General features: G+C 62.5%; 66 protein-coding genes and 1 pseudogene (2 of these 67 cut by a window edge). 32 read left to right on the top strand and 35 right to left on the bottom strand.

The window, feature by feature from the left end:
* The 3 genes and pseudogenes from NKJ80_RS06720 to NKJ80_RS06710 form a co-directional block, all read right to left on the bottom strand.
* Positions 1–238 carry the start of an HlyD family secretion protein gene (locus NKJ80_RS06720; RefSeq protein ID WP_023671526.1) on the bottom strand. It extends 956 nt beyond the left edge of the window, so 238 of the gene's 1,194 nt are visible here — the first part of the coding sequence; it begins with the start codon at positions 236–238; its stop codon lies beyond the left edge, outside the window.
* Positions 235–705, bottom strand: a complete 471-nt coding sequence (locus NKJ80_RS06715; RefSeq protein WP_023705728.1) for a MarR family winged helix-turn-helix transcriptional regulator — start codon at positions 703–705, stop codon at positions 235–237. Before NKJ80_RS06715 ends, NKJ80_RS06720 begins: the two co-directional genes overlap by 4 nt.
* Positions 706–831: 126 nt before the next feature.
* A pseudogene (locus NKJ80_RS06710) lies at positions 832–1,040 on the bottom strand (iron chelate uptake ABC transporter family permease subunit); the annotation flags it as partial.
* A 129-nt stretch (positions 1,041–1,169) separates the two neighbouring features.
* On the opposite strand from NKJ80_RS06710, the gene NKJ80_RS06705 reads away from it, so the two are divergent.
* A complete protein-coding gene (locus NKJ80_RS06705; RefSeq protein WP_023835101.1) occupies positions 1,170–2,000 on the top strand; it encodes an AraC family transcriptional regulator in 831 nt (276 codons plus the stop codon).
* A gap of 6 nt (positions 2,001–2,006) precedes the next feature.
* On the opposite strand, the gene NKJ80_RS06700 is transcribed toward NKJ80_RS06705, so the two are convergent.
* Together NKJ80_RS06700 and NKJ80_RS06695 are read right to left on the bottom strand one after the other, a co-directional pair.
* On the bottom strand, positions 2,007–2,942 hold the full coding sequence (locus NKJ80_RS06700) for a bifunctional helix-turn-helix transcriptional regulator/GNAT family N-acetyltransferase (RefSeq protein WP_023752081.1): 936 nt from the start codon (positions 2,940–2,942) through the stop codon (positions 2,007–2,009).
* A gap of 79 nt (positions 2,943–3,021) precedes the next feature.
* Positions 3,022–4,209, bottom strand: coding sequence for an MFS transporter (locus NKJ80_RS06695; protein ID WP_352497276.1), 1,188 nt, complete (start codon positions 4,207–4,209; stop codon positions 3,022–3,024).
* 169 nt (positions 4,210–4,378) lie between these two features.
* Here NKJ80_RS06695 and NKJ80_RS06690 point away from each other — a divergent pair, with 169 nt between their 5' ends.
* On the top strand, positions 4,379–5,005 hold the full coding sequence (locus NKJ80_RS06690) for a TetR/AcrR family transcriptional regulator (protein WP_352497275.1): 627 nt from the start codon (positions 4,379–4,381) through the stop codon (positions 5,003–5,005).
* On the opposite strand, the gene NKJ80_RS06685 is transcribed toward NKJ80_RS06690, so the two are convergent.
* Positions 5,002–5,871 carry a hypothetical protein gene (locus NKJ80_RS06685; RefSeq protein ID WP_352497274.1) on the bottom strand — a complete coding sequence of 290 codons (870 nt, stop codon included), beginning with the start codon at positions 5,869–5,871 and terminating at the stop codon, positions 5,002–5,004. The two genes, NKJ80_RS06690 and NKJ80_RS06685, sit on opposite strands and share 4 nt — an antisense overlap.
* 83 nt (positions 5,872–5,954) lie before the next feature.
* Between NKJ80_RS06685 and NKJ80_RS06680 the strand changes: the two genes are divergently transcribed.
* The 3 genes from NKJ80_RS06680 to groL all read left to right on the top strand — a co-directional run bounded on the left by NKJ80_RS06680 (position 5,955) and on the right by groL (position 8,952).
* A complete protein-coding gene (locus NKJ80_RS06680; protein ID WP_023689544.1) occupies positions 5,955–6,752 on the top strand; it encodes a class I SAM-dependent methyltransferase in 798 nt (265 codons plus the stop codon).
* Between the two features lie 184 nt (positions 6,753–6,936).
* A complete protein-coding gene (gene groES / locus NKJ80_RS06675) occupies positions 6,937–7,233 on the top strand; it encodes a co-chaperone GroES (protein ID WP_006203049.1) in 297 nt (98 codons plus the stop codon).
* Between the two features lie 63 nt (positions 7,234–7,296).
* Entirely contained in the window at positions 7,297–8,952 is a 1,656-nt protein-coding gene (groL, locus tag NKJ80_RS06670; RefSeq protein WP_023709705.1) for a chaperonin GroEL, read from the top strand.
* Positions 8,953–9,023: 71 nt separating this feature from the next.
* Here groL and NKJ80_RS06665 read toward each other — a convergent pair whose 3' ends face one another.
* Positions 9,024–9,446, bottom strand: coding sequence for an LmrA/YxaF family transcription factor (locus tag NKJ80_RS06665; protein WP_352497273.1), 423 nt, complete (start codon positions 9,444–9,446; stop codon positions 9,024–9,026).
* Between the two features lies 1 nt (position 9,447).
* Between NKJ80_RS06665 and NKJ80_RS06660 the strand changes: the two genes are divergently transcribed.
* From NKJ80_RS06660 to NKJ80_RS06650, 3 genes are read left to right on the top strand one after another with little or no spacing between them, the layout of a single operon-like run.
* A complete protein-coding gene (locus tag NKJ80_RS06660; RefSeq protein ID WP_352497272.1) occupies positions 9,448–10,326 on the top strand; it encodes a zinc-dependent alcohol dehydrogenase family protein in 879 nt (292 codons plus the stop codon).
* 41 nt (positions 10,327–10,367) lie between these two features.
* Positions 10,368–10,814: an OsmC family peroxiredoxin gene (locus tag NKJ80_RS06655; RefSeq protein WP_352497271.1), complete on the top strand. Its 447-nt coding sequence runs from the start codon at positions 10,368–10,370 to the stop codon at positions 10,812–10,814.
* A 15-nt stretch (positions 10,815–10,829) separates the two neighbouring features.
* The gene (locus NKJ80_RS06650) at positions 10,830–11,216 is read left to right on the top strand and encodes a nuclear transport factor 2 family protein (RefSeq protein ID WP_023828901.1); all 387 of its coding nucleotides are present in this window, start codon (positions 10,830–10,832) and stop codon (positions 11,214–11,216) included.
* A 71-nt stretch (positions 11,217–11,287) separates the two neighbouring features.
* Here the strand turns inward: NKJ80_RS06650 and NKJ80_RS06645 are convergent, their stop codons facing one another.
* Positions 11,288–11,803, bottom strand: a complete 516-nt coding sequence (locus NKJ80_RS06645; RefSeq protein ID WP_023684308.1) for an OsmC family protein — start codon at positions 11,801–11,803, stop codon at positions 11,288–11,290.
* Positions 11,804–11,860: 57 nt separating this feature from the next.
* The gene (locus tag NKJ80_RS06640; RefSeq protein ID WP_023715197.1) at positions 11,861–12,286 is read right to left on the bottom strand and encodes a GFA family protein; all 426 of its coding nucleotides are present in this window, start codon (positions 12,284–12,286) and stop codon (positions 11,861–11,863) included.
* Positions 12,287–12,468: 182 nt separating this feature from the next.
* Here NKJ80_RS06640 and NKJ80_RS06635 point away from each other — a divergent pair, with 182 nt between their 5' ends.
* The gene (locus tag NKJ80_RS06635; protein ID WP_352497270.1) at positions 12,469–13,461 is read left to right on the top strand and encodes an AraC family transcriptional regulator; all 993 of its coding nucleotides are present in this window, start codon (positions 12,469–12,471) and stop codon (positions 13,459–13,461) included.
* A gap of 23 nt (positions 13,462–13,484) precedes the next feature.
* Here the strand turns inward: NKJ80_RS06635 and NKJ80_RS06630 are convergent, their stop codons facing one another.
* From NKJ80_RS06630 to NKJ80_RS06595, 8 genes are all read right to left on the bottom strand, one after another.
* Entirely contained in the window at positions 13,485–14,096 is a 612-nt protein-coding gene (locus tag NKJ80_RS06630; protein ID WP_023671507.1) for a LysE family translocator, read from the bottom strand.
* Positions 14,097–14,165: 69 nt separating this feature from the next.
* Positions 14,166–14,498 (bottom strand): YkgJ family cysteine cluster protein, encoded by a 333-nt coding sequence (locus NKJ80_RS06625; RefSeq protein WP_023671506.1) that lies wholly within the window; start codon positions 14,496–14,498, stop codon positions 14,166–14,168.
* Between the two features lie 52 nt (positions 14,499–14,550).
* Entirely contained in the window at positions 14,551–14,715 is a 165-nt protein-coding gene (locus NKJ80_RS06620) for a hypothetical protein (protein WP_352497269.1), read from the bottom strand.
* 1 nt (position 14,716) lies between these two features.
* Positions 14,717–15,124: a hypothetical protein gene (locus tag NKJ80_RS06615; protein ID WP_023671504.1), complete on the bottom strand. Its 408-nt coding sequence runs from the start codon at positions 15,122–15,124 to the stop codon at positions 14,717–14,719.
* The gene (locus NKJ80_RS06610) at positions 15,124–15,348 is read right to left on the bottom strand and encodes a hypothetical protein (RefSeq protein WP_023689917.1); all 225 of its coding nucleotides are present in this window, start codon (positions 15,346–15,348) and stop codon (positions 15,124–15,126) included. Before NKJ80_RS06610 ends, NKJ80_RS06615 begins: the two co-directional genes overlap by 1 nt.
* Before the next feature lie 293 nt (positions 15,349–15,641).
* Complete coding sequence (locus NKJ80_RS06605) at positions 15,642–15,851, bottom strand: cold-shock protein (RefSeq protein WP_023671502.1); 210 nt, start codon at positions 15,849–15,851, stop codon at positions 15,642–15,644.
* 466 nt (positions 15,852–16,317) lie between these two features.
* Positions 16,318–16,647: a YciI family protein gene (locus tag NKJ80_RS06600; protein WP_023824496.1), complete on the bottom strand. Its 330-nt coding sequence runs from the start codon at positions 16,645–16,647 to the stop codon at positions 16,318–16,320.
* Positions 16,648–16,677: 30 nt separating this feature from the next.
* On the bottom strand, positions 16,678–17,331 hold the full coding sequence (locus tag NKJ80_RS06595) for a glutathione S-transferase family protein (RefSeq protein WP_352497268.1): 654 nt from the start codon (positions 17,329–17,331) through the stop codon (positions 16,678–16,680).
* A gap of 171 nt (positions 17,332–17,502) precedes the next feature.
* Here NKJ80_RS06595 and NKJ80_RS06590 point away from each other — a divergent pair, with 171 nt between their 5' ends.
* The gene (locus tag NKJ80_RS06590) at positions 17,503–17,682 is read left to right on the top strand and encodes a CsbD family protein (protein ID WP_023671498.1); all 180 of its coding nucleotides are present in this window, start codon (positions 17,503–17,505) and stop codon (positions 17,680–17,682) included.
* Between the two features lie 50 nt (positions 17,683–17,732).
* Here NKJ80_RS06590 and NKJ80_RS06585 read toward each other — a convergent pair whose 3' ends face one another.
* Positions 17,733–18,857, bottom strand: a complete 1,125-nt coding sequence (locus NKJ80_RS06585) for a metallophosphoesterase (RefSeq protein ID WP_023671497.1) — start codon at positions 18,855–18,857, stop codon at positions 17,733–17,735.
* A gap of 131 nt (positions 18,858–18,988) precedes the next feature.
* Between NKJ80_RS06585 and NKJ80_RS06580 the strand changes: the two genes are divergently transcribed.
* Positions 18,989–19,582: a hypothetical protein gene (locus NKJ80_RS06580; protein ID WP_023671496.1), complete on the top strand. Its 594-nt coding sequence runs from the start codon at positions 18,989–18,991 to the stop codon at positions 19,580–19,582.
* Positions 19,583–19,600: 18 nt separating this feature from the next.
* Here NKJ80_RS06580 and NKJ80_RS06575 read toward each other — a convergent pair whose 3' ends face one another.
* On the bottom strand, positions 19,601–20,287 hold the full coding sequence (locus tag NKJ80_RS06575) for a TetR/AcrR family transcriptional regulator (protein ID WP_023755902.1): 687 nt from the start codon (positions 20,285–20,287) through the stop codon (positions 19,601–19,603).
* A gap of 85 nt (positions 20,288–20,372) precedes the next feature.
* Here NKJ80_RS06575 and NKJ80_RS06570 point away from each other — a divergent pair, with 85 nt between their 5' ends.
* The 6 genes from NKJ80_RS06570 (at position 20,373) to NKJ80_RS06545 (ending at position 26,313) form a co-directional block, all read left to right on the top strand.
* Positions 20,373–21,134 (top strand): NIPSNAP family protein, encoded by a 762-nt coding sequence (locus NKJ80_RS06570; protein ID WP_023743972.1) that lies wholly within the window; start codon positions 20,373–20,375, stop codon positions 21,132–21,134.
* Between the two features lie 128 nt (positions 21,135–21,262).
* Positions 21,263–22,024, top strand: coding sequence for an SDR family NAD(P)-dependent oxidoreductase (locus NKJ80_RS06565; protein ID WP_023835131.1), 762 nt, complete (start codon positions 21,263–21,265; stop codon positions 22,022–22,024).
* A gap of 73 nt (positions 22,025–22,097) precedes the next feature.
* Positions 22,098–23,114 (top strand): glycosyltransferase family 10 domain-containing protein, encoded by a 1,017-nt coding sequence (locus NKJ80_RS06560; RefSeq protein WP_352497267.1) that lies wholly within the window; start codon positions 22,098–22,100, stop codon positions 23,112–23,114.
* A gap of 579 nt (positions 23,115–23,693) precedes the next feature.
* Complete coding sequence (gene fumC / locus NKJ80_RS06555; protein WP_023671491.1) at positions 23,694–25,091, top strand: class II fumarate hydratase; 1,398 nt, start codon at positions 23,694–23,696, stop codon at positions 25,089–25,091.
* A gap of 256 nt (positions 25,092–25,347) precedes the next feature.
* Positions 25,348–25,770: a DoxX family protein gene (locus tag NKJ80_RS06550; RefSeq protein ID WP_023743970.1), complete on the top strand. Its 423-nt coding sequence runs from the start codon at positions 25,348–25,350 to the stop codon at positions 25,768–25,770.
* 135 nt (positions 25,771–25,905) lie between these two features.
* Positions 25,906–26,313, top strand: a complete 408-nt coding sequence (locus NKJ80_RS06545) for a DoxX family protein (protein WP_023743969.1) — start codon at positions 25,906–25,908, stop codon at positions 26,311–26,313.
* A gap of 263 nt (positions 26,314–26,576) precedes the next feature.
* Here NKJ80_RS06545 and ppx read toward each other — a convergent pair whose 3' ends face one another.
* On the bottom strand, positions 26,577–28,109 hold the full coding sequence (gene ppx, locus NKJ80_RS06540) for an exopolyphosphatase (RefSeq protein ID WP_023694682.1): 1,533 nt from the start codon (positions 28,107–28,109) through the stop codon (positions 26,577–26,579).
* Positions 28,109–30,301 (bottom strand): RNA degradosome polyphosphate kinase, encoded by a 2,193-nt coding sequence (locus NKJ80_RS06535; RefSeq protein ID WP_023689905.1) that lies wholly within the window; start codon positions 30,299–30,301, stop codon positions 28,109–28,111. Before NKJ80_RS06535 ends, ppx begins: the two co-directional genes overlap by 1 nt.
* Before the next feature lie 234 nt (positions 30,302–30,535).
* Between NKJ80_RS06535 and NKJ80_RS06530 the strand changes: the two genes are divergently transcribed.
* Both NKJ80_RS06530 and NKJ80_RS06525 read left to right on the top strand, forming a co-directional pair.
* Complete coding sequence (locus NKJ80_RS06530; protein ID WP_023705697.1) at positions 30,536–30,781, top strand: zinc-finger domain-containing protein; 246 nt, start codon at positions 30,536–30,538, stop codon at positions 30,779–30,781.
* A 19-nt stretch (positions 30,782–30,800) separates the two neighbouring features.
* Entirely contained in the window at positions 30,801–32,039 is a 1,239-nt protein-coding gene (locus NKJ80_RS06525; protein WP_023689904.1) for an FAD-dependent monooxygenase, read from the top strand.
* Between the two features lie 223 nt (positions 32,040–32,262).
* Here NKJ80_RS06525 and NKJ80_RS06520 read toward each other — a convergent pair whose 3' ends face one another.
* The 6 genes from NKJ80_RS06520 to NKJ80_RS06495 form a co-directional block, all read right to left on the bottom strand.
* Positions 32,263–32,928 carry a TIGR02117 family protein gene (locus NKJ80_RS06520; protein ID WP_352497266.1) on the bottom strand — a complete coding sequence of 222 codons (666 nt, stop codon included), beginning with the start codon at positions 32,926–32,928 and terminating at the stop codon, positions 32,263–32,265.
* A gap of 105 nt (positions 32,929–33,033) precedes the next feature.
* Positions 33,034–33,837 carry an amino acid ABC transporter ATP-binding protein gene (locus tag NKJ80_RS06515; protein ID WP_023671483.1) on the bottom strand — a complete coding sequence of 268 codons (804 nt, stop codon included), beginning with the start codon at positions 33,835–33,837 and terminating at the stop codon, positions 33,034–33,036.
* 22 nt (positions 33,838–33,859) lie between these two features.
* Positions 33,860–35,017: an amino acid ABC transporter permease gene (locus NKJ80_RS06510; RefSeq protein WP_023684325.1), complete on the bottom strand. Its 1,158-nt coding sequence runs from the start codon at positions 35,015–35,017 to the stop codon at positions 33,860–33,862.
* 4 nt (positions 35,018–35,021) lie between these two features.
* A complete protein-coding gene (locus NKJ80_RS06505; protein ID WP_023684326.1) occupies positions 35,022–36,209 on the bottom strand; it encodes an amino acid ABC transporter permease in 1,188 nt (395 codons plus the stop codon).
* A gap of 62 nt (positions 36,210–36,271) precedes the next feature.
* Positions 36,272–37,300: an amino acid ABC transporter substrate-binding protein gene (locus tag NKJ80_RS06500; protein WP_023684327.1), complete on the bottom strand. Its 1,029-nt coding sequence runs from the start codon at positions 37,298–37,300 to the stop codon at positions 36,272–36,274.
* 89 nt (positions 37,301–37,389) lie between these two features.
* Positions 37,390–37,581 carry a hypothetical protein gene (locus NKJ80_RS06495; RefSeq protein ID WP_023684328.1) on the bottom strand — a complete coding sequence of 64 codons (192 nt, stop codon included), beginning with the start codon at positions 37,579–37,581 and terminating at the stop codon, positions 37,390–37,392.
* 178 nt (positions 37,582–37,759) lie between these two features.
* On the opposite strand from NKJ80_RS06495, the gene NKJ80_RS06490 reads away from it, so the two are divergent.
* The 5 genes from NKJ80_RS06490 to NKJ80_RS06470 all read left to right on the top strand — a co-directional run bounded on the left by NKJ80_RS06490 (position 37,760) and on the right by NKJ80_RS06470 (position 41,977).
* Positions 37,760–38,929 (top strand): cystathionine beta-lyase, encoded by a 1,170-nt coding sequence (locus tag NKJ80_RS06490; protein ID WP_352497265.1) that lies wholly within the window; start codon positions 37,760–37,762, stop codon positions 38,927–38,929.
* Between the two features lie 225 nt (positions 38,930–39,154).
* Positions 39,155–40,243 (top strand): HPP family protein, encoded by a 1,089-nt coding sequence (locus tag NKJ80_RS06485; RefSeq protein WP_023727878.1) that lies wholly within the window; start codon positions 39,155–39,157, stop codon positions 40,241–40,243.
* 103 nt (positions 40,244–40,346) lie between these two features.
* Positions 40,347–41,015 carry an RNA polymerase sigma factor gene (locus tag NKJ80_RS06480; protein WP_050588467.1) on the top strand — a complete coding sequence of 223 codons (669 nt, stop codon included), beginning with the start codon at positions 40,347–40,349 and terminating at the stop codon, positions 41,013–41,015.
* Between the two features lie 115 nt (positions 41,016–41,130).
* Complete coding sequence (locus NKJ80_RS06475; protein WP_023697729.1) at positions 41,131–41,655, top strand: DUF4142 domain-containing protein; 525 nt, start codon at positions 41,131–41,133, stop codon at positions 41,653–41,655.
* 10 nt (positions 41,656–41,665) lie between these two features.
* A complete protein-coding gene (locus tag NKJ80_RS06470) occupies positions 41,666–41,977 on the top strand; it encodes a cupredoxin domain-containing protein (RefSeq protein ID WP_352463016.1) in 312 nt (103 codons plus the stop codon).
* Here NKJ80_RS06470 and NKJ80_RS06465 read toward each other — a convergent pair.
* Entirely contained in the window at positions 41,953–42,837 is an 885-nt protein-coding gene (locus NKJ80_RS06465; RefSeq protein ID WP_023743016.1) for a crotonase/enoyl-CoA hydratase family protein, read from the bottom strand. The genes NKJ80_RS06470 and NKJ80_RS06465 overlap by 25 nt on opposite strands.
* An 83-nt stretch (positions 42,838–42,920) precedes the next feature.
* Here NKJ80_RS06465 and NKJ80_RS06460 point away from each other — a divergent pair, with 83 nt between their 5' ends.
* Positions 42,921–43,511, top strand: a complete 591-nt coding sequence (locus NKJ80_RS06460) for a TetR/AcrR family transcriptional regulator (RefSeq protein WP_023727874.1) — start codon at positions 42,921–42,923, stop codon at positions 43,509–43,511.
* A 99-nt stretch (positions 43,512–43,610) separates the two neighbouring features.
* Here the strand turns inward: NKJ80_RS06460 and NKJ80_RS06455 are convergent, their stop codons facing one another.
* Together NKJ80_RS06455 and NKJ80_RS06450 are read right to left on the bottom strand one after the other, a co-directional pair.
* Positions 43,611–44,837, bottom strand: coding sequence for an anion transporter (locus NKJ80_RS06455; RefSeq protein ID WP_031194071.1), 1,227 nt, complete (start codon positions 44,835–44,837; stop codon positions 43,611–43,613).
* A gap of 766 nt (positions 44,838–45,603) precedes the next feature.
* Positions 45,604–45,804: a hypothetical protein gene (locus NKJ80_RS06450; RefSeq protein WP_352497264.1), complete on the bottom strand. Its 201-nt coding sequence runs from the start codon at positions 45,802–45,804 to the stop codon at positions 45,604–45,606.
* A gap of 309 nt (positions 45,805–46,113) precedes the next feature.
* On the opposite strand from NKJ80_RS06450, the gene NKJ80_RS06445 reads away from it, so the two are divergent.
* The 5 genes from NKJ80_RS06445 to NKJ80_RS06425 all read left to right on the top strand — a co-directional run bounded on the left by NKJ80_RS06445 (position 46,114) and on the right by NKJ80_RS06425 (position 49,083).
* On the top strand, positions 46,114–46,440 hold the full coding sequence (locus NKJ80_RS06445; RefSeq protein ID WP_023727873.1) for a hypothetical protein: 327 nt from the start codon (positions 46,114–46,116) through the stop codon (positions 46,438–46,440).
* Positions 46,441–47,213: 773 nt separating this feature from the next.
* Positions 47,214–47,381 carry a Thivi_2564 family membrane protein gene (locus tag NKJ80_RS06440; protein ID WP_023671469.1) on the top strand — a complete coding sequence of 56 codons (168 nt, stop codon included), beginning with the start codon at positions 47,214–47,216 and terminating at the stop codon, positions 47,379–47,381.
* 13 nt (positions 47,382–47,394) lie between these two features.
* The gene (locus tag NKJ80_RS06435; protein WP_023814798.1) at positions 47,395–47,688 is read left to right on the top strand and encodes a hypothetical protein; all 294 of its coding nucleotides are present in this window, start codon (positions 47,395–47,397) and stop codon (positions 47,686–47,688) included.
* Positions 47,689–47,849: 161 nt separating this feature from the next.
* Positions 47,850–48,320, top strand: coding sequence for a GFA family protein (locus NKJ80_RS06430; protein WP_023814799.1), 471 nt, complete (start codon positions 47,850–47,852; stop codon positions 48,318–48,320).
* A gap of 568 nt (positions 48,321–48,888) precedes the next feature.
* A complete protein-coding gene (locus NKJ80_RS06425) occupies positions 48,889–49,083 on the top strand; it encodes a hypothetical protein (protein WP_023684343.1) in 195 nt (64 codons plus the stop codon).
* A 70-nt stretch (positions 49,084–49,153) separates the two neighbouring features.
* On the opposite strand, the gene waaF is transcribed toward NKJ80_RS06425, so the two are convergent.
* Positions 49,154–50,176: a lipopolysaccharide heptosyltransferase II gene (waaF, locus tag NKJ80_RS06420; RefSeq protein WP_352497263.1), complete on the bottom strand. Its 1,023-nt coding sequence runs from the start codon at positions 50,174–50,176 to the stop codon at positions 49,154–49,156.
* Between the two features lie 510 nt (positions 50,177–50,686).
* On the opposite strand from waaF, the gene NKJ80_RS06415 reads away from it, so the two are divergent.
* Both NKJ80_RS06415 and NKJ80_RS06410 read left to right on the top strand, forming a co-directional pair.
* Positions 50,687–51,559: a glycosyltransferase family 25 protein gene (locus NKJ80_RS06415; protein WP_081727289.1), complete on the top strand. Its 873-nt coding sequence runs from the start codon at positions 50,687–50,689 to the stop codon at positions 51,557–51,559.
* Positions 51,480–51,674, top strand: coding sequence for a hypothetical protein (locus NKJ80_RS06410; protein WP_023814802.1), 195 nt, complete (start codon positions 51,480–51,482; stop codon positions 51,672–51,674). The genes NKJ80_RS06415 and NKJ80_RS06410 overlap by 80 nt, the downstream gene beginning before the upstream one ends.
* A gap of 19 nt (positions 51,675–51,693) precedes the next feature.
* Here the strand turns inward: NKJ80_RS06410 and msrA are convergent, their stop codons facing one another.
* The 4 genes from msrA to NKJ80_RS06390 form a co-directional block, all read right to left on the bottom strand.
* Positions 51,694–52,212 carry a peptide-methionine (S)-S-oxide reductase MsrA gene (gene msrA, locus NKJ80_RS06405; RefSeq protein ID WP_023814803.1) on the bottom strand — a complete coding sequence of 173 codons (519 nt, stop codon included), beginning with the start codon at positions 52,210–52,212 and terminating at the stop codon, positions 51,694–51,696.
* A gap of 68 nt (positions 52,213–52,280) precedes the next feature.
* Positions 52,281–52,604: a hypothetical protein gene (locus tag NKJ80_RS06400; protein ID WP_023814804.1), complete on the bottom strand. Its 324-nt coding sequence runs from the start codon at positions 52,602–52,604 to the stop codon at positions 52,281–52,283.
* A 3-nt stretch (positions 52,605–52,607) separates the two neighbouring features.
* Positions 52,608–52,799, bottom strand: coding sequence for a hypothetical protein (locus NKJ80_RS06395; protein ID WP_023671459.1), 192 nt, complete (start codon positions 52,797–52,799; stop codon positions 52,608–52,610).
* Positions 52,784–52,898, bottom strand: the 3' end of a protein-coding gene (locus NKJ80_RS06390; RefSeq protein ID WP_023684348.1) for a hypothetical protein. Its footprint extends 125 nt past the window's final position; only the last 115 of its 240 coding nucleotides appear in the window; its start codon lies off the right edge, out of view; its stop codon occupies positions 52,784–52,786. Before NKJ80_RS06390 ends, NKJ80_RS06395 begins: the two co-directional genes overlap by 16 nt.

Here is a 52,898-nt window from a genome sequence, read left to right as displayed (position 1 = left end):
CCTGATAGCGGCCGCCGGTCACCCAGACATAACCGCCACCAATGGCCAGCGCGGCCGGCAGGGCGACCATCAGCAGCAAGCGGCCGAGGCGGCGCTTCTTGACCGGAGCCGGAGCGGGTTGAACCGGGGGAGCCACCGCGACAGGTGCTGCGGCCGGCTGTGCAGGCGCTTCGGCGGCCGGCTTTGCCGGCGTCTCGATCTTGGTTACATTCTCGTCCAGCTTGGCTGCCGCGTTCATGCTGCTGCCCCTTCCGTACTCTTCAAGGACGACGTCTCGCCGTCCGCCAGGTTTTGCACGATGGTGTCCAGCGCCCGGATAAGGACGCGGCGGTCGTCCGGCGAAACGCCGACCAGCGATTCCTCATAAACTTCGCCAGCAAGGCTTTTGACCTCGGCATAGGCCGCGTTCGCCTTGGCTGTCGGGAAGATCATGCGCACGCGCCGGTCAGTTGCGTCGGAGCGCCGCTCGATCCAGCCGCCCTCCTCCATCCGGTCGACGAGGCGTGAAACGCTGATCGGCTCGATTTCGAGAAGTTCGGCGAGGCGAGCCTGGGCGACGCCGGCCTCCTTGGCGACGCGAACCAGAAGCCGCCATTGTGCCGAGGAAAGGCCAAGACCGCTGGCGCGCGCCTCGAAGCGCTTGCGCATGAGGCGCTGCACGTCGTGGATCAAAAAGCCCAATCTATCTATGCCGTCGGAAACCATGAGCGGTATATATTATAAGCGTGCTTACCATTCAAGGCGCCGCATTGCGCCAGAGCCGAAAAAGAGGGATGGCAGCCATGCAGATGCGGTCATGGCACAGTCAATAACGGTTGCGGATGACCTCCCGACCGTGACGTGAATTGCCGTCGAGAACGCCGCGAGGAGAAAGGTCGTCTTGCGCGTCCTCGCCACCGGCACACCTAGGCTTTCGGCGGCACTTTCGCCGGCGGGGAAGGCATCGAGCCGGCGGTGGTTCCACAGGGCATAGGCAAGGATGGTGCCCGCACCCAGCGCGCCCGGATATTGTCCCAGCGAGCCAGGCCGAGGCCGCCCAGCAGCGGCTTTCCACGATGGTGACCTGCCACAGTCGACCAGCGCCCTTCGATTTTACGACAGGCGCAATTTCGATCAAACTGGCCTCGCAAAAAGCCGGCAGCATGGTGTGGCCAAATGCGAGGAGACTCATGAACCCGACCGAGAAAGCGCTGTGGTTTGTCGAGAGCCATTTGCCGGAAGCGATCTCGCTTGAGGATGTCGCGCAAAGCAGCGGCGTCTCGCGCTTTCATGTGACGCGCGCCTTTGGCGCCGCCACCGGCCGTTCGGTGATGGGCTATATGCGCGCGCGCCGGCTGACCGAAGCGGCGCGCAAGCTGGCTTCCGGCGCGCCTGACATCCTCGCGGTCGCGCTCGATGCCGGCTACGCCTCGCACGAAGCCTTCACCCGCGCCTTCCGCGATCAGTTCGGCACGACGCCGGAACTGGTGCGCGCGCAGGGCAGCCTCAGCAATCTCGACCTGGTGGAGCCGATCCTGATGGACCAGTCCTTCCTCGCCTCACTGCCGCCGCCGCGCTTCGAGACCGGCCGTCCCTTCCTCATTGCCGGCCTCGGCGAGCGCTACAGCTGCGAAACCAGCGCGGCTATTCCGATGCAGTGGCAGCGCTTCGGTCCCTTTATCGGCAACATCCCGGGCGAGACCGGCGACGTCGCCTATGGCGTCTGCGTCAATGGCGACGATGCCGGCAATTTCGACTATATCGCCGGGGTCGAAGTTTCGGATTTCTCGGACCTGCCGAAGGAGCTTTCGCGGGTGCGGGTGCCGGCGCAGAAATACGCCGTGTTCACCCATGCCGAGCACATCTCCACCATCCGCCGCACCGTCAACACGATCTGGAACAAATGGCTGCCGGCCTCGGGGCACGATATAGCCGACGGCCCCGAATTCGAGCGCTACGGCCCGGAGTTCGATCCGCGCAGCGGCAATGGCGGGCTGGAGATATGGGTCCCGGTGGCCTGAACGCCGCTACAGCTCCAGGTTCCAGTTCTGGCCGACCAGATCCTTGCCGAAGGCGTGATGGCGCTCTTCGTCCACCAGCCTGAAGCCGGCACTCTCGTAGATGTGGCGGGCGGCGGTCAGGATGTCGTTGGTCCATAGGGTCAGCGTCTTGTAGCCCTTGGCACGAGCAAAGCCGATGCACTCCTGAACCAGCCGCTTGCCGATGCCGAGGCCGCGCGCCGATGGTTCGACATAGAGCAGGCGCAGCTTCGCCACCGCGTCGGATTTGCGCACGACGAAGACCGAGCCGACCACCTCCCCTTGCCGTTCGGCAATCCAGCTGCGTTCCCATTCTGGATCGAAGGATTTTACGAAGGCGCCGAGGATTTCGGCGACCAGCGCCTCGTAGGTTTCGTCCCAGCCATAGTCCTGTGCGTAGATCTGTCCTTGGCGGCGCACCACCCAGCCGATGTCGCCGACCTGCAAGGGGCGCAGCATATACGGCACTTTGGACTCCGGGCTGTCGCTCAGGAGTTGCTGCACCGTCTGCATGGCCTTGACCAGCCGGTCCTGTTCGGCAGCAGGAAGCCGCTCCAGCAAGGCCGCGACCTGGTCATGCGAAGCCCGGTTCAGCGGCGCGAAGGCCTGCCGCCCCACCGGCGTCAGCGTGATCGACGACTGCCGCGCATCCGACGCCAGCGGCGCGCGCGCAATCAGCTGCAGGTGCTCGAACTTCTTCAGGAGCCGGCTGACATAACCGGCGTCGAGGCCGAGATCGCGGATGAGATCGCTGGCGGTCAGGCCATCGCGATGCGCCAGTTCGTAGAGCACCCGCGCCTCGGTCAGCGAGAAGGCGCTTTTCAGCAGGCCTTCGTCGAGCAGACCTATCTGGCGGGTGTAGAAGCGGTTGAAAGCCCGCACCGCGTCGATGCGTTCCTTGCCGGGTTGATGATGGATCGTCATGGGAAGCCTCCTGCCCATCAACGATCGGTCATTTATTTGACTTAGTCAAGTATCGAGGAGATGCTCCCCCGGTCGTGTCTCAGGCGATGGCGCGGCGGCGCCGTGCGATCAGGACGAACAGGCCGAGCAGCACAACGCTGGCCGCAGCACTGGCGGCGGCAAATTCCGGCACCGGCCGAAAATCCTTGCCGTCGATCAGCAGCGATGCCGCGACCGGGCCGATCGCCAGACCGAAAAGCTGGGCCGCCGGCACCAGAAGCACGGCCGTGCGCGTCTCGTCGGCGGTGATCGCCAGCCGGATCTGATAGGGCACGATGAACAGAAGGATGAAGCCCATGATCAAGGCCGCGACCCAGAAAACCGTCAGGCCGGGGCTGCCGGCGAGCATCACGGAACTGGCGACGGCGACCACGCCGATCGCCACGATGGCGAAGCGGTAATCGATGCGCGCCTCGAAGACGGTAGCCGTCATTGCGCCCAGCACCTGCAATGCGAGGTTGGCCGAGACGATCAGGCCGACGGTGCGGCCATCGATGCCGTATTGTGCGCCAAGTGGCTCGAGAAACGCCCAGACCGAGCCGAAGAACATGAAGTAGCAGAAGACGCTCAGCAAAGCGGCAAGCGAAGGAACGGTCAGCACATTGCTGAACTGTTCCTCCTTGGGCAGGTCGGCATAGCTATCCGGGACGATGAAGGCGACGGCCACCGAGGCGATGCAGACGACGGCAAGAACGATGAAGCCGCCCGCCGATCCGGCGGCCGGGATGACGTAAAGCGCCAGCAGCAGGGCAAGGGCGCATTGCGCCAGGGTCTGAAGGGTGACGAAGAAGCCGCCGATGCGCTCGGCCCGGCGTGAACGGGCGATCAGTTCCGTGGCGACCGCCACCAGCCCACCCTCGGCGAGGCCTGCCACCGCGCGGGCGGCAATCAGCGAGGTCGAGGTCAGCGCATAGGCGGTCGCCCCGTTCGCCAGCGCCAGCAAGAGCAGAAGGACGGCACTTTTCAAGCGCATATTGTGGGCGGACAGCATCATGGCGATGGCCGCCGATCCGATGCCGATGGCGATCATCTCCGCCGTGGCGACCAGCGCGAGTTCGTCACCGCTGACATGCCCTTCGCTGTAGAGCGCGCCGAGAAGCACCGGCTGCAGCCCGAGAATGAGCAGGCCGACCGAGCCGATCCACAATGCCGAGGCGAGTTGCGGCCCAGTGGGGTTGCCGACCAGCCAGTCGCCGTTCCCGGCATCCGCGTTACCAGCAGAAGTCACGGTCGCCTCCCAACGTCCTTGCCTGACGGCAAAAAAACTGACAGTCTGTCAGCATTTAGAAACTGATACTCGATCATATTCGTTTGTCAATCAGTAGCGGGACTTGGCACCAACAAGGCTGGGGATGGTCTTGGCGATCGAATGGTCTGGGCGATCGAGAGGATGCGGCATGAACGAAGCAGTGCAGATGACGACCGAACCGAGGCGCAGGCCCAAACAGGAGCGCAGCCGCGAGCGCATCGACGCCATCCTGTCGACGACCATGCGGCTGATCGGCGAGAAAGGCATCGACGCCGTCACCATGAAGGAAGTCGGCGCACAGGCCGGCGGGCCGATCGCCACCGTCTATCATTACTTCCCCAACAAGTCGGCGATCCTGGCGATGCTCTACGAGCGATTCTCCGAAGTGAGCCGCGCCCGGCTTGCCGCGATCGTTGCCGACATTGGCCGGCTGGGCGACGTCATCGCGGCGGCCGACCGGCTGCTCGACGACTACTATGAGCGCGTCGCCGGCGACCCCGCCATTCAGGACCTGCAAAACGCCATCCAGGCTGACAAGGCGCTGAAGAATCTCGACATCGCCGAAACCCGGCGCCAGGCGACGATGTTCTGCGACCATGTCGGACCGTTTCTCGCGCCGGAGCGACGCGATGAGTTCGGCCGTATGGTTTTCCTGATCTTCCAACTGGCCGGCGGCGTCGTGCGGATGGCGCTGACCCAGAACCAGGAGGAAAGCCGCCACACCATCGAGGCCTACCGGTCGATCATCCATACGCAGTTGGGACTGTTCCTCTAGCGCCCGATTCGACCCCGTCCGGTCTGGTGGATGAGGTTTTCGAAGCCGTCGGCCAGGTTGGAGGTGCCGGCGGCAACGATCTTCGACAGGTTCCTGGCGCGACCTGGGGTCTTGTTGGCATCGAGCAGCACGGCCCTGCCCTCATGCACGACAAAGTCGAACTTGCCATAGTCGAAGCCCAGCTTCCGACGCAAGGCGCGCAATTCGTCGGGAACCGCAACCGGCTCCCGGCCGATGGTGTCGTCGCCCTTGACCAGGCGCTGCGGCGAGACATAGCGGGTGCAGCGCTCCCGATCGCCGCAGAAAATCCAGAACCGCGCCGCAAACCCGTCGGGCTCGATTTCGGGAATGAATTTTTCCACGATCAGGTCGGCACGCCTGAAAATCTCCGGCGCCACATCGGCCAGCGAGGCATGCACCTGATAACGGTCGAAGGTCTGCGCGCCCGGGAAAGGCACTGCCTTGCCGGCGCGAACGGATTTTCGGTTGAGCTGCTCCTCGGGCGTCCCCCAATGATTGAGGTTGCTCTTGACGATGACCTGGCCGCTCCAGTTGGCACCCTCCTCGAGGATAGCACCGCTGATGCGGCGCTTGGAAATGTCGGTTGCACCAAGATTGAGACAAATCGGAAATCCGCGCGCGTAGTCGACATAGTCCGATGGCGTCACTGTCGCGTCGACATGCAGGACGGCAATATCGGCGTTATGACTTGCCGAGGGTCCACGCATGATCTGCACGGAGTGCCCGCGCCGTTTCAGCTCCGCCAGGACGTCGAACAACATGTAGGGGCTGTCCTGGCGCAGCAGGAGGCCCCGCCGGCTCTGGAAGCGGTCAAATTCATGCGTTATGACGGCAATGCGGGCCATGGCCTTTCCATGCATGAGGTAACTCGCAAGGCAACCAACAGCCTGGAAGGAAATATGTCCAGCCTTTCCCCAAACCGTTCCGCATGACTGAGCATTGGGACGCAATTCGCCGTCATTGGCGGCTTCTCGGGTCGCCGCTGTGTCCGCCCCCGGAAGCTGTCGCCGCCTATGAGCGCGAACTTAGCCTGCAATCAGTCGATGTGGTGCTGCTCGGGGTCACGCCGGAGCTTGCCGGCCTCGGAAGGACCATGCTCGCGATCGACGAGTCCACTGCCATGATATCGGGCATCTGGCCGGGCGATACCGCCTCACGCAAGGCGGTGATCGGCAACTGGCTGGAGTTGCCGCTGGGCGACGAAAGCGCCGGGGCGGTGATCGGCGACGGCTGTCTGTCGGCGCTGGACTCCTCGGTTGCACGGCAGGCGCTGCTTGCCGAGATCGCGCGTGTGCTGAAGTCCGATGGGCGGGCTGCATTGCGCGCCTATGCAAGCCCTCAGGTGCCGGACGATCTGCAGGAGGTCCGGGCGCTGACGCTGTCCGGTGGTGTCGCGACCTTCCACGAACTCAAATGGCGCATTGCCATGGCTTGTGCCGGCGGCGATCCCGACCGCGCCATTCCGGTGCGGGCGATCCTCGACGCCTTCGATGCGCTGTTTGCCGACCGGGAGGCCCTTGCCGCGACGACCGGATGGGAGATGCCGGTCATCGGCACCATCGATGTCTATGCGAATTCGCAGACTGTCTACAGTTTCGCCCCGGCGGCGACGCTGGTCGAAGAGGCGAGCCGGTTTTTTGACAGTGTCCGCCTCGCGCCGACAGGGACCTATGGGCTGGCTGAACGCTGTCCGCTTCTGGTGCTTAAATCGCCGCGGCGCCGGTAGGGTCTGCCGTCGGATCGCGGCACGGCTCCAATTGGCACAATTGTGCTCACCGTTCGCCTTGACTCTCGAAAGCCACGCGCTTATTTCAGCGCACGTTAGCACTCTCCCCAGGTGAGTGCTAACGCACATCCGGCACCGCCGGATCGAGGAACAGCTCTCACCGTTCTCATTCGAGGAAGAAAAAATGGCAAAGTCGAAGTTCCGCCCGCTTCATGACCGCGTGGTCGTACGCCGGGTCGAATCCGAATCCAAGACCGCCGGCGGGATCATCATCCCGGATACGGCAAAGGAAAAGCCGCAGGAAGGCGAGATCATCGCCGTCGGCTCCGGCGCTCGCGACGAAGCCGGCAAGCTGGTCCCGCTGGACGTCAAGGCCGGCGACCGCATCCTGTTCGGCAAGTGGTCGGGCACCGAAGTCAAGCTCAATGGCGAAGACCTTCTGATCATGAAGGAATCCGACATTATGGGCATCATCGGCTGATCATCGGCCTCACCGTCAACTAAATTCGGGCTTGATCGCAAGCCCCCTGCCAGGAGCTAAAAAATGGCTGCTAAAGACGTAAAATTCTCCCGCGACGCCCGCGAGCGCATGCTGCGCGGCGTCAACATCCTCGCCGACGCAGTGAAGGTCACGCTCGGCCCCAAAGGCCGCAACGTCGTCATCGACAAGTCGTTCGGCGCACCGCGCATCACCAAGGACGGCGTCACCGTCGCCAAGGAAATCGAGCTTGAAGACAAGTTCGAAAACATGGGCGCGCAGATGGTCCGCGAAGTTGCTTCGAAGACCAACGACATCGCCGGCGACGGCACCACGACCGCGACCGTTCTGGCGCAGTCGATCGTCCAGGAAGGCCACAAGGCCGTTGCCGCCGGCATGAACCCGATGGATCTGAAGCGCGGCATCGATCTGGCCGTCACCGAAGTCGTTGCGGCTCTCGGCAAGGCTGCCAAGAAGATCAAGACCTCCGAGGAAGTTGCCCAGGTCGGCACGATCTCGGCCAATGGCGACGAGTCGGTCGGCGCCATGATCGCCGAAGCGATGCAGAAGGTCGGCAATGAAGGCGTCATCACGGTTGAGGAAGCCAAGACCGCCGAGACCGAGCTGGAAGTCGTCGAAGGCATGCAGTTCGACCGCGGCTATCTCTCGCCCTACTTCGTCACCAACGCCGACAAGATGGTTGCCGAGCTCGAGGACGTCTACATCCTCCTGCACGAGAAGAAGCTGTCCAACCTCCAGGCCATGCTGCCGGTTCTCGAAGCCGTCGTGCAGACCTCCAAGCCGCTTCTTATCATCTCGGAAGACGTCGAAGGCGAGGCTCTGGCCACGCTGGTCGTCAACAAGCTGCGCGGCGGCCTGAAGATCGCCGCCGTCAAGGCGCCGGGCTTCGGTGATCGCCGCAAGGCCATGCTGGAAGACATCGCCATCCTGACCGGTGGCCAGGTCATCTCGGAAGACCTCGGCATCAAGCTCGAGAATGTCGGCCTCAACATGCTCGGCCGCGCCAAGAAGGTGTCGATCTCCAAGGAGAACACCACCATCGTCGACGGCGCCGGCAAGAAGGCCGAGATCCAGGGCCGCGTTGCCCAGATCAAGCAGCAGATCGAAGAGACCACGTCGGACTACGACAAGGAGAAGCTGCAGGAACGTCTGGCGAAGCTCGCCGGCGGCGTTGCGGTGATCCGTGTCGGCGGCGCGACGGAAGTCGAAGTCAAGGAAAAGAAGGACCGCGTCGATGACGCCCTCAACGCGACCCGTGCGGCCGTGGAAGAAGGCATCGTTGCAGGCGGCGGCGTCGCACTGCTGCGCGCTTCGGCCAACATCAAGGTCACCGGCGTCAATGCCGACCAGGCTGCCGGCATCAACATCGTTCGTCGTGCACTGCAGGCTCCGGCCCGTCAGATCGCTTCGAACGCAGGTGCTGAAGCTTCGATCGTTGCCGGCAAGATCCTCGACAACAAGGGCGCGACCTACGGCTACAACGCCCAGACCGGCGAGTATGGCGACATGATCGCCATGGGCATCGTCGACCCGGTCAAGGTCGTTCGTACCGCTCTCCAGGACGCGGCTTCGGTCGCCGGCCTGCTCGTCACCACCGAAGCCATGATCGCGGAGGCTCCCAAGAAGGAGTCTGCTGGCGGCGGCATGCCTGGCGGCATGGGCGGCGGCGGCATGGGCGGCATGGGCGGCATGGATTTCTAATCCAAGCTATCCGGCTTATGCATACGGAAAGGGCGCCGAGAGGCGCCCTTTTTGTTTTGGAAAGCGGATGGTTAGGCGGCGCTGTCCGCCTGCCGCGCAACCTTGCCTGCAAGCACCGCCTGCTCGACAAGCGCCGCCACCTCGTCGGCCACCACCAGCACCGGGCCACGATCGCGGGTGGCCCTCGCAATCACCATCAGCCCTTCCAGCGAGGATTCGACCAGCAGTGCCAGGGCATGCGCCCGGCGTTCGGGCACTCCTGCCCTGACAAAGGCCTGTCGCAGCAAGCCGATCCATTGCTCGAAAGCCGATCGGCAGAGTTCCGCCAGTTCCGGCACATCGGTGGGTGAATCCAGCACCACCGGCGCGATGGGGCAACCCAGCGAAAAATCATTGTCCTCCAGCATGCGCCCGACCGACTGGTAGATGTGATGGACGGCCACTGCAGGATCGCTCTCGGCTGCCAGTGCTTCGCCCAGCCTTCGGCGCGACACGATGATCCTTGGCGGCACCTATCCCTTGCCGGCGCGGCAAGGCATCGTGCCGCTGAGCGACGGAGCCGGTGACGTCGTCGCAATCGGCGATGCCGTCACCCGTTTTGCCGTCGGCGACCGCGTCACCGGCAGCTACTTCGCCCGCTGGATCGATGGCCGCATCAATGCCGGTCTGATCGACCAGCTCGGCTGTACGCTTGACGGCATGCTGACTGAGTTTGCCGTGCTCGACGAACAATGGGCGGCGCGACTGCCCGATCATCTGAGCTGGCACGAAGCGGCGACGCTGACCTGCGCCGGCGTGACGGCCTGGAACGCGGTGACCGGGACCCGGATTCCGAAGCCTGGTCAATGGGTTCTCACCATCGGTTCGGGTGGCGTTTCGCTGTTTGCTCTGCAGTTCGCCAAGTTGCTCGGCTGCCGGGTTGTCGCCATCACATCGCGCGCGGAGAAGGCCGACAGGCTGCGGGCGCTGGGCGCCGACCTCGTTGTCTCCAGCACCGACATACCGGAATGGGGCGGCTGGGCGCGCGAGCAGACAGGCGGCATCGACCTCGTCGTCGAAACCGGCGGCCCGGCCACCTTCGCGCAGTCGCTGATTGCCAGCACGCTTTATGGACACATCGTGCTGCTGACGCTGCAGGACGCCAGTGGCAGATCGATCGAGATGCCGGCAGCGCTTTATCAGCGCAGCCTCGCCACCATCAGCCGCCTGTTCGTCGGCAGCCGCAGCAATCTCGAGGCCATGCTGCGCGCCGTGTCGCAGCATCGCCTCAAGCCCGTTGTCGACAGGGTCTTCCCCTTTGCCGAAGCCCCCGAAGCGTACCGCCACTTCCAGCAGGGCGACGTGTTCGGGAAGGTTGTCATCGACTGCGCCTGACCCAATTGCCCGCTTTTCAACCCCGAACCAGGAGAACGACCATGACCATCCGTGAAGCTTCCGCAGAATGGCAAGGCACGCTGAAGGAAGGCGGCGGCCGTCTGCGGCTTGGCAGCGGCGTCTTCGAAGGCGCCTATTCCTTTCCGTCGCGGTTCGAGAACGGTCCGGGCACCAATCCCGAAGAGCTGATCGGGGCAGCACATGCCGGCTGCTTCTCGATGGCGCTGACCTTCATCCTCGGCCAGGAAGGCCACGTCGCCCGCACCATCCGCACCGTCGCCAAGATGCATCTCGGCGCGACCGCCGCCGGGCCGACGATCACCCGCATCGAGCTCGAAACGGAGGCGGAGGTCACGGATCTCGCCGAAGACGAGTTCGAACGCCTGGCGCAGTCGGCCAAGGCGACTTGCCTCGTCTCGCGCGCCTTGGCCGGCGTGCCTCAGATCACCCTAAAGGCCGTGCTGGTCAAAGCCGTCAAAGATCAATGAAACCGGGAGAATATGATGAAACAGGAGCTTATCATGGACGCAGCCGGGAATGATTTGTCCCGGCAGACGGCCGAGATCATGCATCGCTTCAACGATGTGTTCCAGCTGCACGATCCGTCCGCGCTTGCCGAGTTGGTGGCGCAGGATTGCGTTATCGAAAACACCGTGCCGGCGCCGGACGGCGCCCGCCATGCCGGCAAAGAGGCGTGCATTGACCTATGGTCGGCGATCGCCACCCAGCCCGGCACGCGCTTCGACCTCGAGGAAACCTTCGTCGCCGGTGAACGGGCGACGATCCGCTGGCGCTACTTCATGGCCGACGGCAACTCCATCCGCGGCGTCAACCTGATGCGTGTCGCGGACGAGCTGATCGTCGAGGCGATGGGTTACGTCAAAGGATAGAAGCGTTGCCCGGCACTCCCGTTCCCAGCCCGGAATCTCGCTCAAGTCGAGTTTCCGGGCCGGTTTTCTGGTCACTGGATGACGCGGTGCAGCTTCACCGTGGTGCTGGGACTGTTCTGGATGGTCTGGAAGATCACGCAATAGCGATCCGTGAGTTCGAGCAGTTGGTCGAGCTGACTTTGGGGAGCGTCGGTGTCGATGTCGAACCGCAAGCGGATTTCCTTGAAGCCGACTGGAACACCCGCAGTCACGCCGAGCGTGCCGCGAAGATCGACGTCACCTTCCGCGGAAACTTCGGCGGACCTGATCGGAATTTCGAGCACGGCCGCCGCCGCGCGCATCGAGACACCGGCGCATGCGATCAGCGCCTCCAGCAGCATGTCGCCGGAGCACAGTTCCTGGCCGCTGCCCCCGGCCATCGGATGGATGCCGGCAAGCGCCAGCCCGCGTCCGGTCTCGACCTGGCAGGTGACGGTGGACGCGTCGGCGACGCCTTTGGCCTTCAAGGTGAGGAACGCGGCCTTCGCATCCCTGCGATAGAGATCCTTGATCGGCTCCTGCGTGGCGCGAAATGTTGCGATTTCCATGAACAATCTCCTGTCTTGAATTGTCGTTGTCAAAAATGGCGAGCAGTGGCCGGGCCCTTATTCCGGCACCGCGATGCCGGAGCCGCCGAGCTCAGCCGGAAAGTCCCTGAGCTTGGGCAGCCCGTCCTTCATCGGCAGCACGGTCTCAGCGTAGTTGACGTGAACCCCAGGCGTGAATTTCACGCCTGGTATCGTTGCCGCATAGACATCGACCAGGCCGAGCGGCGGATGAACGGTCATCAGATGACCACCGCATTTCGTGCAGAACTGGCGATCGCTCATTTCGGTCTTCTCGAACCCGGACAGGAACTCCGCGCCCCCGGTGACCTTGACGTTCTGAGGCTTCCACAGCGTGAATGCGTTCACGGGAGACGCCGACCACGATCGACAAGAACCGCAATGGCAATAGCCCATTGCCTCGGCGGCTCCGTGCACTTCGATTTCCACGGCGCCGCAAAAACACCCGCCCTTATGTACCGTCATGACTTTTGTCCCTGGTTGGTTTCGACAGCACTCAGCGCCCACTCTCGGCAGCGCTTGAGCACCGGTGCAGGTTTAGGAGTTCTGGCCGCGAACTGAATGATACGGCGTCCGCCTCGCTTGACAGCGCGTCCGGAACTCGAAAGGGATGGCTCACCGGCTAGCCGGGTGCGGGACGAAACGGAATGGCCGGGGATGCTCTGTCTGACCTGTTGAGGACGGTACGCCTTACCGGCGCGACGTTTTTTGACATTGAGGGCCACGAGCCGTGGGCCGTCTGCTCGCCGGCGCCATCGTCCATCCTGCCGAAGATCCTGCCCGGTGCGGACCATCTGATCTCCTACCATGTGGTAACGGCCGGTCGCTGCTTCGCGCGCATCGTCGGCCAGGAAGCGATCGCGCTGGAGGCCGGCGAAGTCGTCGTCTTCACCAGGAGCGACCCGCATATTATGTCCAGCAATCCGGCGCTGCGCGCCGATCCCCCGACAGCCGACGTTCTCGACATCGCAACAGCCGGCCGGATGCCGTTTTACATCAACTGCGCCGGCGACGGCGCGACCTCGGCCAGGCTGGTTTGCGGCTATCTCGCCTGTGATGCACAGCCTTTCAATCCACTGCTCGAGGCTTTGCCGCCGGTGATCAAGGCCGGAGATGCCAAAGGCGATGGCGGCTGGCTCAGCCAGTTCATCAACCTGGCTGTCACGGAGGTGGCGCAAAAGCGCGCAGGCAGTGAAACGGTGCTCACCAAACTGAGCGAACTGATGTTTGTCGACGTGTTGCGCCGTTACTTGGAATCGCTGCCGCCACAAACCACGGGATGGCTGGCTGGCCTGCGCGATCCGCACCTGGCGAGGGCACTGGCGCTGATCCACGACCGGCCGGCGCATAACTGGACGGTGGAGGCGCTGGCGAAGGACTCCGCGCTGTCGCGCAGCGTGCTCGCCGAACGCTTCACCAGGCTGGTCGGCATGCCGCCAATGCATTATCTCGCCAAATGGCGCATGCAGATCGCCTCGGAGCTGCTCAGCGCCGGCTCCAGCAACATGGCCAGCATCGCCGCTGAAATCGGCTACGAATCCGAGGCAGCGTTCAGCCGCGCCTTCAAGAAGATGATCGGCCTTCCGCCCTCGGCCTGGCGTCTAGGCATCCGGACCGGACCCGGAACCGACGAAGAGTAGGCCGAGGCCTGGCAGCTCCTGTTCTATCGATCAGCCAGCGCCAGCTTGGCGCCGAGCATGACAAAGGCGCCGGCGAAGGTGCGGCGCATCCAGGTCAGCACCATCGGCCGCGACACGACATGGCTGCGGATCGAGGCGGCAAAGATGCCGTAAGCGACGAAGACGACGAAGGTCAGCAGCATGAAGACGCTCGAGAGTTCGAGCATCTTGGCAAATGCGTTCGGTTCGGTCGTGCTGACGAATTGCGGCAGGAAGGCAAAGAAGAAGATCGACAGCTTCGGGTTCAGGATGTTGATCAGGATACCGGAGGTGATGACCTTGGCTGCCGAGCGGGGTGCCGCGTTTTCATCGACGCTCAGGCCGCCCTTCTCGTTCAGCGTGTTCCAGGCCATGTAGAGGAGATAGGCGACGCCGAGATATTTCAGCGTCTCGAAGGCGACAGCACTTGTGTGCAGCAGCGCCGCCAGGCCGGTGATGGCGGCGGCCATATGCGGGATGATGCCAAGCGTGCAGCCGAATGCAGCAGTGATCGAGGCGCGCGCGCCTCGCGAAAGCCCGGCGCTCAGCGTGTAGAGAACGCCGGTGCCGGGCGAAGCCACGACGATCAGCGACGTCAACAGGAATTCGATGCTCATGGTTCCTCCAACGCCCTGCCCGTGGTGGAAGCTATCGGGGGATGTGGGATGAGGCAAGGTGGGCGTCGGCTAGATCGTTGGCATCCCGTGCGCCTTGCGCGCCATCAGGCAATCGTCGCCGCCAGGCATGCAGGCGTGGCAGACGTCCGGGCGGATCTCGTAGATGCCGCAGGCCGTGTGCTTGCCGATCTCGCCCGTAAGCGCCGAACAGCGCACGCCCTCGCAGCGCATCCCGGACAGGTCGGCGGACACGAACTTTTCCGGAATCCGGTCAAGTTGCGCATCGTCCTCGGTCGAGAAGCGCGGCCATTCGGCCGAGTAGGAGCAGCAGGCACCGCAGCTCTGGCAATCGAAAACCGGCTGGTCGTCCTGTTTTGACGACCGGATATCCCTGGCGGCCAACGCGACCAGCCCAGGTCCTGCGAGATTGCGATCGACTCGGTGCGGCAAGGCGCTATTTCTTCTTGCCTGCCTTGCCCTTGGGCGTGGCGGCTGGCGCCTCGAACAGATCGGTCGCCGACGGTTCGGCGGCCTTCGGCGCGGCAGCGGGCTTGGCCGGCTTTGCAGTGGCAGCAGCCGGCGCTGCCGGCTGGTCCTTGGTGGAAAACTTTATGGCCATGTCAGTCCTCGTCGGAAAAGCGGGATGATGGTGCGCGCGGATTGCGCAAGCGGCCGATCAGCGCCGAGACCGCTGTGATGTTCATTTCCTCGGGCGACCAGTTCCTCGCCTCGGCGATGTGGTGCGCCGCCAGTTCGCGATGCGTGCTGCCGCTATAGGCGGCATCCTGGTAGGTCACGCGCTCCTGGGTCTTTTTGTCCTCGCGGACATATTCGACCAGATAGTTCGGAGCTTCGGCACGGCCGCGCACGCCGACGCGCACCTGGGCATCGCCATGCGCGCGCTTGCAGCGCTCGAGCTTTTCCAGCACACGGCGGACATATTCGACCGGCTTGTCCAGGCCCGGGACCATGGACGCGATGGTCGCATCGGCATCGATCGGCGTCGGCGGTACGCGCTTGGTGGCCATCAGCGTTTGCCTGCCCGCTTCGGCAGCGCCGCAAGGACTGCGGCCGCTGCCATGTCGTCGGCTTCCTTTTCCTTGCGCAGTTCGCGCAAGCGCGCGGTCTTGGCTTCGCGCGCCTCGCTGACGGCATCACGCTCGGACAGGATGCGGTTGAGTGACATCGACTGGGTTTGCGTCTTGCTGAACAGCGAGCCGGCCTGGTCGGCAGTCTTGGATTGAGTGGTCAAAACTTTCTCCTGTCGGGAGCCTGGTGCCGATAGAGCGAGAGCGGTCTTCGATTACGACCAAAGCAATACGGCAGCGGGGCAGTATGGGCGGTTCAGATTGCTGGATCGTCCCTTAGCACGTTCCGGCCGGCGTGCGGCGCACTTTTAGCGGCATGACGCACAAAATGAAAAAGGCCAGGCACCGCCTGACCTTCCATGAAAGCGCCGCGCATCCAGTTGGATGCGCAAGGCGCTCCTTTCAGCCTTTCATCGGTGCCAGTACATCCGTGGTCACCGGAAGGCCGAATTCCTTATCAGGCCGCCTTCAACTGGTCGGCGGACATCTTGCCCGACTTGTTGTCGCGGGTCATCTCGTAGCCGAGCTTCTGGCCCTCGACGATGTCACGCATGCCGGCGCGCTCTACGGCCGAGATGTGGACAAAAACGTCGGCGGAGCCGTCGTCAGGCTGAATAAAACCAAAACCTTTGGTGGCGTTGAACCATTTCACTGTGCCGGTGGCCATGAAGAACCCTTTCCCTGGCAAATATTCGTTCACCATCGTGCGACTGCACAACAGCGTTTTGTCTCGATTTTTGATGGGGAAGTTCGTCAAAGGCGCGCATCATGCGCGGATAACAAAAGTCGGTCAAACAAATATCGACATGTTTCTTATAGACTTCTTTTAGCGCCGAGTCAATTTCTGGTTTGGCCGGAGCCCAAATTCAACCTGAGGGTGCCTGAGGCATAAGCCTCAACTGACGAGGTGGCGGAGCTCAAGGCGTTCCAAAAAATATTCCATGCCCCGGAACCAATCGCAAGCCGGCGCATTTCCGTGGTGTCAGCAATTCAGAGAGCAATCTCGGTAATGCTGGCAAAAGAACGCCTCCCGCACATTAAACGGTGCGAGAGGCGTTCTTGTAAGTGCCCTTGTCTGACGCAATTCCCAGGGGAAAACCGTTTCACACTTTCCTTAAACTCACGCTGGCGGCCTACAGGATCGCGCTGATCAGCGGCAGGATCTCGTAGTGGAAACCGCGGCCGGAGCTCGACACCGGATCGCCGTCGGTGACCGCTCTTGCCTCGGCTTCGCTGCCGACACGCAGGATCAGCAGACCCCAAGGACCGGCCGGGTCGGCGACCGGCCCGGCCAGGATCATGGTGCCCTCGGCAAGCTTGCCGCGCAGATAGTCGGCATGCCGGCCCATCAACTCCCTCTCCTCCTCCGTCAGGGTGAAGGCGAAGTCCGGCCGAGGCGGGATCAGCCGGCAGTGGAAGATTGTTGGCGCGGTAGTCTCACGCGGTCCATCATTGCTGGCCATCGGTCACTCACCGTGATGTCATTAGTGGTCCTATTCGTCCGGGCCGGGTTCCGGCCAAGTCTCCTTCGCCGCTTCCGCGTACCAGTGCCGCATCGCCGGCGTTGCCAACACGGCGTCGACATAGGCGCGCGTGTCGGGCGCGAGTTCGCCGCCATAGGTGTCGAAGCGGGTGACGACAGGTGCATACATGGCATCGGCCGCGGTGAAATGACCGAACAGGAAGGGGCCGCCCTTGCCGTATTGTTCCCGGCACTGGCGCCAGATCGTTTCGATGCGCGCGCGCTGCATTTCGCCTTCGGCGTCGAGCGGCTTGTGGGCCTTCGGCCGGCGCAAATTCATCGGCCAGCCATAGCGCACCTCGCGAAAGCCGGAATGCATCTCGGTCGCCACCGAGCGAGCCAAGGCGCGGGCGCCGATATCCTGCGGCCAAAGTTTTTTCTCAGGAAACAGGTCGGCCAGATATTCAAGGATGGCAAGGGTTTCCCAGACGATCCTGCCATTGTGATTCAACACTGGCACAAGGCCGGTCGGCGACACTTTCGCCAGATTGGCAAAAGTCTCGGGCGTGCGCAGGCGCACGAAACCTTCCTCGAACGGGATCTCCAGATGCTTCATCGCCACCCATGGCCTCAGCGACCAGGACGAAAAGCACTTGTTGGCGATGACGAGCGTAAATTCAGCCAAGGCGGTCTCCCCAAAATTTCGACACACTAGTCACACGATACGACGCGGCAAAGCGTTTCGGCGACCATATAAGCGACCAGATGCGACGATGATCGCCGCCCAGGGAACCTAAGCCAAGCCGGCCCGTTTGCCTCCTGCGAATGAATCCCCGGAATCCCAGGAGATGCAAAGATGGTGAACAAGGATCAGGTTGCCGGCGTGGCCAAGCAGGTCAAGGGCTCGGTCAAGGAGGCCGGCGGCAAGGCGACCGGCAACAGGCAGACCCAGGCCGAAGGCACGGCCGACAAGACCGCCGGCAAGGTGCAGAAGGTCTATGGCGACGTGAAGGACAAGATCAAAAAGGCGCTCTGACCCGATCTTGCAGGCAATGAGGAAGGCGGCTCAAGGCCGCCTTTTTCTTGTCAGAGGCTGAGGCTCTTGCTGAAGGCGCTGGTGAACTTGACCCCGCCCCGGTCGCCCGCCGCCTCGCCCAGCACCACGTCCATGCCGTCCCCGGTTACCCTCACCAGCGCGAAGCCACCCATATAGGCAGCCTTCGGCTTGAACAGGTCGAGGCCATCGCTTTTGTAGATCATAGGCACTTCGTGCTGATGGCCATGGAAGATGGCGATGACATTGTAGCCCTTCAGCGCCGCCAGCAGCGCCTGGCGGTCGGCCTCGCTCCACCAATGCGGCGCGCCTGCGCCGTCATCGTCATAGGTGCGCTTGGCCGGGTCCCAGCGCTCGACCGAGAAAGTGTCCCAGCCATAGTGCTGGAACAGGATGACGGGACGGCCATCCGCAGCGTAGGTCGTCAGATCCTGCTTCAGCCACGGCAGGCTGCTCACCGCGCCGTGGCCGGTGTCGCCGGCAAACCGGTGGGTCTGGACGAGATGCAGGCCGCCCCAGTCCCAGGAATAGCAGTCGGTGTCGACATCGTATTCGGTGGCCGGCACCGGGGGCTTGAAGAACACGCCGGGGCGATGGTTGACCTCGACATAGTCGCGCAATTCGCGCCGGTACCAGTCGACGTGCGGCGGCGAGCCGTTCTGGTCGAGATCGTGATTGCCGAGGCCGACATAGACCGGCATGTGCACGCGATCGGGACCGACGCCCTGTTGATAGCGCTGGCTGAACTGCAACAGTTGCGTGCCTTCGCTGGGCTCGGTGATCTGGCCGCCGCCATCGTCGGTGATGTCGCCGCCGACAACGAGGCCGAGCGGCGCATCGATGCGGCCGCCGGCCGAACGCAGGCGGGTTGCAACGCCATCGATCTCGACTGGCCATTGCCGGCCGGCCAAGCCATTGAGGACAGCGACATTGCGCAACAGCGCGGCATCGGTCTTGCCTTCCTCCAGGCAGTTGGGGCTGAGGCCGCTCGACATGCGGCAGGCATGGACATCGGCGATGAACAGAAAGGTGGCGTCGATGGGCTGGATGCGCTTGCCGGTCTGGCCAAGCGCGGCGCGCGGCAGCATGCCAGCCATGGCAAGGCCGGCTGCCTGTGCGAGGAAATTGCGACGGGAGAGGACGAGCTTGCGATTCATGACCTGAAATTCAGCACAGCCGGCGCCCCACCGTCCAGTTGCCAGGAATGGCAGGTCGACACGGCACTGAGGCTCTGGCATTTCTTGGGTCATGCTGGCGCGCAGCAAATACAAGCAGAGGGGAGGATTTCATGAGAGCCGTTTCGATAGGCGTGGTGCTGGCTGGGTTGCTGCCGGCGGCTGCGGTGCATGCCGCCGATTGTGTCGACGCAAAATCGGCCAAGGCCGGCTTCGTTCTGGAAATGCCCGGCGTCCGCAGCGAGTTTCGGCCGGTGGCCGGCGGCATGGTCTCCGTTGCCAACACCTACGAATCGCAATCGCCGCAGACACAGTTCCTGTTTGCCGGCCTGGTCGAAGTGTTTCGCGACAGCGATACCGGACGGGTGGCGACGATCCCGTTTTCCGATCTGCGAAAACTGTTTCCGCTGAAGACGGGAGCCAAGAGCACGATCGAATTCGTCGAGCTGTCGCCGAACAAGCAGCCGAAGAGCACCAAGACGCTGAGCCTGGTCGTCAAGGGCAAGGAGACGTTCAGTGTCGGCGGCTGCAAATACAACGTGCTGGCGGTCACGGAGACCTTCAAGAACGGCGCCGGCGAAACGCTGGACACATTTACCGCGCTTTATGCGCCTGATCTGCAAGCGTCCCTCGCCCGGCGCTACGACGAAGGGACCAGCGCGGAATCGGTGAACGGTTACGAGACGATCAAGCCGCTTTCCAACTAGAACAGCGCAGTTCCGGCCTCAAGGTTTTCCCGGCCGCAGCAGGATCCTGCTACGCCGCTTCGCTCTGCTCGGGAATGGCGGCGTTGAGCTACCCTGAAGTTCGGCCAGGCAATCGCGCAGCACGCTGGCATCCTGTGCCGCCTTGGCCATCGACATGGCGCCGGAATAGGCGGCGATGGCGAGTGCCGCAAAGCGCTCGGGGTCGGTGCCCTGCTCCCTCCCCGACTGCTGGTCGGCTCGCACCTTGTCGGCAACCGCCTGACGCCATCCGGCAAAGATATCGTCCAGAGCGGCGCGGAAATCCGGGTCAGCGAGCGACAGTTCATGCGCCAGATTGTTGAGCGGACAGCCGCGCACGAAGCCTTGCTGCTCAAGCTCGGTCGCCACCGCCTCGAACACCGCGCGCACGCCTTCGCGCGCCGAGCCTGCCGCCCGTACAGGGTTGATCCAGGTTTCATCGAGGGCCGCTGCCACGCGCTCCTCGATCACCGCCAGAGCGAGCGCCTTCTTCGTCGGGAAATGATGATGCAGCGCGCCGCCGCTGACGCCTGCGGTCGTCATCAGCTCGCCAAGGGCGGATGCATGATAGCCACGCGCCTGGAACGACGCTTCGGCGATATCGAGCACCTTGTTGCGCAGCCCTTCGGGATCGTTGGTGCGTTTTCGCGGCGGCCCTTTCGGAGCCCGAGCAATCTCTGCTGACATTTGCCAACGATAGCAGATTGACAAAACAGGACAACCGGTCTGTTTTATAAACCGGATGATCATCCTGTTTTTTGGAGACGACACAATGACCGTACCCCTGAATGCGCCTGCGGCGGCAAAACTGCTCGCTTCGCCTGTCGTCGAGTTGCGGCAGTACACGCTGAAGCCGGGCCGGCGCGAGACGCTGATCGACATCTTCGACAGTCGGTTCATCGAAGGCCAGGAACACGCCGGCATGACCATCATCGGACAGTTCCGCGACCTCGACCGCCCCGACATGTTCGTCTGGCTGCGCGGCTTCGGTGGCATGGAAGCGCGGAAGCAGGCGCTCACCGCCTTCTATGACGGGCCGGTGTGGACGGCGCACCGCGACGCCGCCAATGCGACGATGATCGATTCCGACGATGTGCTGCTCTTGAAGCCGGCATGGCCAGGCGCCGGCTTCGATCTGTCAGGCGCGCAGCGAGGCGCCATGCCGCCGGATGGAAAGCTGAGAGCAGACAATCGCTTGACCGGTGTTGTTGTCATCCAGATTCATCATCTGCGGTCTGGCGCCGAAGCCGATTTCGCCGGCAATTTCGACACATATGCCCTTCCGGTCCTTATCGGCGCCGGCGGACGGTTGCTTGGCGCCTTCATCACCGAGCACGCCGAAAACAGCTTTCCCCGCCTGCCGGTGCGCTTGAGCGAAAACGTCTTTATCGCGGTGACGGGTTTCAACAGTCCCGAGGCGCATGCCAATTACGAAGCCGCAGTTGCCGCTTCGCTCCAATGGCAAGCGGCCGATGTGACCTGGCGGACCGAAACCTTGCGCCTGACGCCGACGTCGCAGTCGCTGCTGCGGTAACCGGATCGGCACGCGGCCAACCGAAGTTCATACTGAGCGATAGGCCGGCGGCTTGACCGCCCTCGCCGATCGGCATTGCCTTCGTGACGCGGGCAACAGCGAGAGCATTCGATGCGACTTGGCCTTCAATGAGACTTTCTGGCAAGCGAGCACTGGTGACCGGCGGCTCGGACGGCATCGGCCTGGCGATATCGGAAGCTTTCTTGCGCGAGGGCGCCGACGTGCTGATCGTCGGTCGCGACACCAGCAAGCTCGAGACCGCCCGCGAGACACTTGCGGCGGCGGGCAACGTCGGCACCCAGTCGGCCGATCTCTCGACCTCTTCCGGCATCGATGCCGTGGTCGATCGCGCGAAAGCAACCGGCCCACTCGACATCCTCGTCAACAATGCCGGCGTCGCTTATCTGGTGCCTTTCGAGACCGTCACCGAGCACCAATTCCAGCAATCCTTCGCGCTCAATGTGACGGCGGCGTTCTTCCTTACCCAGCGGCTGCTGCCGCATCTCGGCGCCAACGCCTCCGTCATCAACATCTCGTCCTACTTCGCCGACAAAATGATCCCGAAGCGGCCGTCGAGCCTGTATTCCTTGTCCAAGGGCGCGCTGAATTCGCTGACCAAGTCGCTGGCCTTCGAGCTTGGTCCGGGCGGCATCAGGGTCAATGCAATTGCGCCCGGCACGGTCGACACCGCCATGCGGCGCAAGTCGATCGACAACCTGCCGGCGGCAGCGCAGGCCGAGCTGAAAACCTATGTCGAGCGCAGCTACCCGCTCGGCCGCATCGGCCAGACCAGCGATCTTGCCGGCATCGCCGTCTATCTGGCCAGCGACGAGGCGGCGTGGACCAGCGGCGGCATTTTCGCGATCGATGGCGGGTATACGGCGGGGTGACCGTTTGGATGGCCCTCTGCCTCGAACAAGCGGAGCACTTGACCAAACTTCCGATACCGCGTCTGTCTGCAGATTGAGCAATGCTTCAGACATTCGTGGTGCCATGCTGTCTATCGATCCACTGATCCTCTTCTACACAACGTTCTTCAGCAAACCCGTCGATATCGCGTCGATACAGTGCGAAATGCCCGGGCGGTGGACACTGGACAAACGACGGATTTCCGAGGCCGCGGCAGTCGTCTTCCATATTCCGAACTTTCGCGAAGTTGGCGATGCCTACAAATACCCTGGTCAATATTGGGTCGCCTGGTCGATGGAATGCGGCCAAAACTACAAGCGACTTGCCGACCCCAAAATCATGCGGCACTTCGATATCATCATGACGCATGAATCCCGGTCTGATGTCTGGGTACCCTACCTTCCGCGTGCGGTGTGGTGGAAAGATGCGCTGGCCAGACCAATCGTACCGAAAACGGAAGAAGCGCCGGTCGCACTCTTCCAGTCGGCCGGCCTGAATTATAGCGGCCGTGTCGATTTGGCGAACGAACTGGCGCGCCACATCAAGATCGATTCTTATGGCCGATATCGCAACAACCGATCGGTCTCTGGCCCCGATCTGGGCTCGAAGACCAAGATCGAAACCATTGCGCGGCACAAATTCTGCCTGGCCATGGAGAACTCGACCGAGGCCGACTATGTCACCGAGAAAATCTATGACGCGTTCATGGCGGGCACGGTGCCGATCTACCTTGGCGCTCCCAATGTGGACGAGTTCGTTCCGGAGCACTCCTTTATTGACGCCAGTGCCTTCGCCAGCGCCAGCGATCTTGCAGCCTATCTCCAGCACCTGATCGCAACGCCGCAAGACTACGAGGCTTATTTCGACTGGCGCTCAAAGCCATTGCCCGACAACCTCGTCAAACGGGTGCAATCATTGGAAACACCCGCGTTCTGCAGACTGATGAGCGTCGTGCGCCAGCGTCTGGAGGCGCGGACAAGCACGCCTTCCGGACGGCGAACACTTCCGTTCGGCTATAGATCCTATCTCAGGACAAAGCTGCGCCGTTGGAGGAAAAAGGTTCCGAGCTGACGGTCCGCGATCAGGCGCGCTTTCAGCAAAATACGGAGGACAAAGAGCGTCTCTTGCGACGTCGAGACGGCTTCGACCTTGCCGCCATGCATCTTGGAAATCTCCGAGGCTATGTGGAGGCGCTCCCAGGGTGGACTTGAAATTCTCGGTTTCGCGATCCGAAGCTCGATCCAGATGCGATGCCGGATTTTGGTCGGGAAACTGAACAGAAGGACAAGTGCATAAGCTACCTCATTGCTGCTGTTGCCAGTGAGACGCCGGCACGGATGGTAGTTTGTGTGGCAGCGTCGCTCGTAGGTAGAGTAGGTAGACATGAATTGCGCATTGCTGATCCTCGGGGAAGTTTGCGTAGAGCAATCCGCCAGCTCGACATGATCTTATCGAGCTAAGTTTCCGTCCACTTCATGGGATCAAGCCGCACTGAGGAGCAATTTCCTTCACACGAAAGTGGAGGGTGCAGGATCCCGAAGGGCGGCGCTACTGCTTCAACCGATTTACTGCCTGCCGGCCGCAATCTCTGCTTGAAGGCCATTGTGCAACGCGATACGCCGTTGCCGAATTCGATCGTCGGAGAGACAAGTGACCGCTGCCAGGACCAGAACCGAAACCGACACGTTCGGCCCCATCGAGGTTGCCGCCGACCGTTACTGGGGCGCGCAGGCGCAGCGTTCCCTCGGCAATTTCAGGATAGGCTGGGAAAAGCAGCCGGCCTCGATCGTGCGTGCGCTCGGCATCGTCAAGCGAGCGGCGGCGGAAGCCAATATGGAGCTGAAGCGGCTCGATCCGGAAGTCGGCAAGGCGATCATCGAGGCGGCGCAAGAGGTGATCGACGGCAAGCTCAACGACCATTTCCCGCTGGTCGTGTGGCAGACCGGCTCGGGCACGCAGTCCAACATGAACGCCAACGAGGTGATCTCTAACCGGGCGATCGAACTTCTGGGCGGCGTCATGGGCTCGAAGAAGCCGGTGCACCCCAACGACCACGTCAATATGAGCCAGTCGTCGAACGACACCTACCCGACAGCCATGCACATCGCTTGCGCCGAGCGCATCGTGCACGATCTGCTGCCGGCGCTTAGGCATCTGCACGCCGCGCTCGAGGTCAAGACAAAGGCTTTCGCCCACATCATCAAGATCGGCCGCACCCATACGCAGGATGCCACCCCTCTCACGCTGGGCCAGGAATTTTCCGGCTATGCCGCACAGGTGGCCTCTTCGATCAAGCGCATCGAGATGACGCTGCCCGGCCTGCAGGAACTGGCGCAGGGCGGCACCGCAGTCGGCACCGGCCTCAATGCGCCGGTCGGCTTTGCGGAAAAGGTGGCGGCGCGCATCGCCGACATTACCGGCATTGCCTTCGTCACCGCGCCGAACAAGTTCGAGGCGCTCGCCGCGCACGATTCCATGGTGTTCTCGCATGGCGCCATCAACGCGGCGGCCGCCGCCCTCTTCAAGATCGCCAACGACATCCGCTTCCTCGGCTCCGGCCCGCGCTCGGGCCTCGGCGAACTGTCGCTGCCGGAAAACGAGCCGGGTTCCTCGATCATGCCTGGCAAGGTCAACCCGACGCAGTGCGAGGCTCTGACGCAGGTCTGCGTGCAGGTGTTCGGCAACAACGCCTCGCTGACCTTCGCCGGCAGCCAGGGCCATTTCGAGCTCAACGTCTATAACCCGCTGATGGCCTACAACTTCCTGCAGTCGGTGCAGCTGCTGGCCGACGCTTCGATCTCCTTCACCGACAATTGCGTCGTCGGTATCGAGGCGCGCGAAGACAACATCAAGGCCGCGCTCGACCGCTCGCTGATGCTGGTGACAGCGCTGGCGCCGACGATCGGGTACGACAATGCCGCCAAGATCGCCAAGACCGCGCACAAGAAGGGCACCACCTTGCGCGAGGAAGCACTGGCCACCGGGCTGGTCAGCGAGGCAGACTACGACCGGCTGGTGCGGCCGGAGGACATGACGCATCCGGGTTAAGCGATTCCAGGGAAAGTGCCTTGCGTTTCCTCGGGAAGCGCGCAGCCCCTCTTCTTGGGAATTGCGTCAACTAGAAATCCGAATTGTGTGGCGGGACAATTTGCTCCCGCCGCTGCTGGCCGCGACAAGAATTTTGCGTCGGTCGAACGATCCCGAAATGTACGTCCTGTGAACAATGTGTCGCCGGACTGGCGGCTTTGGTGAACAGTCGGCTTGGTCTATCTGACGGGACATCAACCCTTTTCGGAGAGCCACCATGTCCATCAACACTTCCGCTGCCGGCGCCGGCATCGCGTCCAACAGTTCCACCACCATCCTGCTCGGCCGCATCCTGCTCGCCGCCATCTTCCTGCTTTCCGGCTTCGGCAAGCTCACCGCCATTTCGGGCACCGCCGGCTATTTCGGCGCCATGGGCCTGCCGGTGCCGACCACAACGGCCATTGTCGTCGGCCTGATCGAATTGCTCGGCGGCCTTGCCGTGCTCGTTGGCTTTCAGACCCGCATCGCCGCCTGGGTGCTCGCGGTCTTCACCATCGCCTCGGCCTTTGTCGCCCATACCGGCTGGGCCGACCAGAACCAGATGATCCATTTCCTGAAGAACGTCGCCATCACCGGCGGTTTCCTGCTGCTGGCTTCCTCGGGCCCTGGCGCCTACTCGGTCGACGCCAAGCGCGGCTGAGCTTTCCCTCCCAAGCCTGAAAAAGCGGCGTGGAATTTTCCACGCCGCTTTTTCGTTGTCTGCCCAAGCGCGCACCCGTCCCATCCCTGCTAGGATCGGTCTCGAACAGCCGGCGGACAGACAACGGAGATGACCATGCCCCGCGATGCATTGCTTCTGATTTCCCGGCTGCTGCTCGCCGCCCTGCTCGTTCCCTCCGGCTACCACGCGCTCGCCGACATTGCCGGGACGACCGGCTATTTCGCCGGCCTCGGCATGCCATTGCCGACGCTTGCCGCCTGGGGCACCGGGCTGTTCGAGTTGATTGCCGGTCTCTTGATACTGGTCGGCTTTCAGACGCCGGTCATTGCGATACTTCTTGCCGCTTTCTGCATCGTTGCAGGCTCCATCGGCCACTACGGCCAGGGCGGCGATGACCCGATGCTCACCTTCCTGCACCAGCAGATGCTGATGAAGGACATTGCCATCGCCGGTGGATTCCTGGCGCTAGCCATGGCCGGCGCCGGGGCCTGGTCGATCGAGGGGCGCCGCGCCGCGGTCTGATATCGTCAAATATCGTCCCGGTTGAACCATCGACGCCCGTGCCAAGTCGACCCCCCCACTCCGTCTCGGCTTCGCCGAGCCACCTCTCCCCGATCGACGGGGTATAGGAAGGGCGCGAGCCTATTGCCGCCAACGCTTTCCAACGAGGCTCCCTTCCTTTCCCTCCGGAGGGGGAAGGTGGCGGCGCGAAGCAGCGACGGATTGAGGAAGCCGGTCCTCGAACGCGAGGCCGACGACGACATGGTTTTGCTGTCAGGCCGCGCCTACTTCACCGACACGCTCTGCCCACCCTCGACCGCCAGCACCAGCCGGCGGTTGGTGATCCGCGCCAGTTGCGCCAGCCGTCCGGCCGGGCGTTCGCCGTAAAGATCGGAAAGTGAGGCCGGCAGCACCAGCGCCAACGTGCCATTGCCGCGGTTTTCCCATTTCAGCCGCGGCATGACGCCGGGCATGGCCGCAGTCAGCAGATAGACGACGCGCAGCACCGCCGCCAGGATGCGGGCGCGATCGAGATAGCGCGGCGTCGCCAGGCCGCGGATTTCCGGCGCCGCATCGTTGAACACGCCTTCGTGGCGGAACAGGCCGACCAGCGCCAGGAAGGCACGGCCGGGGTGATCGACGCCGATGAAGGAGGCGTGGGCAATGATGTTGAGCGACTGCTTGCCGCGATATTCCGGGTGTGCGCGCCAGCCTATATCGGCCAGCAGACAGGCAGCGTGGCGATAGCGCGCCTCATCCTCCGTCTCGTCGATGCCGAAGGCGGCAAAGGTCTTGTCCGTCCATTCGACAAGCTCATGCGCATGGGTGACCGAGCGCGACCGCAGCCGCGCCAGTTCCTCCGAAGCGGAGACCAGCGGATCGGCCTTCTGCTCGGCAGGGTCGAGCAGCGAATAGAGAAACCCTTCGCGCACGCCCAATGCCGAGACGATGATCTTCGACGGCTGCATCGCCGCCATGATCTCCTGCAGCACGACCGCGCCATAGGGCAGCAGCGAACGGCGGTTCTTCGACACACCTTCGATGCCCTTGACCTTCTCGATCTCGCCTTTCGCCACCTGCTTCAGGAAATTGGCGGCGCTTTCGACACCGATCTCATAGTGGTGCATGACGCCAAGCGGGTAGTTGGTCATTTCCATGTGCAGCCGGGCAAGGTTTCGCCAGGTGCCGCCAACGGCGTAGAAGGGCCGTCCCAGCCCGCCCTTCAACAATTTGGCGCGCGCCAGTTCGTCGCGGGTGATCTTTGCCGCCTGGGCGAGCGAATTCCTGGCCATGTCCTGCAGCCGCAGGCCACCCAGCGGCAGCGTGATGCCGTCGCCGATCGCCTCGCCATTGATGTCAATAAGCTCCAGGCTGCCGCCGCCAAGATCGCCGGCAATGCCATTGGCGGGGTGGAAGCCCGAAATGACGCCAAGCGCCGAATAATGCGCCTCCTGCCGGCCAGTGAGCACGCGGATCTCGGTCTTGAGCACATCCTGGGCGCGGTGGATGAAATCGGGGCCGTTGATCGCTTCGCGGGCCGCGGCCGTTGCCAGCACAAACATGTGCTCCGCACCCGCCTGGTCGGAGAGCGCGCGGAAACGGCGGAACTCCTCCATCGAGCGCGTCACCGCCTCCGGGTCGAGCTTGCCGGTCGAAACGATGCCGCGGCCGAGGCCGGCCAGCATCTTTTCGTTGAACAGCAAGGTCGGCGAGCGCGCCAACCCTTCATAGACGACAAGGCGGATCGAGTTCGAGCCGATGTCGATAATGGACAGCGGCCGGCGATCCTGCAGCCGGCCTTGGGACGTTGAAATCATCAGCCGGTGTTCTTCTTGCGACGCTTGAACTGCGCGATGCGCTTGGGCGCATGCGACTTCAGCGCGTCACCCCGTCCCGACAGGCTCGGATTGGTCATGAAATATTCCTGCGCGTTGAACGGTTCCTCACCCTCCTCCAGCACGACGCGCCGGGAGGTTCCGTCAGCCAATACGTCGAAACTTTGCTGGTTGTCCATGATGTTGCCCAGCATGATCTGGCCAAGGATCTGTTCATGCACCGTCGGATTGGTGATCGGCACCATGGTCTCGACACGGCGGTCGAGATTGCGTGGCATCAAGTCGGCCGAGGCGATGTAGACGATCGCCTCGTCCGACGGCAGGCCATGGCCGTTGCCGAAGCAATAGATGCGGCTGTGTTCGAGGAAGCGGCCGACGATCGACTTGACCCTGATGTTTTCCGACAGGCCGGGCACCTGCGGCCGCAGGCAGCAGATGCCGCGCACGACGAGATCGATCTCGACGCCGGCACGGCTGGCGTCATAGAGCGCGTCGATGATGTTGGGATCGACGAGCGCGTTCATCTTCATCCAGATGCGCGCCGGACGGCCAGCCAGCGCGTGGGCGACCTCGTCGGCAATGTGCTTGAGGATACGGCTGCGCAGCGTAAACGGCGAGATGGCGATCCGCATCTCATCGGTCGGCTCGGCATAGCCGGTGATGAAGTTGAACAGCTGGGCGACATCGCGCGCGATCGTCGGATCGGTGGTGAAGAAGGACAGGTCGGTGTAAATGCGCGCTGTCACCGGATGGTAGTTGCCGGTGCCGAGATGCACATAGTTACGCAGCTTGCCGTCCTCGCGCCGCACCACCAGCGACATTTTCGCATGGGTTTTGAGTTCAAGGAAGCCGAACACGACCTGGACGCCGGCGCGTTCGAGGTCGCGCGCCCAGCGGATGTTGGCTTCCTCGTCGAAGCGCGCCTTGAGCTCGACCAGGGCGGTTACCGACTTGCCGGCCTCGGCCGCGTCGACCAAGGCGCGCACGATCGGGCTGTCGTTGGAGGTGCGGTAGAGCGTCTGCTTGATCGCCACCACCTCCGGGTCGGCCATCGCCTGGCGCAGGAATTGGACCACCACGTCAAAGGATTCATAGGGGTGGTGGACGACGATGTCCTTCTCGCGAATGGCCGCGAAACAGTCGCCGCCATGCTCGCGGATGCGCTCGGGAAAGCGTGGATTGTAGGGGGTGAACTTCAGGTCGTCGCGTGGCACGGCGACGATCTCGGAAATCTGGCTGAGCGCCAGCGGGCCGGTCAGAACGCTGATGCGGCTCGAAGAGACTCCAAGCTCGCCGGCGACGAACTCGCGCAACTCGCCGGGCATCGACTTGTCGAATTCGATGCGGATGACCGAACCGCGGCGGCGCCGCTTCAGCGCCGTCTCGAACAGGCGCACGAGATCTTCCGACTCCTCCTCGACCTCGATATCGCTGTCCCGGATGATGCGGAAGGTGCCGGAACCCTTGACCTCATAGCCGGGGAACAGCTTCCCGATATAGAGGCCGACAGCCTCCTCCAGTGGAATGAAGCGAACGTGCTGCTTGCGGTCGGGCAGGCGGATGAAGCGCTTCAGCGCCACCGGCAGGCGCAGAAGTGCGCTCATCTCCTCGCCATTCTTGCGGTGGCGCAATTGCAGCGCCATCGAGAAGCCGAGATTGGGAATGAACGGAAACGGATGCGCCGGGTCGATCGACAGTGGAGTCAGGACCGGGAAGACCTGGTCCTGGAAATGGTCTTCCAGCCAGACTTTCTCATCCTTGGTCAGTGCATCGCGGGTGATGCTCTCAATGCCTTCCTTGTTGAGCAGCAGCATCAGCGCCGAAAGGCTGTTCTGCTGGTCCTCCTGCAGCCGCTCGACCTCGCGCAGCAATTGTTCCAGCTGCTGCTCCGGCGTGCGGCCGTCGGGGCTCTTGAGCGCAATGCCTTCGCGCACCTGGCCGGCAAGGCCGGCGACGCGGACCATGAAGAATTCGTCGAGATTGGCGGCTGAAATTGACAGGAAACGGACGCGTTCGAGCAGCGGATGGTGCTGGTTCTGGGATTCCTCGAGCACACGCCGGTTGAACTGCAGCCAGGAGAACTCACGGTTGACGAACCGATCGGGGTTGCCGCCCTCGGGGCTCGCCACCTCGACATTGATGAATTCGCTCTGCACCGGCTTCAGTTCGTTCATGGTTCCTGCTCTTCCCCCGCCAACCGTCCCTTGGAGCGCCGCTGGACGTGCCATGCCTCTAACACGCTTTTGTGGCGCATGACCCTTCGGCGAAAACCGTTCCGATTTCAGGGACATGCACTTAACCGGCTCAACGTATCCTCTGACAGGCTTTTGCGACAGTTTCATTTCATCGATCTTGCAAACAGGCCTGTTATGTTCCAGATGCTTTTCGACGAGATCAAGGAGACGACGATGGCAGGCGGTTCCATTCCCCATTTCCAGAACGATGCGGGCCATCCGGCAATCGACATCGGCGTCAAGGAATTCATGTGCACCGGCGCCAACCCGCCCTTCGACCACCCGCATGTGTTCCTCGACATGGGCGACGACAATGAAAAGGTCTGTCCCTACTGCTCGACGCTCTACCGCTATTCGGCCAAGCTGAGGGCGACGGAAACGCTGCCGGCTGGTTGCCTTTATATCGACCAGGCCGCCTGATCCTTCCGCGACAAGCCCGATGGAAGACATCAGGTCCCGGCAGGTCATAATCGCCGGGGCCGGCATCGCCGGGCTGACCGCTGCCCTTGCCTTCGCCGGACGGGGTTATCCGGTAAAGCTTATCGAACAGGCACAGCACCTCGAAGCGGCCGGCGCCGGCATCCAGCTTTCGCCCAACGCAACACGCATTCTTGGAAAACTCGGCGTGCTCGACCGACTGCTGCCCGCAGCGTTGCGGCCGGAAGCGGTCGTGCTCAAGGACGCCGGGACGCTGCGCGAACTGGCGCGGGTACCGCTCGGGCACGCCGCCGAAGCGCGCTGGCAGTCGCCTTATCTCGTTGCTCACCGCGCAGATCTGCAGGCAGCGCTGTTGGCGCAAATGGCTGAACGGCCGGAGATTGAGTTCATCACTGGCGCCCGCGTGACCGGCATCGTCAAAGACGCGCAATATGTCGCCGTGACCGCCGAAGTGGACGGCCGCGAGATCGAGGCACGCGGCAAACTGCTGGTCGGCGCCGACGGCGTCTGGTCGGCGGTCCGGGCGCAACTCGCAGGCGAGGACTTCGTCAAAAGCCGTTTTTCGGGCGAACTCGCCTGGCGAGTCACGATCGCGGCCGAGAGCGCCTCCGGCGAAGCCTTTGTCGCGATCGGCGCCGCCGACTGCGTCACCACGTTCCTGCATCCAGGCTTCCACATGGTCGCCTATCCCGTCAGCAAAGGCCGGGCCTTCAATCTCGCCGCCTTCACCAAGGGCGAGCGCATGGCCGAAGGTTGGTCGGGCCATGCCGATCCCGCGATCCTCACGGCTGCCCTGCGCGGCACCGCGCCGGGCCTGACGAAGCTTGTGGCACTGGCCGGCCCATGGACGGCCTTTCCGATCCACACCGTCGAACAACAGCGGTGGACGAGCCCGCAGGGCATCGCGCTGATCGGCGACGCTGCGCATGCGATGACGCCGTTTGCCGCACAGGGCGCGGCAATGGCGATCGAAGATGCCATCACGCTTGCCGACGCTATCGCCGATTTCCCTGGCGATCTGCCCAGAAGTTTTCAAATCTGGGAAAATCTTCGGCGGCCGCGTGTCGCCAAGGCCGCGCGTCGTGGGGCCGTAAACCGCCTCGCCTGGCATGCTGCCGGCCCGGTGGCGATCGCCCGCAATCTGTTCCTGGCCATGCGCTCGCCCGACAAGCTCGCCGCCGACCTCGACTGGCTCTATGGATGGCGAGCGGACGCTCGGCAGTCTAGATCGTCGACTTAGCGATCCTTCCCACCGCCCTCTGTCCTGCCGGACATCTCCCCCGCAAGGGGGGAGATTGGATGTCGCCGTCGCCTTCGCCAAAATCGCCGGCGTCGCAGCAGGAGCGCCGCGGGCAAAACGGCTGATCTCCCCCCTTGCGGGGGCGATGGCCGGCAGGCCAGAGGGGGGTGCTGTCCCGCTGACTTCAAAAGATCCAACACTGTCGCGGTGCGATGAAGGACTGCTAGTTATAAAACCGCATCGACAAGCCCAGCGAGGCCGGCAGCGGGTTCCACCAGCCGGTGCGCAGGCCGGCGGTGCGCAGGCCGGCGGCTGTCCAGGTGTTGCAGCCGACAAGCGCGTTGAAATGGCCGTTCGCCTCGAAGAAGCGGTCGAAGCTGGAATAGGCGGCGTTCTCGATGACGACCGGACCATGCGGCCCTTGCTGGAAACTCGCGTCGATATAGTCGAGCAGCGCTGCAAAACGTTCCTCATCGATGTCGAAACCGGTGACAGCAGGGTGCGGCTCGGCGATGGCCCCGGCGATATCGACATGCATGACCGAGGCGTCCAGTGTCAGCGCCTTGAGGACGGGCACTGTCTTCAGCTGCGACCAGCTCGGCGTCTCCAGATAGAAGGCCCGGCCGCCCCAGCCAAAGACGATGTAGCGCACTTCCGGGGCGTCGACAGGGATGCCGGCAGCGACCAGGAAATGGAAGCGCCGGCGCACCTCGTCATCGACGGGAATGGCGATGTCGGTGTGGATCGGATTCTCCAGCACCAGAATATGGCGCGTGCCCTCACCCGCCGCTGACGCCGGCCACAGCGGACGCGGCACCAGCGTGCCGAGCGTGGCAGCGAGCGCGACCACGATAATCAGCATGGCCACGAAACGCAGGGCTTTTCTCATGCGGCGGCGGCTTTGTGTTTCAATGGAGAAGATCAACCCCGACCCCAGATAGCAAAAGAGCCCGGCCGCATTACGGCCGGGCTCTTTTGGTTCGCATGAAAATGCTCAGTGCAGGATCTGCGACAGAAACAGCTTCGTGCGCTCGTGGCGCGGATGGTCGAAGAACTCGGCCGGCGTGTTCTGTTCGACGATCTGGCCCTGATCCATGAAGATCACCCGGTTGGCGACCTTGCGGGCAAAGCCCATTTCGTGAGTGACGCACAGCATGGTCATGCCTTCCTCGGCCAGGCCCACCATCGTCTCCAGCACTTCCTTGATCATTTCGGGATCGAGCGCCGAGGTCGGCTCATCGAACAGCATGATGCGCGGGTTCATGCACAGCGAACGCGCGATCGCTACGCGCTGCTGCTGGCCGCCCGACAGCTGGCCCGGATATTTGTTGGCCTGTTCGGGGATCTTGACGCGCTTGAGGAAGTGCATGGCGATTTCCTCGGCCTGCTTCTTCGGCGTCTTGCGCACCCAGATCGGCGCCAGCGTGCAGTTCTCCAGGATGGTCAGATGCGGGAACAGGTTGAAGTGCTGGAACACCATGCCGACCTCGCGGCGCACCTCGTCGATCTTCTTGAGATCGTTGGTGAGTTCCTTGCCGTCGACGATGATCTTGCCCTTCTGGTGCTCTTCCAGCCGGTTGATGCAGCGGATCATGGTCGACTTGCCCGAGCCCGAAGGACCGCAGATGACGATGCGCTCGCCGCGCATCACCTTGAGGTTGATGTCCTTCAGCACATGGAACTCGCCATACCATTTGTGCATGCCGATGATGTCGATTGCGACATCGGTGGTCGAGATGTGCATCTTCTTGGCATCGACCTTGATCTCTTCGGCGCTGACGGCGTTTTCTATGACCATGGCAGGTTCCCCTTTTTTGTTTTTAACGTTTGTGGCCGGTGTCGAGCCGGCGTTCCGTATACATCGAATAGCGCGACATGCCGAAGCAGAACAGCCAGAAGACGAAGGCAGCGAAAATCAGGCCGGACTTGGTGGTCTGCGGCGTCGCCCAGTTGGGATCGGAGAAGTTCTGCTTGACGACACCGAGTAGGTCGAACATCGAGATGATGATAACCAGGCTTGTGTCTTTCAACATGCCGATGAAGGTGTTGACGATGCCGGGTATGACCAGCTTCAGCGCTTGCGGCAGCACGATCAGGTTCATCTTCTGCCAGTAACCGAGACCAAGCGAATCCGCCCCCTCATACTGGCCCTTGGGGATCGCCTGCAGACCGCCGCGCACCACCTCCGCCATATAGGCGGCGGCAAACAACGAGAAGCCGATCAGCGCCCTGAGGAACTTGTCGAAGGAAACGCCGGGGGGCAGGAACAGCGGCAGCATGACGCTGGCAAAGAACAGAACGGTGATCAGCGGGATGCCGCGAACGAATTCGATGAAGATGACGCACAGCATCTTGACTATCGGCATCTTCGAGCGCCGACCAAGCGCCAGCACGATGCCGAACGGCAGCGACACTGCAATGCCGACAAAGGCCAGGCTGAGCGTCACCAGCAGGCCGCCCCATAGCTGCGTCTCGACATGCGGCAGGCCGAACATGCCGCCGACCAGCAGCACGAAAGCGACGATCGGCAGCACCAGGAAAAGCAGGATCGCGTTCAGCCCCTTGCGCGGCACGCGCGGGATCAGCAGCGGCACCAGCAGCGCCACGAACAGTATGGCGACCAGGATCGGCCGCCAGCGCTCCTCAATAGGATAGCGGCCGAGCATGAATTGGCCGAACTTGGCGTTGACGAACGCCCAGCAAGCGCCGGACCAGCCATCCGGCTGAACCCCGCCTTGCGCCGCCGTGGCGCATACCGAGCGATCGGACCCTACCCACTGGGCGCTGATGAAGGCCCAGTTGATGATTGGCGGCAGGATCATCACCACCAGTGCGATGCCCAGTACGGTCAGGATGGTGTCGCCCACCGAACCGATCAGGTTCTTGCGGACCCAGGCGATAGGCCCCCGCACGCCGGCCGGCGCCTGTTGCGCCAGTGCCATTTCGGTCCGCACCCAAGCGGTATCATGTTCCTGCATGGCCTTACCTCTCCACCAGCGCCATCCTGGCGTTGACCACATTCATGACCGCCGACGTCACCAGGCTGATGACGAGATAGACGACCATCATGATCAGCACGTTTTCGACCGCCTGCCCCGTCTGGTTGAGCACTGTGCCGGCGGTCGCCGTCAGGTCCGGGTAAGCAATAGCGATGGCCAGCGACGAGTTCTTGGTCAGGTTCAAATACTGGCTGGTCAGCGGCGGGATGACGATGCGCATGGCTTGCGGCACGACGACTAGCCGCAGGATCGATCCCGGCCGCAGCCCCAGAGCGCCAGCCGCTTCCGACTGGCCCTTCGAGACGCCGAGAATGCCGGCACGCACGATCTCGGCGATGAAGGAGGCTGTGTAGCAGGACAGCGCCAGATAGAGCGACAGGAATTCCGGCCCGATGTGGAAACCGCCGGCCAGGTTGAAGGTCGATTGCTTCGGAAAATCGAAGGTCAGGGGAAAGCCGCTCAGCGCATAGGCCAGAATCGGCAGGCCGACGATCAGCGCCAGGGACGTCCAGAATACGGGAAACTGCTGACCGGTCGCCATCTGCCGCTGGCGCGCCGTGCGGGCGACGAACCATGCCATGGCGATGCCGACAAGCAAGGCGACAAAGATCAGCCAGGAGCCATCACCCCAGATTGCACGAGGAAGATAGAAGCCGCGCTGGTTGAGAAACGAGCCGAATGGCAGGTTGATGCTTTCACGCACCACGGGCAAGACCGCCAGCACGCCCGAATACCAGAAGAAGATCACCAGCAGCGGCGGGATGTTGCGGAAAATCTCGACATAGACCGTGCAGATCTTGCGGATCAGCCAGTTGTGCGACAAGCGGCCGATGCCGACGATGAAGCCGATGATGGTTGCGGTGATGATGCCGGCAACGGCGACGATGAGGGTGTTGATCAGCCCGACGACAATGGCTTTGCCATAGGTATCGTCCGAGTTGTAGGGGATGGCGCTGACTGAGATATCGAAGCCGGCACGGCTTTTCAGGTAGCCGAACCCGGAAGAAATGTGCAGGCGCTGCAGATTGTCGATGACGTTGTGGACAATCCACCAGACGCTCGCCACCAGCAAGACGACAACCACCGCCTGGAAGACAACTCCACGGACTTTTGGATCGTTGATGAAGGAACCGCGGCTCGGCTCCTCGCGTAGGACTTCCTGCGACGCCATTGCCCATCCCCTGCAAAGAGAAACCGGAAGGCAGACAATCTGCCTTCCGGATCGCATTTCGATCAGCGGATCGGTGGCGCGTATTGCAGGCCGCCCTTGGTCCACAGCGCATTGATGCCGCGCGCGATCTTCAGCGGGCTGCCGGTGCCGACATTGCGCTCGAACATCTCACCGTAATTGCCGACTGCCTTGACGATGTTGACGACCCAGTCATTGCTAACGCCGAGATCGGTGCCGATCTTGGTTTCGGGTTCCTGGCCGAGCACGCGCTTGATCTCCGGGTTGTCCGAGGTCTTCATCTCGTCGACATTGGCCTGGGTGATGCCCAGTTCCTCTGCCTGCAGCAGCGCGAAATAGGTCCACTTGACAATGTGGTACCACTGGTCGTCCCCCTGGCGCACGGCCGGGCCGAGCGGTTCCTTGGAGATGATCTCGGGCAACACGACATGGTCTGCCGGCGCGCTGAGCGTCAGGCGGATGCCGTAGAGACCCGACTGGTCGGTGGTGTAGACATCGCAACGGCCCGCGTCGTAGGCGGCGTTGACCTCTTCAAGCTTTTCGAAGACGACCGGGTTGTACTCCATCTTGTTCGCCTTGAAGTAGTCGGCGAGGTTGAGCTCGGTCGTGGTGCCGCTCTGCACGCAGACTGCCGCACCCGAAAGCTGCAGCGCCGAATTGACGCCCGGCAGCTTCTTGGCGTTGATCATGAAGCCCTGGCCGTCATAATAGGTGACGCCGACGAAGTTCAGGCCAAGTGCCGTATCGCGATTGATGGTCCAGGTGGTGTTGCGCGACAGGATGTCGACTTCGCCCGACTGCAGTGCGGTGAAGCGCTCCTTGGCGCTGAGCGGCGTGAACTTGACCTTGGTGCCGTCGCCGAAGACGGCGGCCGCGACCGCGCGGCAGAAATCCACATCGATGCCTTTCCATTCACCCTTGTCGTCAGGCGCAGCGAAGCCGGCAAGACCTGTGTTGGTACCGCACTGGATGAAGCCTTTCGCCTTGACGTCGTCGAGCGTGCTCGCCGACGCGGCCGAAGCCATCCATCCAAGCGCAGCGGCGCCGAGAATGCCAATTGCAATGTGTTTCATAACCCACAGACCCTTTTCTGTTTTCAGGTAAACCCTGATCCTCAGGCAAATCCTGATCTTTTCCCGCGTGAACCCGGCTCCCATCCGGCTCATTCCCGGAACCCCGCGTCGTAACCGACGCCCGGCCCCTCCCATTCACGAACTGCATCGAAGGCGATTATCTCTGTGAGGTCAAGGGAAATGACCGTTTCACGACAGCTTTGAAAACCAATTGCCGCAAATGCCTGAATTGCAGACAACAGCATCAGGAAAGCAGCAAGCCCCGCAAATAAAACCGGCAAAGTCCGTCGACGCTAATCCACATCCACTCATGAAATCCGCGGCTCTGGATCGCCGCGCATTCCAGACTATTCATGGGGGAATTGGCCTATGCAAAGGGCACCGCCTGGCGGGCGCCCGCTGTTGCACGGCCAATGCCGCCGCTCTATGGCTAGCGCTTTCACCACAAGGCGAAGAGCAATGGCGACTGACGGCAACGAAATGGGTATCAACACGCGGCTTGCCCATTCGGGCAACAATCCGCACGACTATTTCGGCTTCGTCAATCCGCCAATCGTGCATGCCTCGACCGTGCTCTATCCCAATGCGTCGGTGATGGCGGCGCGCAGCCAGAAATACACCTATGGCACACGCGGCACGCCGACCACCGATGCGTTGGCGCATGCGATCGACGCGCTGGAAGGCTCCGCCGGCACCATAATCGTGCCGTCGGGCCTGGCGGCGGTGACCGTCCCGTTGCTGGCGTTTCTCTCGGCAGGCGATCACATCCTGATTGTCGATTCCGTCTACCATCCGACCCGCAATTTCGCCGACACGATGCTGAAGCGGCTGGGTGTCGAGGTCGAGTATTACGCTCCGCATGCCGGCGCCGGCATCGCCAGCTTAATCAAGCCGAACACCAAAGTCGTGTTTACGGAATCACCGGCCTCCAACACCTTCGAGGTGCAGGACGTTCCGGCGATCGCCAAGGCCGCGCATGAAACGGGCGCCATCGTCATGATGGACAACACCTGGGCAACGCCGCTCTATTTCCGTCCGCTCGACCACGGCGTCGATATCTCGATCCATGCGGCGACGAAATATCCGGCCGGGCATTCGGACGTGCTGCTGGGCACAGTGTCTGCCAATGCCAACTGCTGGAAGCAGCTTTGCGAGACGTTCTACACGATGGGCTGCTGCGCCGGCCCCGACGACGTCTACCAAGTCCTGCGCGGCCTGCGCACGATGGGCGTTCGGCTGGATCACCATCAAAAGAGCGCGCTTGCCATTGCCGTCTGGCTTGAAGGCCAGCCCGGCGTGGCCCGCGTGCTGCACCCGGCGCTTCCCAGCCACCCCGACCACGCGGTGTGGAAGCGCGATTTTTCCGGCTCTAGCGGCATCTTTTCCATCGTGCTCAAAGGCGGCGGCCAGAGACAGCAGCATGCCTTCCTCGATGCGTTGAAAATCTTCGGTCTCGGCTATTCCTGGGGCGGCTATGAGAGCCTCGCCGTGCCGGTCTTCCTCGGCGACCGTACCGTCGCCAAGGGCCCCTATGACGGCCCGCTGATCCGGCTGCAGATCGGACTCGAGGATGTCGAGGACCTCAAGGCCGATATCCTGCGCGGGCTGGAAGCGGCCGCTGCGGCATGACACCAGCAAACTTGCGAAGCTGATTCCGCTGGTCCGCCCAACCCGTTGAAAGGATTGGCGAGCGACTTTCGCAGGCGATCGACGTCGCAAAGCCGCTCATGGGTCGACCAAGCGCAATGTTATTTCCCCAATGCGCGCTTTTTCGGATCGGTTTGACTTTCAAAATCGTCGGTCCAACGCCATTGCAGGCGCTGCGCGCACAATTCCAGCCGGACTGAGCTTGCCATGGCCTTTCGTCTCTTTGTCCCCATTCTCGCCGGCGCGACGCTGCGCGAGCGCCTCATCGCCTGCATCGGGGCGATGATCGGCATTGCGCTGACCGGCGCGATCGGCGCGCTGGTGCTTGGCAATGGCCCGCATGTGCCGCTGCTGGTGGCGCCGATGGGGGCGTCGGCGGTGCTGCTGTTTGCGGTGCCTGCAAGCCCGCTGGCGCAGCCATGGTCGATCATCGGCGGCAATACAATATCGGCGCTGGTCGGCGTGATCGTGGCCCATTTCGTCCATCAGCCCGTTCTCGCCACGGGCATTGCCGTGGCGATGGCGATCGCCGCCATGTCGTTCTCGCGCTGCCTGCATCCGCCGGGCGGAGCCGCCGCACTGACCGCCGTGCTCGGCGGGCCGGCCGTGATCGGTGCGGGCTTCCTGTTTCCGTTCGTGCCGGTGGCGCTGAACTCCATGATGCTGGTCGCGCTCGGCTATGCTTTCCACAGGCTGTCGCGACGCAGCTACCCGCATGTGCCGGCCCCTGCCCCGAAAAGCACGCACGGAACCATCGATCCGCCGGCTCAGGAGCGCATCGGCTTCCGGGCCGAGGACATCGATGCCGCGCTGGCTGCGCTCGACGAGACCTTCGACATCGACCGCAACGATCTCGAACAGCTGCTGCGACAGGTCGAACTGCAAGCGACGATGCGCGCACACCGAACCATGTTGTGCGAGGACATCATGTCCCGCGACGTGATTTCGGTCGATGAACACGCGTCCGCCGATCGGGCGCGTCATCTGCTGCTCGACCACAATATCCGCACGCTGCCGGTTGTCGACAAGGACGCCAGGCTGGTCGGCACCGTTGGATTGAGGGAATTGGCGCGAGCCGACGAAGCCGTCGGAAGCGTTACGTCGACAGCGTCGACCGCCGCCGCCGGTACGCCCGCCATGGCCCTGCTACCGGTGCTCACCGACGGCCGCACCCATGCAGTCATCATCGTGGACGGGGACAGCCGCATCCTTGGCCTGATCACGCAGACCGACCTGCTTGCGGCCACGGCGCGAGTGCAGGCTGCTGACAAGCCGCTGGCGGAAGCAGTATTCTAGGCGCCGTCGGAGCCGGGCGAAAATGGCCGGGAACCTTTTGCCGGCGATGTCATCCAATGTCTTGATCGAGGTTTCGGACGGGGATTGGATCGAGGAACTGGCCATGCCTGCTATATCTGTACCAATGCCCACGGCTGCTTCAAGCGAGATGCTTCTCGTGCGCCGCGCGCTGGCACGCGAAGGCAACGCCTTCTGCATCATCATGAAGACCCATAATCAGCGGCTCTATCGCATCGCTCGCGGGGTGGTGCGCAACGATGCCGAAGCCGAGGACATCGTCCAGGAGGCCTATGTCAGAGCCTTTGCCCATCTCGATGCCTTTCGCGGGGAGTCCTCATTGGCCACCTGGCTGTCGCGCATCGTCATCAACGAGGCGCTCGGCCGTCTGCGCAAAAGGCGGCGGACGGTGGCGAAAAACCCGCAAGCCGAAATCATCCAGTTCCCCCTCAATCCCAGCGACGATCCGGAGCGGACGATGGCGCAGCGGCAGATCCTCGAGTTGGTGGAACGGGCGACCGACAGCCTGCCCGATGTTTATCGGACGGTGTTCGTGGCGCGGGTTATCGAGGGGCTCAGTATCGAGGAGACCGCCGAGCTGCTTGGCGTGCGGCCGGAAACCGTCAAGACAAGGCTACACCGCGCCCGCGCCCTGGTACGCAAGGCACTCGACGACCAGATCGGGCCGGTGCTGCTCGACGCCTTCCCGTTTGCCGGCCGGCGCTGCGACAGGCTGACCAGCGCCGTCATGCAGCGGCTCGGCCTGGAGAGCTGATCATCGGCTGATTTGGCCGATTTCCCCGGGAACGTTTGCCGCCGCTGCGCATCCAATGACCGTCAACTGAAAAACATGGCCCGGCGCGATCCCGCGTCCGGGCGAAGGAGATGCCATGCTTACCCGACACACCGCCGCCCTCGCTGCCTTGCTGCTGCTTGGCGCTGCCCCGCTCGCACAAGCCGCCGACAAGCCGACGGACCCGCAGATCGCCCACATCGCCTACACGGCAGGCGTCATCGATGTGGAAGCCGCCAAGCAGGCGATCAAGAAATCGAAGACCAAGGAGGTCGTGGATTTCGCCAACGACATGGTGCGCGACCACGAAGCGGTCAACGCGCAGGCACTGGAACTGGTAAAGAAGCTGAAGGTGACGCCGGAAGACAACGCAACCAGCCAGGCGCTGACCAAGGCTGCGGCCGAGGAGCGGGCGAAGCTCGCCAAACTCGACGGCGCAGCCTTTGACAAAGCCTATGTCGACAACGAGATCGCCTACCACAAACAGGTCGACGGCGCGCTTGAAACCCTTTTGATCCCATCGGCCAGCAATGCCGAGTTGAAGAGCCTGCTGCAGACCGGCCTGAAGATTTTCCAGGGCCATGAACAGCACGCCGAGCATGTTGCAGGTATGCTGAAGTAAGGACCAGGCCATGTCGAAACGGCTGCTATGGATTGCACTGGCGCTGGTCTTCGGGACCTCACCCGTGCAGGCCGAAACCATCCAGGTCACCGTCGACAAGCTTGTCTTTTCGCCGACCACCGTCGAGGCGAAGGTCGGCGACACGATCAAGTGGGTGAACAATGACGTGTTCGCCCACACGGCTACCGTCAAGGGCGGCTGGGAAGTGATGATCCCGCCGAAGTCAACAGCGAGCCTGACCCTGCAGAAGGCGGAAGCGGTCGACTATTTCTGCCGCTTCCACCCCAACATGAAAGGTCATCTGGCCGTGACGGCGCCTTGATCGCGGTCCGCAAGCCCGTCCTGCTGCGTTGAGGCTCGCCTGGCTTCATCCGGCCGGGTGATGTGCGTCCACGAGCCGTGACAGCCCGGCTGGCGGCGTGCGATCCAGGCATCCAGCCCTTCGCGCAGATCAGCGGTCGGAGCCATGCGGGCGAACTGCTCGGCCTCGACAGCCAAGCCATCCGCGATGCTCTGGTTCAGGCCGCGCGCCACTGCTGTGAGGATCGAGGCAATTGCTGCAGGAGAATGCCTGGTCACGCGCCGGGCGAGATCAATTGCGGCGGGCATCAGCTCCTCATGCGGCACCACCTGATTGACGAGGCCGAGTTCGAGGGCGCGCGGCGGCGGGAACCAATCGCCGGTCAACAGCAGCTCGAGCGCCCGCTTGCGCCCTGCCAGCCTCGGAAGCCGCTGCGTGCCGCCGAAAGCAGGCGGCATTGCAAGGTTGATCTCAGGCTTGGCGAACAAGGCGCGGTCGCTGGCGATAGCGAGCGGCACGGCTTCGGTGATCTCGCAGCCGCCGCCGAAGGCGATGCCGTTGACGGCGGCGATGACGGGCTTGCGGAATGCCTCCAGCCTTGCAGTCAGCCGCTGTCCGCGCATGACGAAGTCGCGCAGGGCAACGTCGACGCCGATGGCCACGCTGCCTGAGAATTCAAGGATGTCGGCGCCGGCGGAGAAGGCGCGCGCTCCTGCTCCAGTGAGGATGATGGCGCGGATGGCATCGTCGGTCTCGGCGGCATCGAGGAGCGCAAGCAGGCGATCAATCAGCGCATAGTTCAAGGCGTTGAGCTTTTCCGGCCGATTAAGTGTGAGGATGGCGATCCCGTCGCGGGCCTCGGTGAGCACAAGCTCGGTCATGTCTTTTCCTTCCCTGTGTTTGTCGACCGGAGAGGATCAGGCTTTCGGTTGTATGTATATTCACTAGTCGGTATACTTGCCCTATGAGCGAAGCACCGAACCCCACCCGCAAACGCATTGTCGATGCCGCAACGAAGCTGTTCTATGCCGAGGGGATCGGCCGCGTCAGCGTCGATGCAGTGGCGGAAAAAGCCGGGCTGACCAAGCGCACGCTCTACTATCATTTCAAGAGCAAGGACGATTTGATCGCGGCCTATCTCGACGGTCGCGACCAGCCGAACCTCAAGCAGATGGCCGGCTGGTTCGAGACGGCCGAAGGCGATGTCGAGCGCAAGGTCGAGGCGATTTTCACCAATCTGGCGCGCGTGGCGAAGCACCCGAAATGGAGAGGCTGCGGCTTTCTGCGCACGGCAGCCGAACTCGCTTCCATGCCCGGACACCCGGCCGTTAAAGCGGGGGCGCGGCATAAGCAGAATTTCGAGACCTGGCTGGCCGGCGAACTCACAGGCCACGGCGTCGACGAGCCGCAGACCCTGGCGCGCGAAATCGTGCTTTTGATGGACGGCGCGTTCTCGATCATGCTGATCCACCGCAACCCCGACTATGTCGAGGCGGCCGGACATGCCGCTGCAACGCTGGTTCGGGCAAGGTCAGGATCGGCGACTATCCGCTAGAGCGTTCATCGTTTAATGAAGACGGCGAAACACGCTATCTCTTTGTTTTGACGCAATTCCGGACCGAAAAACCGCTTCACACTTTTTCCTGGAATTGCTCTAGAATCCAGCCGCCAGCCATGCCGTCCCGACGGCAAGGGTCAGCAGCGTCAGTGGCAGGCCGACCTTGAAGAAGGCTGAGAAGGACAGCTGCGTGCCGGCCGCCCGCGCCTGTTCGGCGACGATCAGGTTGGCGACTGAGCCGAGCAAGGTGAAGTTGCCCGCCAGCGTCGAGCTCATCGCCACCACCAGCCAGGCACGCCCGGGGTTTTCAAGGCCGGGTATGAATGGCCGCAGCGCCAGCACGGCCGGAACATTGCTCATGATGTTGGAGAGCACCGCGGTGAAGCCCGATAGACGCCAGACGTCGTCCAGCCCGAGGTTCTTGGCCGAGGCGATGATGTCGGGCGTCAGCAGCGTCTTTTCGGCGCCGGCGACAACGATGAACAGGCCGGCGAACATGAACAGCAGCGGGCCGTCGATCTCGCGGTAGATGCGGGCCGGCTTGATGGCGCGGGTGAGCAGCAGGATGGCCCCGCCGATGAGCGCTGCCTTGGCAACCGGAACGCCGGCGAAGAAGGCGATGGCCAGGCCAATGCAGACAACCACCGCCTTCAGCACCTGTCCCGGCAGCATGCGGCCGCGATAGACTTCCGGGTTGAGATCGGCGGGGCGGGCGAATTCGGCGCGGTAGACGATGCGCACGATGACGACGACCGCGACGAGGCCGAAGAGGGCAACCGGCGCCAGGGCGGCCGAAAAGGCTGGGTAGGAAATTCCCGACAGCGCGCCGATGACCATGTTCTGCGGGTTGCCGGTGATGGTGGCGACGCTGCCGCAGTTGGACGCGGTGGCGGTGGCGATCAGATAGGGAATGGGATTGCGATTGATGACACGGGTGACGTGGACGACGATCGGCGCCATGACCAGGCAGATGGCGTCGTTGACCAGGAACGCCGACAGCACGCCGGTCAACAGCGTCACCATCACCAGCAGCACGAAAGGCGCGTGCGCATGCTCGATAGCGTAGGCGCCAAGCGCCCGGAAGGCGCCGGACACCTTCAGATGCGCCACCACGATCATCATGCCGAGCAGCAGCGTAATGGTGTCGAAATTGATGGCGCGATAGGCATCTTCCATACTGAGTGCGCCGATGGCGATCATCGCCGCCCCCCCCAGCAAGGCGATCCCTGCCCGGTCGAGACGGAGGCCTGGAATACGCCCGACTGCGACGCCGGCATAAGTCAGGACAAGGATCAAAAGTGCCGCTGCGCCCATCAATGTCATTGGCAGACATCCTTGTCCAAACGAACCGACGCAGGAACGGACTGTTCCCGCTCAGGCATTTGCCGGGCAGCTTTAACGCCGCTCCAGCAAAGCGAAAGCCTATAACGATCCGAATGCGAAAATCGGTGGGCAAAATCGCGGGTCGACCGATGCCGGGAGCAACCGGAGCTTGATCTTGAGACGGCCGAAATTGGGAATGAGACACGCGCGGCGGACTGCGGCGGACTGAGATCGCCATCCGCGAAACTTCCCCCTCGGAAGGCTCGTGATCTATGTGATTAAATTCTAATTTAGGCTTTCCGGGTATGGATAGCTTAGCCGTATTTCGGCCTTGGGGTTTCAGATGGTCCAGGTTCTTGAGAGGGAATGCCGTGTCTCGGAAAACGAGGCTCTGCTGGCGCGTCCGATAGAATGTCCACAATGCCACGGAACCCGCAAGGTGTTTGTCTGTGCCCGGTGGGCGAGCTCGGACGGCCATTGCTGCCCTGGAGGAACACACCGGCTCAGGTGCCCCGGTCACAGCGTCACGTGCATGGAGTGCGAAGAGAACCTTGAGCGTATCTGAAAGCGATCGCGACCGTTTCCTGTTCGGAAAACGCAAAAAGCCCGCTCCGGCGAACCGGAGCGGGCTTTGCAACCATACGCCAAGAGTACCCTGCTGAGACCAGTACCCTGCCGAGAGCCGACCCGCTTTGCGTTTCCGCCACTGCAATAAATTGGTAGCGGCACTTCCAGAAAAAGCGATTGTTGGCTAACCGCCGTCGGATTACTCGCCCGACTGGCCGTCGCCAGTCACACTGCTGCCCAGAATTCCAAAGTCCTGAGACTTAGTTCCTTGTCCCGCAGTCAGGAATCCATCCGCATCCAGGCCGCGCCGCAGCAGTTCCCGCACCGCCGCGGACCGGCTTGGCATGCGCTTTTCGAAGCGCCAGTTTTCCAAGGCAGCCAATTCCTCGGCTGTCAGCATGATCTGCAGTCGCTCGGGTCGTTCCAGCTAGGCCATTCGCGCCTCCAACCGTCAAGACCAAAAATATGGTGAGTTAGTATGTGTCTCAATTGCAGTATAGCTAGGGGTCCCCGTGCAGCGCGTCAAGAGAGGCTGATGGGTGACTCACATACAAGACCAACGATGAGGAAGACACGCCGATAGCACAACCCGCGCAGTCTGCTAACTACTTGATTTACCTGAGAATATTTTATATTCTTCTTGCCATCGGAAGGTCGTTGGCGCATCTTGACCACGACGGGACAACCGGCTCCTGAAAGGAAGGTTTCCATGCGCTACGGATATTCGGCTCGGCTACGGGAGGATCTCAATTCACGGGTCCTGGGCGCGCTGCGCTCGCGCGGAATGGTCAATATTGCGGTGGTTGCCGAGGACATACGATTGCGTAACCTGGACGAGAACGTCGCCCTTGAAGATGTCGAGCGGCTTGTGATGCAGACGGCCCAACTCTACGGCGCGGTGATGGAATTGGACGGACTGACCTCCGTCGAGGCGGGGAGATTGACTTCGCTTGCCGACGATAAGCACGAACTGTCTGGCATCGGCAATTCCGACACCACAGGCGGCCAAACCGCTCCCCTGCTGGGATTGTCCTAAGGCGCGACCCGCTCTTTCAATCGACAAAATCCGCGAGAGAGATTTGGACCGAGCGCAGCGGCGCCTGGAGCGTCCAGACGACGCCTTGTTCCCCAAATTCCAGTTGTCCGGTGCCGCTAAGCGCTTGTGGTGCAACCCGCTTGAGCACGACGGAGCCAAAACCGCGGCGCGTCGTCCCACTCAGGTTCGGCGGCCTCGTTGTAGAAGGTGATGCGGCCCTGTGTGTCGATGGTGTAGGCTGCAACGGGCAACGCTTCCAACAAACTGGCGGGCCCGACACCTGGGATTCCAATCCCCGCATGTTGGATGACGTATTCCCCTACCCCAAATTCCCCACCTGCTCGATTTGCCCGTTCCGCGGTAGCTGAGATGCACGTGCGAGGTTTCGGTTCCCGTCGTCCCCTTGGGACGGCAATTGTTCTCCTCAGAAAAGGCGATCACCCGCCGGGCGGCGCCGGATCTCAGGGCTCGCGCAAATGTCGACAACGAAGCGCAACTCAGGCCGTCTTTGTCGGAAGCTCGTCAACCCGAGGCGGTTCTCCCGTTAGCCCCGCCTGACGCCAGCAACAAGTTGCCTGGAACTGTGTCGCCGATGGCAAACGACAACATTGCGGCAAACAGGCCCTGATCGGCATCCAGCTTCAAAGGCCGCGGAACGTTGTTTCGCAGCCTTTACGCTGCGCCGATGGCTTCGCATCGACAGGAACCAATCAAGGGCCAGAGCGTTTGCCGCTGCGTACTCTTCTCAGACGTAGCCAGACGGAGTGAGGGACATGGCTTCATCGGTACTTATCGGCATTCTGATCACTTTCCTGGTGATCATCCTGGTGCTCTATCTCATCCAGCGTCTGCCGCTCGATGGCCGCACGAGGCAGATCGCGCAGATCGTTGTCATCATTATCGGCATCATTTCGCTGTTGAAATACCTGGCCGTATTTTAGGATAAGGATCGCCATGACATCCCAAACAATCGCATGGATCATTGGAACGGCGTTGTTTGCAGCAACAAGCACGGCCTACGCCCGACCCGACACGCGTTCGATGAGCTGCGAGGAGACGCAGCACCTGATCCAGAGCCATCACTCGGCGGTGTTGACGACCGGCCGGAATACTTACGATCGCTATGTCCGCCAATACGGCAACGAGTGCGACTGGCCGGAGGTGCCGGTCGCTGCCTCCGTTCCGACACGTGATGGCCAGTGCCGTGTCTATTGGTGCCGGGAACCGGTGTTCGATTTCCCGAACTGACATATCCAGCAGCCTTGCGGCGGTCGTTGCCATGGCGCTCCCGGGTTCAGACGATGCATTGCGCGAGGCGACATGGAACCCTTGCGCCGCGCGTGAATTGATTGTGCGCATGGCGCTGCAAGATGTAGCGGTGTGATGCCCAACCAGATGGAGGAGCGGTCATGCCCAATGATACAAGGCGGAGCGGCAGCTGCCTGTGCGGCGGCATCCAGTTTTCGGTGACGGGAGATCCCTTTCGGATTGGCCTTTGCCATTGCAAGGACTGCCGCAAGGCTAGCGGGTCGGCTTTTTCGGCGTTTGCAGTGTGGCCGCTCGAGGCGTTCGAAACGACGGGTATCGTCAACAGCTACGGCGACAGAAGTTTTTGTCCCACCTGCGGCGGCCGGGTCCCTTTGGTTCGTGAGAATGAGGTGGAAGTGACGATTGGCAGCCTCGATGAGGTGCCCACCGAAGGGCTGGAGCCCAGCTATGAACTCTGGGTCAATCGCCGTGAGCACTGGTTGCAACCCTTGCCTGCCGCCCGGCAAATCGAGCACGACCGGGTCGATGACGAGCCGACAAACCGGACAGCCGAACCGATTTCTGACGGTGTCGAGACGCCGTCTAGCTTGCCGCAACGCAAGTCGGCCTAGCGCGAGCGGCGCAGACAGCCGGCAGGCAGGAAATCGTTCTCGAAACCGCCCGATGCCGACAGGGCCGGGTCCGACAACATTTCACCCGGTAGAAGCCAAACGCAAAAAGCCCGCCTTGGCGTCAGCCAAGGCGGGCGGTAGATCATCCGGCCTGCGCTGCCGTGGAACGATGGGTTGGCCAAAGCCCTGGGCTGAGACCCGGTGCCGTTTGTAAGCGGCGATTGACTACGGAGCGGCCCGGTCAGCTGGAATTCGTCTTGTGGTTGCAACCATGGTACGTTTTGTTTGGAAACGAGAGCTTAAGACCACGCAATATCGTTACGTCAACTACGCTGCCCAAGTATCTCGTGGTGTGAACTGGAGGAACCTTCCTGACTTGTACAAAAGAACGCTTTGTTTATTTTGTTTCCGTCACATAGTGTAGCGAATCTTGAAGCCGGATGGGGCGGCTTTCATGCAGCCAGCGCCTTCGCAGGATTGCGGTCCGCACGTGCAATATCCACTTCACGGCAATCTTCATGCAAGCATAGCCAGCGCAAAGTTCATACGCAGACGTTGGGGGGCACCGATGGACCAGCCGAGCAAAATGGAGAACCTGCAGTTCGCGCAAGGGATACTGCGGGAGCTTAGGCAGAAAGCCGAAGCCGACGGCGAGAAGCTTCTGACTTATCTCATCGACATGGCCTACCTTGAAGCCAGCGACCGCATCCGTGCACATTGGGTCGGCAATCACGAGCCCGAAAGCCGCAGGGCCATGGGGTAACCGAAACGCGGCGATGGTTGCCCCCACGGGGCGTTTTTAACCAGACGCCTGGGGCCGGGGAGACCATTGGTCAGTTGGCGATACCGGCTGAGATGTCAGCCAGAGCCTCCCTCACCCGAGTTTCGCTGATGCCCCGCGTGTCCTTGACCCAGCTGGGCGTCGAAAGCGGCGGTTCGATAAAGCGAACATGGTTGTTTACGGGCCCATGCACATAGGGGCGATTCAGCCCGTAGATGAGCGCGCATGGGACGTTCAGGGCAGCGGCGGCGTGGGAAATCCCGCCATCAACCCCGAGGAACATGGTCGACGCAGCGATTTGGCACATCGCGTCAGCAATCGACGGGGTCGAGGTGAAGTCGATTGCCTCAGGAATGGCGGCGCGGATTTTTGCGGCACCGGCGTGCTCGCGCGGTCCGCCTACAATCCAGATTGCCCAGCCGCGATCATGATGGTCTCTGGCGATCGAAATGAAGCGCTCGACGGGCCACGAGCGGAAATTCTCAATGTCGGCAGTATAGAGCGCCAGGGCCGGTCGGCCGGCATCGATATTCTTGTGCTGGCGCCAATCGTCCAACTCGGCCGGATCGACCACAAGCCGGGGCGCCGGCCACTCTGCGCCCGCAGCCGGCTTTTCGCCAAGCGAGGCAATCGAGCAAACCTCCTCGAAGAGCCGCGTCTTGCGGGGTCCGAAGGCCCATAGATGCGCCAACCAGCCGGCGGGGAAGCGATTGAGGAGGCCGAATTGCAACTCCTGCGGATAGCCGATGCGCTCCTCTATTCCGGCCATGAACGCCATCAGCGCCGCCTTGGTGCTGCTGGTCATCAGATAGGCCGTACGGTAATTTTCCTTGCGCAACTCGCCAACCAGGCGGCTGCGCTCGCCAAAACCGGGGCGCTGATGACGCTTGGCAAGCGTCCAGCCCTTCCTGACATGCGGCATCAGGCGCGCCAGCGGCGCTGCGACAGGCGAGGTGACGACATCTATGGGGCGATCAGGAAATCGCGCAGCGATGATCTGGATGGCGGAATGGCAACGGACGAAGTCGCCGACCGCGGGGAAGCCGACGAAGAGGATTGGATCGCCGGTCGTCAAGGAAGCGCTTCGCCGTCAACGATGCGGAGTGTAGGGGTCGCGCGAAAATGGACGGGAGGCATTTCGGGATCGATCGAGGCGTGCAGGACTTCGTCCTGTGGGCGGCCGGTGCCGGCCGACGACCTAGCGCCGGTGCAAACCAAATCGACATGACGCTGAATCGGCCGCATTGACCTTGCCTCACAATGCTCTCAAGACGGCCCAGTTGCGTCACGGGCTGGGCATTGTCAAGGTCGCGCCAGAAACGCAAAAAGCCGCGGCGGCCTCGACCGGGTTACGGAATCGTTAATCAGCGCTTGCTACTATTCTGGATGACCAAGAATCTCGGCAATGCGCCCACGACCATCTCCAGGCAACAGCCAAAGACCTCCGCTCTTGGTCGGCTGGCGCCCGCCCTGTTTCCCCTTGTGGTCGTCGCGCTTGGATACATGATCGGCCGGCAATTCTTCGGCTTCTAGGGCGACTCGACTCGTCTATCCGCGCACGGTTAAGCCTCGCGCCTCGCCGGGGATGCAGTCAATGTCCACCCAACCTCCAAAATCAACCGGCGGCACGTACGCCGCTACCCACTGCCCCGCACGTAAGCAAATTTTGTGCAATAACGGGAACGTGATATTCACTGATCACCGGACAAAGGGGGCGCTGATGAGGTGTCTGGTGATCAATCTTGATCGTTCTCGCGATCGGCTGGCGCATGTCGCGTCCGAGTTCGGCCGGATCGGAGTACCATTTGAGCGTGTCTCCGCCATTGATTGCCCCGATTGCTGCTCTGTCGCCAAAAGCCCGCTGAGCGCTGCTGAGGTTTGCTGTTTCCTGAGCCACCGCTCGTGTTGGGAGATCGTTGCGAACGGCGCGGATCAATATGGCGCGGTTTTCGAGGACGACGTCGTTTTCGGCGCTGGCGCCGGCTCGCTGCTTGCTTCCGATCGATGGGTGCCACGCGATGCCGATGTGATCAAGCTGGAAACGCATTTTGCCAAAGTGAGGGTCGGACGCAAGGAAGTCGCTCTCGATGATGGGTTTTCGCTTGCCAGACTTTATGGGCTGCACGCGGGCGCCGCAGGCTATGTCCTCTCCAGATCGGCAGCGCAAAGATTGCTGCGCAGGACCATGCATCTGAGAGGAGAGGTCGACTTCGTTCTTTTTCACCCAGGATTCATGACCTGCTCGCTCAACCGAATCTATCAGATCATGCCGGCGCTTTGCGCACAGCACCATTTTGTTTCGGGACGAGAGCGCAAGCCTCGTGCGACGGCCCGGGAGGCGGCCAAAGCCGTTTCTCGATCGAATTGTTGGAGAAGCGGTGCGAACCTTCGCCTATCTTCGAAACCAGAGCCTGACCGGAACAAAGAAGATCGAGGCCGTCGCGTTCTCAGACTCTGAGGTCGACGACAAACCCGTCCACGGCGCGTTCGTCTATGGGCAGCCCGAGCACGGCCACCTCTACGAGGCGGCCGGCATACCGATCGCGCGGAAGAATAGTTCGACCGCCAGATAAGCAGACGATAGCGGCTGCGTTACGAAACAGCCTTTTCGCGGACCGGAAGCTTCCAGCCCGGCCTGACAAAGTGGCAGGTATAGCCGTTGGGGTATTTCTCGAGATAGTCCTGATGCTCTGGCTCCGCCTCCCAGAAATCGCCCGCCGGCGCAAGCTCGGTGACGACCTTGCCCGGCCACAGTCCAGAGGCATCGACATCGGCGATGGTGTCTTCGGCGACGCGCTTCTGCTCGTCGCTGGTGTAGAAGATCGCCGAGCGATAGCTCATTCCGACATCGTTGCCCTGGCGGTTCCTGGTGGTCGGATCGTGGATCTGGAAAAAGGATTCGAGCAATGTGCGAAAGCTGATCCTGGCCGGATCGAAAACGATCTCGATGGCTTCGGCATGGCTGCCGTGGTTGCGATACGTGGCGTTGGGCACATCGCCACCGCTATAGCCGACGCGGGTAGAGATCACGCCGGGACAGCGCCGGATCAAATCCTGCATGCCCCAGAAACAGCCGCCGGCAAGGACTGCACGTTCGGTGGACGTCGCCATATCATACCTCCATTGGATTGCTCCTTAGGTAGGCATTGTCGCTGGCTTCTTCCAGCATCTCAAGTGCATCACTCGTTGCCGGCCGAGCCGAACCGCCGCACGAGGACCTCGAAGACGATGTCGGAAATCCACATGGCCGAGACGCCGATCAAAAAGGCGGCGGCGAGCGTCGTGGTGTCGTCGGCCGGATCGGGGATAGGCATGCCGGTTGCCCTGAACCAGGCGACGGCAGGCAGCGTCAGATACGCAGCCGCCAGCGCCCCGCAGATCGGCGAGGCAATCATCTCGCGCAGCTTGTAGCGATGGCGCGACAGTGCTCGCAGCACGCCGCCAGCTAGCCCGGCGGCGACGACCGGCCCCTTGATGCCGAGCATGTCGAAGAGGTTGTGCATCGGCTAAGGCCTCCATCCGCAGAGCTTTTGTCCCTTGCGGTTGTGCGCCAGGAGCGCTCTCGCCTCGGCGTCCGACAGGACGTCGACGGCTTCGGCCGACAGGCGCAGCGGGCTCGAAATCGCGCAGAAGCCGCCCGAAGCAGTCGTGCACCCGGCAAGCGCCACAAGCAGCGCAAGCATCAGTCCCTTGCCCATGATTTCAGCTCCTTTCGAACAGCGTCCGCCGGCAGTGCGCCGACGTCGTTCTGCACCTGCTCAGCGACCGCGCGCGCCGCGGCCTCAGCGGCCGCCAGT

The sequence above is a fragment of the Mesorhizobium sp. M0030 genome, assembly GCF_040323695.1.
GTDB lineage: Bacteria > Pseudomonadota > Alphaproteobacteria > Rhizobiales > Rhizobiaceae > Mesorhizobium.
This window is presented reverse-complemented; position numbering and strand designations above follow the sequence as displayed.

What these genes read in the sequence shown, in the direction of transcription:
- NKJ80_RS06395 (WP_023671459.1), bottom strand. Translation starts at nt 52,799, where the DNA reads ATGGGCAAGGGACTGATGCTTGCGCTGCTTGTGGCGCTTGCCGGGTGC.
- NKJ80_RS06620 (WP_352497269.1), bottom strand. Translation starts at nt 14,715, where the DNA reads ATGGCCATAAAGTTTTCCACCAAGGACCAGCCGGCAGCGCCGGCTGCT.
- NKJ80_RS06460 (WP_023727874.1), top strand. Translation starts at nt 42,921, where the DNA reads ATGAGCGAAGCACCGAACCCCACCCGCAAACGCATTGTCGATGCCGCA.
- NKJ80_RS06525 (WP_023689904.1), top strand. Translation starts at nt 30,801, where the DNA reads ATGGAAGACATCAGGTCCCGGCAGGTCATAATCGCCGGGGCCGGCATC.
- NKJ80_RS06630 (WP_023671507.1), bottom strand. Translation starts at nt 14,096, where the DNA reads ATGAGCATCGAATTCCTGTTGACGTCGCTGATCGTCGTGGCTTCGCCC.
- NKJ80_RS06510 (WP_023684325.1), bottom strand. Translation starts at nt 35,017, where the DNA reads ATGCAGGAACATGATACCGCTTGGGTGCGGACCGAAATGGCACTGGCG.
- NKJ80_RS06605 (WP_023671502.1), bottom strand. Translation starts at nt 15,851, where the DNA reads ATGGCCACCGGCACAGTGAAATGGTTCAACGCCACCAAAGGTTTTGGT.
- NKJ80_RS06715 (WP_023705728.1), bottom strand. Translation starts at nt 705, where the DNA reads ATGGTTTCCGACGGCATAGATAGATTGGGCTTTTTGATCCACGACGTG.
- NKJ80_RS06645 (WP_023684308.1), bottom strand. Translation starts at nt 11,803, where the DNA reads ATGGAAATCGCAACATTTCGCGCCACGCAGGAGCCGATCAAGGATCTC.
- NKJ80_RS06435 (WP_023814798.1), top strand. Translation starts at nt 47,395, where the DNA reads ATGACATCCCAAACAATCGCATGGATCATTGGAACGGCGTTGTTTGCA.
- NKJ80_RS06500 (WP_023684327.1), bottom strand. Translation starts at nt 37,300, where the DNA reads ATGAAACACATTGCAATTGGCATTCTCGGCGCCGCTGCGCTTGGATGG.
- NKJ80_RS06575 (WP_023755902.1), bottom strand. Translation starts at nt 20,287, where the DNA reads ATGTCAGCAGAGATTGCTCGGGCTCCGAAAGGGCCGCCGCGAAAACGC.
- NKJ80_RS06415 (WP_081727289.1), top strand. Translation starts at nt 50,687, where the DNA reads ATGCAGTCAATGTCCACCCAACCTCCAAAATCAACCGGCGGCACGTAC.
- NKJ80_RS06480 (WP_050588467.1), top strand. Translation starts at nt 40,347, where the DNA reads ATGCCTGCTATATCTGTACCAATGCCCACGGCTGCTTCAAGCGAGATG.
- NKJ80_RS06400 (WP_023814804.1), bottom strand. Translation starts at nt 52,604, where the DNA reads ATGCACAACCTCTTCGACATGCTCGGCATCAAGGGGCCGGTCGTCGCC.
- NKJ80_RS06600 (WP_023824496.1), bottom strand. Translation starts at nt 16,647, where the DNA reads ATGGCCAGCAATGATGGACCGCGTGAGACTACCGCGCCAACAATCTTC.
- groL (WP_023709705.1), top strand. Translation starts at nt 7,297, where the DNA reads ATGGCTGCTAAAGACGTAAAATTCTCCCGCGACGCCCGCGAGCGCATG.
- NKJ80_RS06465 (WP_023743016.1), bottom strand. Translation starts at nt 42,837, where the DNA reads ATGACCGAGCTTGTGCTCACCGAGGCCCGCGACGGGATCGCCATCCTC.
- NKJ80_RS06685 (WP_352497274.1), bottom strand. Translation starts at nt 5,871, where the DNA reads ATGGCCCGCATTGCCGTCATAACGCATGAATTTGACCGCTTCCAGAGC.
- NKJ80_RS06580 (WP_023671496.1), top strand. Translation starts at nt 18,989, where the DNA reads ATGAGAGCCGTTTCGATAGGCGTGGTGCTGGCTGGGTTGCTGCCGGCG.
- NKJ80_RS06530 (WP_023705697.1), top strand. Translation starts at nt 30,536, where the DNA reads ATGGCAGGCGGTTCCATTCCCCATTTCCAGAACGATGCGGGCCATCCG.
- NKJ80_RS06520 (WP_352497266.1), bottom strand. Translation starts at nt 32,928, where the DNA reads ATGAGAAAAGCCCTGCGTTTCGTGGCCATGCTGATTATCGTGGTCGCG.
- NKJ80_RS06660 (WP_352497272.1), top strand. Translation starts at nt 9,448, where the DNA reads ATGATCCTTGGCGGCACCTATCCCTTGCCGGCGCGGCAAGGCATCGTG.
- NKJ80_RS06440 (WP_023671469.1), top strand. Translation starts at nt 47,214, where the DNA reads ATGGCTTCATCGGTACTTATCGGCATTCTGATCACTTTCCTGGTGATC.
- NKJ80_RS06490 (WP_352497265.1), top strand. Translation starts at nt 37,760, where the DNA reads ATGGCGACTGACGGCAACGAAATGGGTATCAACACGCGGCTTGCCCAT.
- NKJ80_RS06680 (WP_023689544.1), top strand. Translation starts at nt 5,955, where the DNA reads ATGACTGAGCATTGGGACGCAATTCGCCGTCATTGGCGGCTTCTCGGG.
- NKJ80_RS06425 (WP_023684343.1), top strand. Translation starts at nt 48,889, where the DNA reads ATGGACCAGCCGAGCAAAATGGAGAACCTGCAGTTCGCGCAAGGGATA.
- NKJ80_RS06585 (WP_023671497.1), bottom strand. Translation starts at nt 18,857, where the DNA reads ATGAATCGCAAGCTCGTCCTCTCCCGTCGCAATTTCCTCGCACAGGCA.
- NKJ80_RS06700 (WP_023752081.1), bottom strand. Translation starts at nt 2,942, where the DNA reads ATGACGATCCATCATCAACCCGGCAAGGAACGCATCGACGCGGTGCGG.
- groES (WP_006203049.1), top strand. Translation starts at nt 6,937, where the DNA reads ATGGCAAAGTCGAAGTTCCGCCCGCTTCATGACCGCGTGGTCGTACGC.
- NKJ80_RS06570 (WP_023743972.1), top strand. Translation starts at nt 20,373, where the DNA reads ATGACCGTACCCCTGAATGCGCCTGCGGCGGCAAAACTGCTCGCTTCG.
- NKJ80_RS06590 (WP_023671498.1), top strand. Translation starts at nt 17,503, where the DNA reads ATGGTGAACAAGGATCAGGTTGCCGGCGTGGCCAAGCAGGTCAAGGGC.
- NKJ80_RS06550 (WP_023743970.1), top strand. Translation starts at nt 25,348, where the DNA reads ATGTCCATCAACACTTCCGCTGCCGGCGCCGGCATCGCGTCCAACAGT.
- NKJ80_RS06690 (WP_352497275.1), top strand. Translation starts at nt 4,379, where the DNA reads ATGAACGAAGCAGTGCAGATGACGACCGAACCGAGGCGCAGGCCCAAA.
- NKJ80_RS06565 (WP_023835131.1), top strand. Translation starts at nt 21,263, where the DNA reads ATGAGACTTTCTGGCAAGCGAGCACTGGTGACCGGCGGCTCGGACGGC.
- NKJ80_RS06545 (WP_023743969.1), top strand. Translation starts at nt 25,906, where the DNA reads ATGCCCCGCGATGCATTGCTTCTGATTTCCCGGCTGCTGCTCGCCGCC.
- NKJ80_RS06650 (WP_023828901.1), top strand. Translation starts at nt 10,830, where the DNA reads ATGAAACAGGAGCTTATCATGGACGCAGCCGGGAATGATTTGTCCCGG.
- NKJ80_RS06450 (WP_352497264.1), bottom strand. Translation starts at nt 45,804, where the DNA reads ATGCTGACAGCCGAGGAATTGGCTGCCTTGGAAAACTGGCGCTTCGAA.
- NKJ80_RS06640 (WP_023715197.1), bottom strand. Translation starts at nt 12,286, where the DNA reads ATGACGGTACATAAGGGCGGGTGTTTTTGCGGCGCCGTGGAAATCGAA.
- NKJ80_RS06655 (WP_352497271.1), top strand. Translation starts at nt 10,368, where the DNA reads ATGACCATCCGTGAAGCTTCCGCAGAATGGCAAGGCACGCTGAAGGAA.
- NKJ80_RS06455 (WP_031194071.1), bottom strand. Translation starts at nt 44,837, where the DNA reads ATGACATTGATGGGCGCAGCGGCACTTTTGATCCTTGTCCTGACTTAT.
- NKJ80_RS06615 (WP_023671504.1), bottom strand. Translation starts at nt 15,124, where the DNA reads ATGGCCACCAAGCGCGTACCGCCGACGCCGATCGATGCCGATGCGACC.
- NKJ80_RS06705 (WP_023835101.1), top strand. Translation starts at nt 1,170, where the DNA reads ATGAACCCGACCGAGAAAGCGCTGTGGTTTGTCGAGAGCCATTTGCCG.
- NKJ80_RS06485 (WP_023727878.1), top strand. Translation starts at nt 39,155, where the DNA reads ATGGCCTTTCGTCTCTTTGTCCCCATTCTCGCCGGCGCGACGCTGCGC.
- NKJ80_RS06535 (WP_023689905.1), bottom strand. Translation starts at nt 30,301, where the DNA reads ATGAACGAACTGAAGCCGGTGCAGAGCGAATTCATCAATGTCGAGGTG.
- NKJ80_RS06515 (WP_023671483.1), bottom strand. Translation starts at nt 33,837, where the DNA reads ATGGTCATAGAAAACGCCGTCAGCGCCGAAGAGATCAAGGTCGATGCC.
- NKJ80_RS06470 (WP_352463016.1), top strand. Translation starts at nt 41,666, where the DNA reads ATGTCGAAACGGCTGCTATGGATTGCACTGGCGCTGGTCTTCGGGACC.
- NKJ80_RS06430 (WP_023814799.1), top strand. Translation starts at nt 47,850, where the DNA reads ATGCCCAATGATACAAGGCGGAGCGGCAGCTGCCTGTGCGGCGGCATC.
- NKJ80_RS06635 (WP_352497270.1), top strand. Translation starts at nt 12,469, where the DNA reads ATGGCCGGGGATGCTCTGTCTGACCTGTTGAGGACGGTACGCCTTACC.
- NKJ80_RS06475 (WP_023697729.1), top strand. Translation starts at nt 41,131, where the DNA reads ATGCTTACCCGACACACCGCCGCCCTCGCTGCCTTGCTGCTGCTTGGC.
- NKJ80_RS06445 (WP_023727873.1), top strand. Translation starts at nt 46,114, where the DNA reads ATGCGCTACGGATATTCGGCTCGGCTACGGGAGGATCTCAATTCACGG.
- msrA (WP_023814803.1), bottom strand. Translation starts at nt 52,212, where the DNA reads ATGGCGACGTCCACCGAACGTGCAGTCCTTGCCGGCGGCTGTTTCTGG.
- ppx (WP_023694682.1), bottom strand. Translation starts at nt 28,109, where the DNA reads ATGATTTCAACGTCCCAAGGCCGGCTGCAGGATCGCCGGCCGCTGTCC.
- NKJ80_RS06505 (WP_023684326.1), bottom strand. Translation starts at nt 36,209, where the DNA reads ATGGCGTCGCAGGAAGTCCTACGCGAGGAGCCGAGCCGCGGTTCCTTC.